Here is a 57,671-nt window from a genome sequence, read left to right on the forward strand (position 1 = left end):
TGTGTCTCACGCGATTCAGTCGTATGCTGAGGCGGAAGGCTTCTCGGTCGTGCGTGATTTTATCGGCCATGGAATTGGGAAGGACATGCATGAAGACCCGCAAGTGCCTCACTATGGACCACCGGATAAAGGGCCAAGAATTAAAGAGGGCATGGTATTCACGATTGAGCCGATGCTGAATGCAGGCACGTATTTCAGCAAGCTGGATTCCGATGGATGGACGGCGCGGACACGCGACGGAAGACTGTCGGCCCAGTACGAGCATACGATTGCGATTACGAAGGATGGCCCGCTTATTTTGACCCAACAGTAGAACTTTACATGTATGTAACGTGAAGAGGGAGAAATCCCTCTTTTTTTTGCATGACAAAAATGGTTAATTCATCTAAAATAAATGGAATGATGGGAATGATCGTCCAAAAGCTCGACCTACATAACGTGATCATTACATGATTTTAGTCATTTAGGGGAGGGTATTCATTTGTTGAGATCGTCAGTCGTATGGAGAAATGCTCTATCTATTGCGGTTACTGTGGGCTTAGTGGCAATGCCCTTTACTGCAACAGCAACAGCGGCATCTGAGAACAGCGGCACAGTAAAGCTGCGTATTATGGAAACGACCGATTTGCATGTGAACATGGTGAACTATGATTATTTTGCAGACAAGCCGACCGATGAGTACGGCTTTGCCAAAACAGCGACGCTCATCAAGCAGGCGCGCGAAGCGGCGACGAACAGCTTGCTTTTTGACAATGGCGATCTGATTCAGGGCAACCCGCTTGGCGATTACACGGCGGTCATCAATCCATTGAAGCAGGGCGAGACGCATCCGGTGTACAAAGCGATGAATTTGCTCGATTACGATGCTGGGAATTTGGGCAACCACGAGTTCAACTATGGGCTGGATTTTCTGAATAAATCGCTGGCGGGGGCAGATTTTCCTTACGTCAATGCGAACATCTATGTGGATGACAAAGATAAAGACGAGTCAAACGATAAAAATCTGTTCACGCCTTATTTGATTTTGGACAAGGAAGTGAAGGATGAGAGCGGCGCTACGCATAAGCTCAAGGTAGGCGTAATCGGCTTCGTTCCGCCGCAGGTGATGCAGTGGGACAAGGCGAATCTCGAAGGCAAGGTCATTGCCAAGGATATTATCAAAACGGCGGAGAAATTTGTTCCCGAGATGAAAGCAAAGGGCGCCGACATTATTGTAGCGATTCCCCATTCCGGCTTTGAGGATATTCCGCAGGCTGAAAATATGGAAAACTCCGTGCTGTATCTCAGCAAGGTCAAGGATATTAACGCGATATTGTTCGGCCATGCCCACAAAGTATTCCCGGACAAGTCGTTCGAGGGCAAGCAGGGCGTTGATCTGGAAAAAGGAACGATTAACGGCGTGCCATCCGTTGAGCCTGGCTTCTGGGGCAATAATCTTGGCATTATTGACCTTGACCTGAAGCTCACAGATGGCAAATGGTTGGTTGTGGACTCCAAGGTGGAGGTTAAGCCGATCTTTGATGCGGTGAACAAGCAGCCGCTTGTAGAAGCGGATCAAGCGGTGCTGGACGCCGTAGAAGATGACCATGAGCATACGCTCGATTACATTCGCGGCCCGGTAGGCAAGACGACGGCGCCTATCAACAGCTGGTTCGCGCTCGTACAGGATGATCCATCGATCCAAATCGTAACGAATGCGCAAAAATGGTACGTAGAAAAGCAAATGCAAGGCACGGAATACGAGGGTATTCCGGTATTATCCGCAGGAGCGCCGTTCAAGGCAGGCGGACGCCAAGGCCCGAACTACTACACAGATATTGCTGCAGGCGATATTGCGATCAAAAACGTAGCCGACCTGTATCTGTACTCCAACACCGTTAACGCTGTATTAGTAACAGGCGCCGAGCTGAAGGAATGGCTGGAATGGTCCGCCGGACAATTCAACCAAATCGATACCAAGTCGACAGCGAAGCAGGAACTGGTCAATCTGGATTTCCCGACCTACAACTTCGATGTCATTGACGGCGTTACGTACCAAATTGATGTGACACAGCCAGCCAAATATGATGCTAAAGGCACGACCGTTAATGAAAAATCGAGCCGGATCATCAATCTGCAATTTGGCGGCAAAGCGATTGATCCGAAGCAGAAATTCATCGTAGCGTCGAATAACTACCGGGCATCGTCGAGCAAGTTTGCTAACCCGGATGGCAAGCGGATTGTTTTGGCATCGCCGGACGAGAACCGTCAGGTTGTCATTGATTACATTCGCTCCAACAAGACGATTAACCCTGCTGCCGACGGCAACTGGTCGCTTGCGGCGATCAAAGCGGATGTCAACGTTTCGTTCAAAACGTCGCCTGCTGCCAAGACGCTCGCGGATTCGCTCGATGCGCTGTCGTATGTAGGGCAAACCGATGATGGTTATGCGGAGTTCAAGATTAATTTGTCAGCTGGAGCGCCAACGACTCCGACAACACCAACAACGCCTACGAAGCCAACTGAGCCGGGCCCAACGAAGCCGACTACGCCAACAACACCGACGAAGCCTGCTCCGACGACGCCTACGAAGCCGGCGACCGGTACGACGCAGGATACGGTGTATATTGTGAAGAGCGGCGACACACTGTACCGCATCGCGCTGAATCATGGCACGACATGGCAGAAGCTTGCCGCCTACAATAAGCTGGCGAACCCGAATCGCCTGTCCATTGGCCAGAAGATTTTGATTCCGGCAGCGAAATAGGCAGAGCTTAGTCTCGCTGCCTGGGCGCTAGCCATTTGAGGAAGAAACACCCTTTCGATATTCGTCCTTGCAGCCTATGGGTTTCCACGGCTGTTTGGATGAATGCTCGAAGGGTGTTTTTTAATTGTCCAAGGGAAGTTTGCTCAAAGCGGAGTCTGGTTTGGAGGACACAGATGACGTGATTTTGCCTAAACAACGGGGTTTGCAGGTGTTCGCGGACTCAGGGGCCGCTATTGGTTATCAAATCCCTGTTATAACGCCATGATCAAGGGATTAGCGGATTTCCTGTCCGCTCATATGCCAAAATCGCTCGAAACGCTCAAATAGCGGAATGCCAGTCCTCCAGGAGAAGAGAGAGAATCGTGTCCGTGTGAACAGGTATCGCACGTCATCGGAAGGATGCTGCAATATGAGTGAAAAAATGTATGAGATGCTTTTAAACCTCATGTTGGCAGTGGCTGCAGCCACGGCTATTTGTTTATTGATTTTTATCCTATTGCTCGTGGGTAATTTGGTTAAAAAATCTAAAAAGCTGCCGAAGGTGAGCTTGATGCTGACAATAATCGGAGCCTCTACGGTAGGGATATATGTCTATAATCATTTTAATAATCTTGATTTTCTCCCTAAGGTGGAGTTGAATCCAAGCGCTGTCGTTTCTCCAGATGGCCAATATAAAATTCGGACATATCACTATAATGGGCTATTTTATAGAACGGCGCGAGCCGAAGCTGTGGATTTAAAGAGTGGGAAGAGCAAGACCATCTACTTTAATGATTATGATCGCAGTCCGGCGGTTCAGTGGATAGGCAATAGCATGGTAAAAATTGGGAGAGAAACGTTAGATATTTCAAAAAATGAGGTTTTTGACTTTCGCGATAACTTGCAAGCAAATAAATCGCTGCCCCCGCAAGGAGGAATATAGCGCTTTGAGGCGCGCTGAAAAACAGATGATCTAGAGCTAGATAGCTCCAAATCATCTGTTTTTTGTGGAGTGGCTAAGTATGTGAAGTGACTAAGTTTGTGGAGTGTCTACGCTCATGGGGCTGGACTAGCTCGTCGTTGTGAATGAAAAATGCTTATTCGTATTGTTGTCATCCGTCCATTGGATGGCGTCGGCGCCATTGTCGGAGGAGCCTCCCGTAATGTACAGCACTTTGCGGCTTTTGACGTTCATGATTTTGTAATAACCGCTTCCGGCGCTTAAAATGCGGAATTGCTGATTGAGCCCGCCGTTGCTCGTATATTGAATGACAGTAGCGCCATCTGCAACCGAGCTGCTGGTAATATCCATGACTTTGCCGCTGTTGCGGTTTTTGATCGTGTAATAGCGTCCTCCAACGTCGGTGAACTGCCAATGCTGGCTTGTCCAGCCGCCATCGGTGTATTGCTCGATCTGCACGCCGTCCGTCGTGCCGCCGCTAGTGACGCCAAGGAGCTTGCTGCTGGCGCGGTTCGCGATTTTGTACCAGGATGTCGTATTGACAGGCGGCGCTACAGTGCCGGTGGCGCTGCCTGTCGCCGTGTCAATCGTAAGTTGGTCGGCCCAGTCCAGCGTCATGGTAGTAGACGAAGGGAAGGTGATCGGCAGCCACACATACTCTGAGGTATTGACCGCTCCGCCCCAAGCGCCGGCCCAGCGGTCGCCCATGTAAAGAAACGAAGTAGTGGATGAGCCCTCAATAGGCAGCACATGCGTAGATTGCGAGTTGTAGGTATTGCCATTGCCGACGTTTGTCAGGCCGCTCCAAGTACCGGAAATGCTGCTGGCCGTCGCATATTTCGCCTGGTTCGGCGCCCAGCCAGTCGCCCCGGAGGTGACGAGGAAGTAGGTGCTGCCCCGCTTGAACATGGCAGGCGCTTCGCGGTATTGGCCGACCCACAGGGTGGAGACGAGCGAATCGACGCCAAGGAAGTCGGAGGTCAGGCGATAAATATTTAAATCGGCGTTGACGCGGGTAGCGGAGATGAGATAGGCGGTGCCATTGTCGTTGTAGACCGTCATATCACGGGAGTCGTAGTTCAGCGGACGGAAGCTGCCGTGATACGTATAGGGGCCTTCAATGTTGGTGGAGGAAGCGACAGCGACCTGCGCATCGCCGTAGTCTACGCCGTTTTCCTTATGCATCCACATCACATATTTATTCGTAGCCGCATTATAGATGACTTTGGGACGCTCAATGTTGGCGGTTGCCAGCTCGGGCGACGAGGTTTTGCTGAGGACATTGGCACGAAGCTCCCAGTTTTTCAGATCTGCTGAGCGATAGACGGAAACGTAATTGACGCCGTCGCGATTTTCGCCAAACCAGTAGTAATAGCTGCCTGACTTGAGAATTCCGCCTCCATGAGCTTGAATCGGATTGCCAGCGGTGTCTTTGAACTGGATGCCATTGTCGAACGTGACAGGAGCAGCGGCCGCAGGAACGGTCATAAGAGTAAGAGCCAAAGCGACGGTGAGCACATACGCGAGCAAAAGCCGGGACTTGCTTTTCATCATAAAAACCTCCTTGGATTGTGATGAGGCAATCGCAAGCATCGGCGTAAGCATGGACCGCATAGCTGCTCGGAGCCCGGCTTAGGCTTAACTCGGGTTATGGGGTTGGCTAGGCGAAAAACGAGAAAAAGTAAGCGCTTGCAAATAAGATTGTACAACGGCGATGAGGGAAAAGCATCCTATTATTTTTACTTATTTTGGTGGGTGGGTGACGTGCGGAGGGGCAATGCGGCATTTGACGTGAAACCGCTATCGCGGTACGCTAAAAGCAAAATAAAGCCGCCATGCGGTACGGCGATGATTGAGGCGGACAGGGGAGCAGAAAGATGGGAAACAGCCGCGCGAATTGGCGCAATGTCGGGATTTTCGCTCATGTCGATGCAGGCAAAACGACGACGACGGAGCATATGCTGTATGTCAGCGGACGCACGCGGACGCTAGGCAGTGTCGATACAGGAACGACGATAACGGATTCCATGGAGGTTGAGCGGGCAAGGGGCATTTCGGTACGGGCAGCAATGACCGCATTGGAGTGGCACGGTACGCATGTGCAGCTGGTCGATACGCCAGGTCACGTCGATTTTCTCTCGGAGGTGGAGCGTGCGCTGCGCGTAATGGATGGCGCTGTTCTGATCGTGTCCGCAGTGGAGGGCGTGCAGGCGCAGACGGAGCTGATCTGGAATGCACTGCGCAAGCTGTGCATCCCTACGCTGATTTATATTAATAAAATGGACCGCGTCGGCGCTGATTGCGAAGCGGTACTTGCCGATATCCGCAGCTATTTGACGGCGGATCTGCTCGCGGTGCAGCGTCCGCTCGGCATCGAGCAGCAATTCGCTGGCGCGGAGGATTTGTGGGCGGAGGGCGCGGATGCAGATGCGCGCACGGCGCTGCTTGAGGCGCTGGCGGAGCAGGATGAGCGGCTGCTGGAGCGGTATGTCAGCGGCGAGGAAGTGCCGCTGGCGGAGTGGCGGGCGGAAGCCGCCGCGAAGGCGCGCCGTGCGGAGGTGTATCCGGTGATGTACGGCGCATCGAGCAAAGGCATTGGCGTGCAGGCGCTGCTGGACGCGATGATCGAATATTTGCCGGCGCCGGGCGGAGAGGCGGATGCGCCGCCTTCAGGCATTGTGTTTAAGATTGAGCGTGACAAGGTGATGGGCAGGATGGCTTACATCCGGCTATATCAAGGGAAAATCCGCAATCGCGATGTCGTTCGCAATTTTACGCAGCAAATGGATGAGAAGGTGACGCAAATTCGCAAAATGGACGGCTTCCGCTCCGAGGACGCCGGAGAGCTTGCGGCTGGCGGCATTGCTGCCGTATGCGGCATGTCGCACGTGCGGATCGGCGATATTATCGGCAGCCCGGATGCCATTCCCGAAGAGGCGCGGCTCGCTGTTCCGCTGCTGACCGTTCAAGCCCATTGGGGCGATGCCCAGCATTATCCGGCAATGGTACAGGCGCTTACGGAGCTGTCCGATGAGGACCCGCTGTTGAATGTACAGTGGCTGCAGGACGAGCGGGAGCTGCATGTGAAAGTAATGGGCCCGATACAGCTGGAAATATTGACGAGTGTTATCGAGCAGCGGTATGGACTTGCGGTGCGCTTCGGTCAGCCATCTGTTATTTATAAGGAAACGCTTGAGGAAGTGGGCGAAGGGTATATTTCCTATTTAATGCCCAAGCCTTGCTGGGCGGTATTGCGGTTTCGCATGGAGCCGGGCGAGCGTGGAAGCGGGCTGCAATATGCTTCGGCAGTACGCTCCGAGGATTTGCTGCCGCAATACCAAAGCGAGGTGGCGCGGCGCGTGCCGGAGGCATTGGAGCAAGGGCTCTACGGCTGGGAGGTCGTTGACCTTAAAGTGACGCTGATTGAAGGGCAGCATCATGTGTGGCATACGCACCCGCTGGATTTTGCGGTGGCGACGCCAATGGGCATTATGAACGGGCTAGCGTCGGTAGGCACCCGTCTGCTGGAGCCGATTCTCCAGTTCCGCATCGTCGTGCCCGAGGAGGCGGGAGGCCGGGTAATGAACGACCTGTCGCTAATGCGCGGCACATTCGGTGCACCCGTGCTGCATGGCGACAGAATGATTATTGAAGGGCGCGTACCCGCAGCGACCTCGCTGGAATACGCGGTAGAGCTCAGCTCGCTGACGAAAGGACGCGGGACGATTGCCACCTTTTTCGCTGGCTACGAGCCCTGCCCGCTTGATGTGAAAGCCGAGCGCCAGCGGCGCGGTGTCAATCCGTTGGATCAGTCAAAATATATTTTGAGCGTGCGCAAGGCGCTGCAAAATTAGATGCGCTAGAGCTGATCAGATTGGGAATGCAGATTGGGAAATGCAAATTAAGGATGCAGATTGAGGATGCAAATTAAAGGTTCAGGTTAAAGGCTGAGATTAAGAAGACAGAAGACAGAAGACAGAAGACAGGTTAAGAATACAGATTATGAATACAGATTATGAAGTCAGGTTAAGGATTCTGCTTAAGGGTTCTGTGTAGCCGAAAAAAAGGATAACCTAAAAAATCCTCACCCCTTAGGTAAAGAAGGGGCGGGGATTTTCATTTATCGCACTAGAGCTAGGGTGTATATGCAAACGTAAGTGAGGCAGATCCTGATAGAAAATAGCGTCAAACGTATTTTTTTCTACTACCGGGGGGGTATCACATCCTGAAGGTGCGCATTCGTGCCGATGGACTGCTCTCTGCTCTTCGTTTCAGAGGGATGCACCATGCACAAAGATAGGCAAAGTTAGACTTGGCGGATACAGCAGCAGCTATTCAACCGAATTAAGGGCTATGGCATCGTCTGCGGACTCAGGAGCCGTTAATCCGCTGCAAAAGGCCATTTTGCTGGGAGGAAGAGGGTAATAACGGATTTCCTGTCCGCTTACAGCACGAAATCGAATCAAAAGCCAGAATAGCGGAACCTCAATCCTCGCGCACGCCCCTAGCGCCACATGATGAACAGCAAAGACAATATAGATAGCAGAACCGACGTTATGATCATGGCGAGCAGCGGGCGAAGCGCGCGGGAGCGCAGCTCCCGCAAGTTGACGTTCAGCCCTAGTCCGACCATAGCCATCGTCAACAGGATGGTTGTAATCGTGGACAGGCTGCCTAAGGCCCGAGCGGAAAGTTCCAGCGTCGTGCCAGCTGTCATGCTCCCGAACAAGCTGAGGGCGATGAAGCCGAGCAAAAACCATGGAACCTCAGGCCGGGCCTTCATCTCTTGGGTGCTCGCTCCCTTCCCGGGGCGGCGGTTCATGATTGCCATCAGTATGAAGCTGACGGGAACGAGCAAAAACACACGGCTCAGCTTCGCCAGCAGCGCCAGGGCGACAGCATCTTGCCCGGCAGGCTCCGCGGCAAGCGCCACATGGGCAATTTCATGCAGGCTGATGCCTGCCCAAATGCCATATTGCTCCGCGGATAGCGGCAGCAGCGGCTGGAGGGCGGTGTAAGCGAGTGCGGCAATCGTGCCGACCAACGCAACGAGCCCGACGCTTGCGGCTGTGTCCTCGCCGCGAGCTTTAAGAATCGGCGATACAGCCGCAATGGCTGCCGCGCCGCAGATGCCTGTGCCGATTCCGAGCAATAGCGACAGCGGCATATCGGCTTTGAGCTTGCGGGCGACAAGCAGGGTGAAGAGGGCGGAGAAGAGAATGGTGGCTGCGGCTTGCAGCAGCAATCCGGTCCCCTGCTCCAGCAAAACGGTCATATTCAGCTTGAGCCCAAACAATATAATCGCAAGCCGCAGCAGCTGCTTGGAGGAAAATTGGATGCCAATGCGGAGAAAAGCCGGATATCCAACGAACTGGCGAAAAAGCACAGCAGCGATTAAGGCAATCGCCATAGGCCCTATGCGGCTGAAGCCGGGAAGCATGGCGAGCGCATAAGCAGCGGAGGCAAAAGCAGCCGTCAGTGCAACCCCGCCCAGCCAAGCCGCAGCATGCCCCTTGGCGTGCCTGCTTAACGCTCCCTGCGGCTCGGTCTTTTCCGAAGAGGGCTGCGTCATCATCATCGCGTTTATTTCTGCTTTCATAGCTGTCACCTCATCCTCATGTTGTAAGCGAAAAGCCTGTTGTTACTGCTACTTCTGCGACCGATGCTGATGCCGCCAAATAACGGGCGCATGCTTCCTGCTTGTTTAATAAATTAAGCATAAGGGATAGCTTACGATAAGAAAAATAAATTGTTATAATTATAATCATAACTAAATGCTTATGGTATTTTCATAAATAGAAAAGGCAACAAACGGAGAGAGAGGAGCGTGTTTAAACGATGGATCAATCCCTGCTCGTTTTTATAGCGGTTGCTGAGGAACGGAGCTTCACTCGCGCAGCGGAAGCGCTGCATATGACGCAGCCAGCAGTCAGTCAGCATATTCAGTCGCTGGAGGCGGATTTAGGCACCAAGCTGCTGGATCGCAGCAGCAAGTACGTCCGATTGAATAAAGCGGGGGACATCGTGTATCGCCATGCGAAGGAAATCAGCGGATTGCATGCGAAAATGCAAAGCCTGCTGGGTGACCTGCTTCACACGGCAAGCGGCGCGCTGTCGATCGGCGCAAGCTTCACCTTTGGCGAGTATGTACTGCCGCATATGATAGCCTGTTTGCGGGTGCGCTATCCGCTTATTACGCCCACAATTACAATCGGCAACACGAAGGACATTGCGGCGCTCGTTGCAGCCCGCCAGCTGGATATTGGAATCGTAGAGGGTGCGGTGCCAGAGCAGGACAAGCTGCAATGCGAGCCTTTTGCCAAAGATGCGATGTACGTCGTTGTTGGCGCCGAACATCCTTACGCGCAGCAGCAGGACATAAAGGCTGAGGCGCTGCTGGGCGAGCATTGGATTATGCGAGAGGAAGGCTCGGGAACGCGGACGGCAATGGAAAAAATGTTCGAGCAATACGATATTGTGCCGCATAATCGCATGGCGTTTGGCAGCACGCAAATTATTAAGGAGTCTGTGGAGGCGGGGCTCGGCATCTCTTTGCTATCAGAGTGGGCTGTGCGAAAAGAAATCTCGCTTGGGACGCTAAACAGGCTGACCATCGATGGCCAGCCTGTTCGGCGAGATTTTTCGATAATTACGCTGCGCGATGCTTTTCATACGAAAGCGGCGGAGCTATTCATTGAAATGGTGCGTGCCCGCGAAGGCATGCCGCAGCAGCCGACTTAGGAATATCCAGGTTCGGGTAGCGATAGGGCCACATCCTGTTGTGAAAAATAGTGCCTTTCGCCCGGCCCATAACCGGCTGCGCTGCCGCAGGCGCACATTATGGCGAGTTCCTCCGAATTTACCGGCTAACTCAGCCGGTAAAGCGCGAATGGTTCGCCATGCTTAAATCGCAGGCTGATTTCATTCAGCCGCTCCATGACGGCCGGCTCAGGCTGCAGGCTGGCTGAAGCCAGATTGGCCTCCAGCTGCGCTGTGCTCGTCGCGCCGACGATAACGCTTGCCACGGCGGGCTGCTGCATAAGCCAGTGCAGGGCAAGCACAGCTGGCGTGCAGCCAGCTTCAGCCGCAAGCTCGCCGACTTGGCGGCTGAGCGTGAAGCCTTCGCCGGTGAAGAAGCGGGCGAAGTCCGGGTTTTTGTCCAAACGCGACCCTTCCGGCGCGCTTTGCTGCTCGCTGTATTTTCCGGTCAGCAGGCCGCCGGCAAGCGGAAAATAAGGGATAATGCCGACGCCTTGGTCGAGGCTTAGCGGCGTAATGTCGCGCTCCGGCGTCCGGTCGGCGAGCGAATAGCTGGTCTGAATCGACACATAGCGATTCAGGCCAAGGCGGTCGCTGATGCCGAGCGCCTTCATCAGCTCCCAGGCTGCATAGTTCGATGCGCCGATATAGCGGACTTTGCCGGCGCGCACCATATCATCGAGCGCCCGCAGCGTTTCTTCCAGCGGCGTCTCCGGATCGAAGGTGTGGATTTGGTATAAATCCACATAATCCGTCTGCAGCCGTTGCAAGCTTTGCTCCAGCTCCAGCTGCAAATGATAGCGGGACGAGCCGCGCTCATTCGCCCCTTTGCCGCGCGGCAGCCCGGCTTTGGTGGCAATGACGGCCTCATGCCTCCGTCCTTTAAGCGCTTCGCCGATAATCGTCTCGGATGCGGTGCCTGAGTAAATATTGGCAGTATCCAGAAAGTTTATCCCACTGCCAAGCGCAGCATGTATAATGGAAATAGAGCTTTGCTTATCCGCCCGCGAGCCGAAGGAATTAGTCCCAAGGCCGAGAGAGGATACTTTCAGTCCGCTTTTGCCAAGACGTTTATAGATCATAAGCTAAGTTCACTCCGTTCAACATTTAATTGTTTCCTTTAGGCAGCAGCTTGCTTGTCTGCTGCTGCAAGGCGACCATTTTGAATACAAGAATTTATTAGTTTATTTAACATACGATTTTATTTCACTATAGCATAAGAATGCGGGGGACGACGATGCAAAGAGTGATAGCGCGGGCACAGCTGCTTGCAGATGAAGAAATGAAAGCGGTCGCTTCTGTAGAACGCTTAAAAGAGCAGCTGCTTCCTTGGATGGAGCAGGGCAAATTTATGACAGCTGCTTTATTTAAATGGGAGCGTAATCTCTTCTTATACGTAGAGAGTCTGATCGATGAAACGCCAGCGCCCGAGGAGCTCATGCGTGATTTGAGCCGTTACTTGGAGCCTTGGCCGGGTCAGGCCGAGAAGCGCTTATGGATTCCGATGATTGATGTTTTTCATTTCAATGCGCCAGCAAGCCCGGAGCATTGGCGGCGCAAGGAAGCGGTGGAGCGGCGCGTCGGGCGCGTAGCGCATTTGAAGCCGGAGATGGTGGCGAGCTACATTTATTATCACTACCAGCTGCAGGAGGAGCACGCATTTCACGGACCCAAATATGAAATCATTGCGCTGCACGAAAATTTGCTATTCGGTTATCAGGAGTTTCCAGCTATCGTGGAGGAGCCGATGCTTCCGCGCAAGCTGAAGACAAACGGAACGCCTGTGGACTGGAGCGAATCGCGAATGGATTTGCATTTTCAGCCATGGCCTGATGGTCATTTGTATTTCAAGCCGGTGGAAACTTGGTTTGCTTTGGGTGAATAAGGAACAAACTGACAAAATTCATCATAATTTCATGAAAAATGATCAGTTAGAATTAAGGGAATCTTAAGATAAATCATGTATAGTAAAGGTACAAGCTGCTTAGGCAGCATTCGAAGCCGGGAGGGGACCTGTTATGCGTGAGCCAGTCACTTATTCCGTAGTCATTCCTGTGTATAATGATGAGCAAATGCTTTACGACACCTACAAGCGGCTAAAACGAATTATTCCGCCCATTGGCGAGAATTACGAACTGATTTTTGTAAATGACAACAGCACCGACCGCTCAGCAGATATGCTTCGAGTCTTTTGTGCAGCCGATATTCGGGTACGTGCGATCCATTTCGCCAGCAGCTTTGGCTATGAAGCTGCTGTTGCCGCAGGAGCCGACCATGCCTCGGGCGAACAGAAGATCGTCATGGAGGTATCTGACCGCTTCCGCAGCGTTAGCGCAGGATTGCAAGGAGCCTCTCCGTTTTATGTTGTACGGGCTAAGGAAGGCTTTACCCATTCCCCGCTCTGGGATTTTGCTTCGGAGAGTGCTGCATGCTAATAATTAGAACAGCCGGATGGTTTTTCAAATATAAGAATTTATAAGCTTCACCTTTATAATGGGCTTATATTTCGCCCTCGAAACGGTAGCATTGCCGCCAGATATCGGCTTCAGCCGTTTACGCTTGTTCCCAAAAAATAACCCTCGCCTTATTAGGCGAGGGTTATTTTTAACTGGAGGGATGCCATTTATGCATATGCGCAGGTTTGTCCTGATGTACGCCATAGAAGGACGGCGGCTGCGGTTCTGTTATTGTTCAATATAAAAGCCGAATGAGTGCAGGTTGTCCGCGTTATTGGTCATGGTTAGCGCTTCCGGCAAATCGATTTTGTCAAAGGCGTTGTAGTAAGGAGTTCCAGCAAGCAGCACAATAGCAATGGCTATAGCGAGCCTGCGTACGAACCGTTCGCTTGGGCGGCGATTAAGCTTCGCCTTCGGCAAGGTCACTCTGCTGCTGCGTTCGCCATGAATCATCCAGAGGATGGCAGCGGCGAAGCCAAGCATGGAAAGCGGAATAGTGAGCGGCATCGAATGCAGCGATACGGCGACCGATAAGGTTAGGTAAAAGATCGTTAGCGTACAGAGCGACAACAGCTGGTAGGGCAAAATGAATGCGGGCTCTGAAGCGCGATACAGCATGCGCACAGGCAATGGATCGCTGGACTTCCGTCCTGTGTTTTTCCGCATTCTAAGCAGCTTTGGCATGCTTCTGACCCACAGCAGCGCTAGTGACAGAGTCAAGATCGGTACACAGATAAGCATGCCCAAATCATAATCCGGAGGGAGCTTGACGGCCATGGTGACGACTCCGCCCAATGCGGCTGCTGTTGGGATGGACAGCACAATTGTCCAAATGAACAAGTTTTTGGCACGCTGGTGCAGCTGCTGCTCGGATTTGCTGTAGAGCAGGGAGGAGGCCTTATTGCCGGCAATCCAAGACAACAGCAGCGCTAGGAATAAACAACCAAGCGTAAGATGAACCAAGGTGATATACAAAATAGCTTACCTCCCAGTATAATAATAACTAGATCTATTTTATCGCCTGCGAGCTCCTCGCTATAACAGTCTCTGGTTCAGGTAGTACCTAGACTTTAGACGAGGGAATATCAGGAATGGTTGCTTTATACTACAAGAGTAACCGATTTGAGTCTGGAGGTGAAGAAGCTGCTCGAGCTGCATGATATTATACCGTATTTTTTCTCTGTAAGCATTATCTGCACGTTCGCTTATGCAGCGTATTTCACTTTTCATGCTGCAAGCGAGCCGTCCCGCTGGTCGAAGGACAAGGTCCATACGCCAGCACCTGAGCGTATTTTGCCAACGGTTCAACGGGCTCATACCGTTGCGCTCTGGCTTGTACGAAAAGTTAAAAGAAAAGAAGCGCCTGATGGTGATCCCACAGATTGCAGCTCCTCGTTTGTGAAGCAACATCCAAACAAACGAGGAGGATATATATGTTATCTAAATATACAATGGAAATGCTTAAAAAATACCGCTTTATCCTTATTATCGGACTGCTGCTCATCATTAGCGGCTGTGGTGCGCCGAATGGAACGATTGATTCAGCGACACCAGGATTTTTCAACCATTACGTCGTTTTCCCCATCTCTTATTTAATTCAACACATTGCGCAGTTTTTTAACGACAGTTTTGGCATGGCGATTATTGCGATTACGTTGCTTATCCGTCTGGCCCTGCTTCCGCTGATGCTTCGCCAATCCAAGAGCCAGCAGGTGATGAAGCAGAAGATGAGCGTTATGCAGCCGCAGCTGAACCAGATCAAGGAAAAATACAAAAATGACAAATCGCCTGAAGCACAGTCGAAAATGCAGAAGGAAACGATGGCGCTGTACGGCGAGCATAAGTTTAATCCGCTTGCCATTGGGTGCCTTCCAATGCTCATTCAACTGCCGATTTTGTCAGGACTGTATTATGCGATCAAAATGACGCCGGAGCTGGCGCAGCATTCCTTCCTTTGGTTCCAACTGGGCGCGCCGGACCACATCCTGCCGTTTCTCGCCGCTGCTATCTATTATGTGCAGTTCCGCGTGTCTCAAATCGGAATTGATCCTGCCCAGCAAAAACAGATGGCGCTGTTCGGTTACATTTCACCGATCATGATGGGCATTTTCTCTTTTACCGCGCCTGCTGCTGTACCTTTGTATTGGGTTGTTGGCGGCGTATTTATGATTTTGCAGACGATGCTTTCCAAGCGGCTTTACCCAATGCCGACAGTGCCGGTCGCTTCGGCAGTTGAGGCCGCGAAGCCAGCGCCAGTGAAATCGAAAAACAAGAAGCTGCCAGCGAAATCTTAACCCGGATATGGAATAGACGCTCCAGAGGGCTCTCAACCCTCGGGGCGTTTGTTTTTATTTTTTGAAGGCATAAGAAAACGATGGGCAGAAGATTATAAGTCGAAAATCCTATAAAGCACTTTATTATGATACAATAAGTGTAAGGTTTAGTTTGGCATGCGGACAATGGAATGGAAAAAGGAGGCCTTGCACGATGATTAAGCGTTATCCTGCGAACGAGCGGAACTTTTTTGATATTGGTTGGTTGAGGGGCTCACGCAGCTTCTCATTCGGTGATTATTATGATCCCGATAACGCTCAGTTCGGCGTCATGCGTGTATGCAACGAAGATGAGATTGCGCCGGGCCGCGGCTTCGGAGCGCATCCTCATAGCGACATGGAAATTGTGACCATTGTGTTGAAAGGCCGCCTCAAGCATGAGGATAATTTGGGCAATATGGAGGTTACCTCTGCGGGAGAAATCCAGCGAATGACAGCGGGCTCCGGCATTGTCCATGCAGAATACAATGATTCGGAAACCGAAGAAGGACATTTTCTGCAGCTGTGGTTTATGCCTCGCGAGCGCGGGCTGACCCCTTCCTATGAGGTGCATCGGTACGATCAGGAGAAGCTGGTCAATGCTTTTCTGCCGATTGTCACGCCGGAAGGAACGAATGGCACAGCGATGATTCATCAGGACATGTCGATTCATTTGGGCCGCGTTGAGGCAGGGAAACGTTTGTATTACAGCCAAAAGGCAGGCCGGCGTGTATTCCTCATGCTGATTGAGGGCGCTGCCGATGTGAACAATCTTGATATGGTGGCGAAGGACAGCCTTCGTGCGGAGTTTGAGCCGGAAATTCTGATCAAGGCGAAGGAAGATACATTCGTCATGCTCATTGATATGCCATAAGGACGGAAGTTTCTGCGCGAGGAGGAGAAAGCGATGAAGGAAACGTTATTAATCAAGCATGCGGTTGGAGGAAGAACCTTTGTAGATTCCAGCAAGCATGGCGTTCATTATCACATTGAGCAGGCTGCTGATTTGTGGGCGTTCACGGTCACTGTGCCGCCGGAGCTTGATTTGGCTAACCTGCTTGCGTGGAAGGAAGAACTGAACGTCTTTCTTTTCCAAGAGCATGAGGATAAGCCAACGGTCAAAATTTGGTTCTATGTACAGGAACAATCCGTCAGCTTTCAAGCTAATGAACGCAAGCTTGCGTTCAAGGCGAAGGCGATGATTGAATATATTCCACACAATTACGGCTACAAGCTGTAAAGCAGGGCCAAGCAAAAACGGCTGTCGCCGTCCTCTAGCGGCGCGGCGCGTGTCAGTCCGAGAAATATAAGCTAAGTATAAAGAGAAGACTTATACTTTCTTATATTTTAATAAAATCGCTCGCTGCTGCATATACATCCTTTATGCGAATGAAGGACAGGGTGCCTTGGCTTGACTTATTCAGGCGTACCGATCAGTTGTACAACGATTCATTGCTTGGGCTCAGGCGGCTGGTAATAAATTGCGTCCAATTCCTATGTATGGAATTTCGTGAATTATCAAACGCTAGGAGCAGGAACAGGATTATCATGGCAATAGCATGTCCAATTAAAGGAGGCGTTGACGATCTATAGTCGGAAAAAGTTTCAAGAGGAAGTCCCTGAGGTCAGCACGAAAATATGGGCTTGTACGAGTGATGTTTGCAATGGCTGGATGCGTGCAAACTTTTCGTTCGAGCAGTCGCCTACTTGCCTGCAATGTAATTCTCCTATGGAAGAATCGGAGAAGATGCTGCCACAGCTCGTCAACTCCAATGATATAAATCGGGCGAAAAACAGCATTCCCGTTACGGAATAAACCGAATAAATGGTGGATTCAAACAAAGGGCGCCCATTGGGCGCCCTTTGTTTGGGCAAACCGCCGAAGAGCGTCTGCTGCTGTTCATGCATTGACACCTATTGCGAGTTGTAATTATAATTGTTACATTATGAAGGGACGTAAATGGACGATAGAAATGGAGAGATAGCTCGATGAAACAACAGGTGCTGGCATCACAGCAAAAACCGGCTTCTTCGGCACGAATAGGGATGGCGCTGCTGCTTGGCGCTTTAACGGCCTTCGCTCCGTTATCCATCGATATGTATTTGCCGGCATTGCCGGAGCTGGCAAATTATTTTGGCGCGAGCACCTCCATGGCGCAGCTGAGTTTAACGGCCTGCTTGCTCGGCATTGCTGTAGGCCAGCTCATCATTGGCCCTCTAAGCGATGTTTTTGGCAGGAAAAAGCCGCTTATTATTGGACTCATCGTATACGTTATAGCTTCAGTGCTATGTATTGTAGCGCCGTCAATTGAGACATTCGTGCTGCTGCGGCTCGTTCAAGGCTTGGGCGGGGCAGCGGGAATTGTGCTATCCAGAGCGATTGTGCGGGATATGTACGAGGGGCCCGAAATGACGAAGTTCTTCGCCCTGCTTATGCTGGTGAACGGTGTAGCTCCAATCGCTGCGCCTATTGCAGGCGGCCAGCTGCTGCAATGGACGTCATGGCGCGGCGTTTTCCTCGTGCTCGGTGCGATTGGGCTTGTTATGCTGCTTGCTTCATGGCTCGGGCTTAGAGAGACGCTGCAGGAGCAAAATCGATTGAAGGGCGGGCTTCAAAGTACGCTCCGTACCTTCGGCACATTAATTCGGGACCGCGTATTTATGGGCTATGCGCTTTCTCAAGGCTTTGTAACCGCGGCGATGTTTGCTTATATATCGGGCTCTCCGTTTGTACTGCAGGAGATATTTGGCGTATCGCCGCAAATGTTCAGTTTATGCTTCGCAATCAATGGTTTGGGCATCATTATTGCCAGCCAAACCGCTGGCAGGCTTGCTGGAAAGGTCAGCGAGACGAAGCTGCTCATCGTCGGGCTCAGCATGGCATCTATTGGCGGTGCAGCGCTGCTGCTCGTCATATTAGCCGATCTCGGGCTGATTGCCGTACTCATTCCGCTATTCTTCGTCGTATCCAGCGTCGGCGTCATCCAGACGGCGAGCTTTACGCTGGCGATGCAAAGCCAAGGCAAAGCAGCCGGAAGCGCTTCGGCGCTGATCGGCTTGCTATCCTTCGTCATCGGCGCAATTGCAGCGCCGATGGTAGGTCTGGGCGGCAGCCACACGGCGCTGCCGATGGGCCTTGTTATTGCAGCATCGAGCATCCTTGCTGTGCTGTTCTATGTGTTTATGGCGCGTAGAGGGAACGCAAGTTAGCTGGAAGCTCATACAAAAACGACTATCCGGGCAAGTTATCGGATAGTCGTTTTATTTTTGCCGCTATTTTTCGATTCATAGAGAGCTTGATCCGCTTCCTGAAAGCTCGTTCCTTTGGATTCGCCAGGAAGATGCTCATGCAGGCCGATGCTGACGGTGACGGAATGATTGTCCATTTCGGCGATTTTGGTCTGGGAGATGGAGACGCGAATTTCCTCCACGAGCGCAAGCGCCTTCTCCAAGCTCTCTTCATGAAGGATGAGAATAAATTCCTCACCGCCATAACGGGCGGCAAAATCATCGGTTTTCAAGTGCTTCAGCAGCGTTGCCGCCATCTGCTTCAGCGTAATATCGCCAACCCAATGCCCATACGTATCGTTGACATGCTTGAAGTTGTCGATGTCTATAATCGCTAGCTGGAAGTTGAACGGATTAGCCTCTTGGTACTCAATGAGCTTTTCCGCATATTCGTGAAACGTTTTATGGTTATAAAGATCGGTGAGCGGGTCGATTTTCGACATTCGATCCATCACGATATTTTTAATCAGCAGCTCCTGCTCGGATTTCAGCGTCCGGTTGAGCGTGACAAGCAAGCCTCTCGCCCGTTGGATAATTGCGAATCCTAGAAGCGCTGTCGCAACCAAAATGCCCGCATAGAAAAGGGCATCAAGCGTATTAAATACATCTTCATAATAATAAGAAAAATAAATATAAAACAGGTACAGCATGGAGACGAGCAGCGAAACAAACAAATAATACGGCCGCAAAAATAAAATCGTTATCAGCATCGGTAGCAGCAGCAAGGCAGGTGCCGTTAAGAGCTGTGCATTTAAAAAAAATAAGAAGCTCATCGTAATGAGATGAGCGCCGATAATGAGTGCTTTTTCGATAAAGCGGTTCGCATAGCGGATAATGACTTCAAGGGATACCATAACGACAAGCAGAAATATGTTTTGTACCAGGATGTCATAAGTAAATAGTCGGTTTGTGAAAAAGGTATCTTCCGGTGAAGTATTTTGGAGAGCAAATATCGTGTATTGACAAGTAAGCGCTAGTATACATAACACCCAATACACATTGAGCATAATGCGGTACCAGCTTGATGAATCATGTCGGGGTAATGAAGATAGACTGAACATATCTGCCTCTTTTCCAAAATGGTGCCTCCGTTAGATGGCTAGCTGAATAGCTTCGACAGACCATTCCTTCTATCCTGCAAATTCGACACTTATTCATGCGAAATTTAGAGGTTTGCTGTAGAAAATTGTTTATTAAGGTAAAACGAACCTTGAAAACCCGTAAATTGGGCGCAACTATTTTCCGTATAAGGTATTGACAGCATTTACAAGCGATGATAAAGTGGCAGAAGATTAAACAAATTGAAAGGAGGATTATGTCTCATGCGTAAATTTACTGTACATCTAGGAAAGAAATTTGATTTTGTAAATATGAATTTAATGAGCGTAATCCATCCGTGCGTTAATTCTCTTTGATGAATAAGGGAGCTTTCCCATAAATCAAAGGCGTATGGTTGCGTTCGATGCAGCCGTGCGCCTTTTTCAATGCTTTCGACCCGCTAGAGGTCGGTGATGCATGTGAAGGAAGCGTATCGTATAACCGATGCGTTTCCTTTTTTTATGGGAAAAATGAACGTTTGGATGGATATGGGGAGGTATCAAAACAGCGCTATGTTTATCGTACTTAAGAAGCTTGGATGGTTTTTCAAAATGGATTGGAAGCGCTACGCGATAGCGGGCGTACTGCTGATTTTGGTTGGCGTACTGGATATTATTCCGCCTTGGATGACGGGCTATGCCATCGATGGCATTTCGCAAGGCTCACTTGCGGACAAAGAGTTTTATTTCATCATTGTCGGCTGGATTGCCATTACCATTGTAGGCTACATTATGTCCTATATTTGGTTTTATCAATTGTTTGGCGGCTCGTTCCTTCTGGAGCGCATTATGCGTTCCCAACTGATGAAGCATTTTATGAAAATGTCGCCGACCTTCTTTGAACGCAATCGTACTGGCGATTTGATGGCTCGGGCAACGAACGACTTGAAGGCGGTGTCGAACACAGCGGGCTTCGGCATATTGACGCTCATTGACTCGACCTTCTTTATGGTGACCATTCTCGCGGTTATGATTGCTACAATCAGCTTCAAGCTGACGCTGGCTGCGCTGCTGCCACTGCCGCTTATGGCACTGGCGATGAGCTATTTCGGCGGCAAAATCCACCACCGCTTCATGGAAGCGCAGGATTCCTTCGGCGAGCTGAATGACCAGGTGCTGGAGGCGGTGTCTGGCGTGCGCGTCATTCGCGCCTTCGTACAGGAGGAAGCGAGCCAGCAGCAGTTCAGCCGCAAGACGGACGAAGTGTATGAGAAAAATATTGAGGTGGCCCGCATCGATGCGCTGTTCGAGCCAACGATGAAAATTCTCATCGGCCTCAGCTATTTAATCGGTCTTTGCTACGGCGGCTACATGGTGTTCAAGAGTGAAATTACGCTGGGCGAGCTGGTTTCGTTCAATATTTACTTGGGGATGCTCATCTGGCCGATGCTTGCGATCGGAGAATTGATCAACGTTATGCAGCGGGGCAATGCTTCGCTTGATCGGGTCAACGAATCACTGAACTATAAACCGGATGTAAAGGATGCTGCAGATTTAGTCGCAGTGGAAGAGCCGGAGACGATTGCATTCCGTAAGGTGACGTTCCGCTATCCTTCGTCGAAGGTCGATAATTTGGTCAATGTTTCCTTCGCGATCCGCAAAGGCCAGACGCTGGGCATTGTTGGCCGCACAGGCAGCGGCAAGACGACGCTGCTCAAGCAGCTTCTGAGGGAATATCCAATTGGCAGCGGAGAGATCTCCGTCTCGAATGTGCCCATCGACAAGCTGGAAATTCAGCGCTTGCTCGGCTGGATCGGCTATGTGCCGCAGCAGCCGGTGCTGTTCTCCCGTTCGATTCGCCACAATATTTGGTTCGGGAAGAAGGGCGAGGCCAGCGATGCTGATTTGCAGCGTGCGCTGGAGCGTGCTTCCTTTGCCAAGGATATTCAGTTTTTGCCGGATGGGTTGGAAACGATGGTCGGTGAGAAGGGTGTTGCCCTTTCAGGTGGGCAGAAGCAGCGTGTGAGTATTGCGCGTGCGCTTATCGCAGATCCGGAAATTCTAATGCTCGATGATGCGCTGTCTGCCGTAGACGGCAAGACGGAGGCGGAAATTATTGAGGGCATCCGCACAGAGCGTGCGGGCAAAACAACGCTCATTACGACGCACCGCTTGTCTGCGATTCAGCATGCGGATTGGATTATCGTGCTCGATGAAGGACGTATCGTGCAGGAAGGCACGCATGAGGAGCTGCTGCGAGCGGGCGGCTGGTACAGGGAGCAATATGATCGCCAGCAGCTGGAGTCGAGTATTGAGTCCTAATAAACAACGTACGAAAAGTGAAGGAAATGGGGGGCGCTAGGGACAATGGGCTTAACAGGTAAACGATTGTTTCAATACGCCATGCTATATAAGAAGCCGATTATTGGAGCTCTTGTGCTGCTGCTGTTAGCGGTAACCGCAGAGCTCGCAGGACCGTTCATCGCCAAGCGCATGATCGACCAAAACATACTTGGCATTGAGAAGACATGGTATGAGACGGCGAAGCAGGACAGCTTCGCGGTTGAGCATAATGGAAAATGGTACAAACGCGTGGATCACCTGTCGGCTGAAGAGCCAAAAGGCGACAGCGTGCGAATATTGCAGTCGGGAAGAACGTTTTATTGGCTTGAAGGGCAGCTGCCCTTCGAGGATGGAAAGCGCAAGGTAGAGGGCGAGCAGATGACCTTCACGAGCAAAGCAACAGGAGAGGTGGTTGCTTTTCCTGTAACCGCATTGTCTGCAAAAGAGCTGTTTGCCTTCTACAAGCCAGAGACGCCTGGCATTATAAAGCTTGCGGCGCTTTATTGCGTGCTGCTGCTCATAGGCGGATTTTTGACTTATGGCCAAAGGCTGCTGCTGCAAACGTCAGCGAACAGCATCGTCCGCCGCATGCGTAATGATGTATTCGAGCATACGCAGCGGCTGCCCGTCAATTATTACGATACACTGGCCGCAGGCCAAGTCGTATCGCGCATCACGAATGACACCGAAGCGGTACGGGAGCTATATGTTTCGGTATTGGCAAACTTTTTCTCGGCTATCATTTATATGTCGGCGATCTATGTGGCCTTGTTCGTACTCGACTGGCGTCTGGCCTTGTTCGCGTTGCCGCTTGTGCCGCTGCTGCTCGTATGGATCAAGGTATATCGCCGTTACGCGGCGCATTACAATAAGGTTATTCGAGCAAAGCTGAGCGAAATTAACGGCATGATCAATGAGGCTATTCAAGGAATGCCGATCATTCAAGCTTTCCGCCGCCAGAAAGAGATGATGGAGGAATTTGATGAGCTGAATGATCATTATTTTAAATTTCAAAACAAGCTGCTTCATTTAAACTCCATCACCTCGCATAATATGGTTCAGGTCATCCGCAACATTATGTTTCTTGTGGTCATTTGGATGTTCTGGGGCAATTGGTTCGGCACGGTGCTGCTCGTCGGTACGCTGTATGCTTTTATTGATCTCATGAACCGGATGTTCCAGCCGATCGTCGGCGTAGTGAACCAGCTCTCCAATCTGGAGACGGCACGCGTATCGGCAGAGCGCGTCTTCAAGCTAATGGATGAGGAAGGCATTGACGTTGCAACGGGCAAAATCGAGCGCTACAAGGGCGAAGTGCAGTTCAAGGACGTCACCTTCGCCTATAAAAAAGAAGATTATGTGCTCAAGAAGATTTCCTTCGTTGCTCGCCAAGGCGAGACGGTAGCGCTCGTGGGGCATACCGGCTCTGGCAAAAGCTCGATTCTCAACCTGTTGTTCCGGTTCTATGATATAAAACAAGGCAGCATCTTAATTGATGGCCGCGATGTACGGGATATTCCGAAGCAGCAGCTGCGCCAGCATATGGGCATCGTGCTGCAGGACCCGTTCCTGTTCACGGGAACCATCGCGTCGAACGTCAGCCTAGGCAACCCGGAAATTAGCCGGGAGCGGGTAGAGCAGGCGCTGCGCGATGTAGGCGCCTACGAGATGTTTATGCAGTTCCCCGGCGGCATCGATGCGCCGGTTATCGAGAAGGGCAGCACGCTGTCTGCGGGACAGCGCCAGCTGATTTCTTTTGCAAGGGCGCTCGCGTATGACCCGGCGATTCTGATTTTGGATGAAGCGACTGCGAGCATTGATACGGAGACGGAAGCGATTATTCAGAAGGCGCTGGATGTGCTCAAAAAAGGGCGCACGACGTTCGTTATTGCCCATCGCCTATCGACGATTCGCCAGGCCGATCAAATTTTGGTGCTGGATCATGGCGAGATCGTTGAGCGGGGCAACCATGATCAATTGATGGAGCATAGCGGCAAATACTTCGCCATGTATCAATTGCAGCTAGGAGCGCCAGTAACGGCGTAGGTCTGAAAGCTTTATTTTCAGCAAGAGTAGGGAACAGGATCGTATAGAATGCAGGGCGGAGCTGATGAGGCTCCGTCTTTTTTTGTTGAAAAAGAATTTATAAGTTTTACACTTATACTTGGCTTTCTGAATAAATCCTCACGATTTTCAGGTAATATTCAGCTAGATTTATAACTGGGCTAAGAATTGATGCCTATGATAGGAAATGTAAGGCAAATTCAACTGAAAGGTGGAATACAGTCATGAAGGGTACAAAAACGATCGTCGCAAGCGCAATTGCATTATCGCTGGTGGTAGGCGGAGGTGCGCTGGCTATACCTGCTATCCATGCAGCTTCAACGGATACAAGCACGCAAAGCGCCGCGGATGGAAGCGGAGCAACGCGCGAGGCAGGCAAGCACAAGGGCGGATCTTTCGGCTTTGGACAGTGGAAAACGCAGCTTGCTGAATATTTGAAGCTTGATGAAGCGACACTGGATACGCAGCTCAAAACGCAAACGCTTGCCGAGGTCGCCTCCGCTCAGGGTGTAGACCGCGAGACGCTGAAGGCCAAGCTGGTGGAATGGCTGGATGCGGCTGCTGCCACCCGCAAAGAAAAGCTTCAAAGTGAAGATCCAGACAAAACGTCCGATGCGGCAAAAGCAGACAAGCAGTGGGATAGCTCGGCGATAGCTGATAAAATATTGGATTCAAATGGCCAAGCTGGACTTGGCGGTGAAGGCGGCCATCGTGGCGGCGGCAAAGGCGGATTCGGCAAAGGCGGCTTCGCAAGCGAGGAAACGGCTGCCGTTCTTGGCGTGACGGTCGACGAGCTGAAAACGGAACTGAAAGCTGGAAAGTCACTGGCTGACATCGCAGCTGCAAAAGGTGTTGATGTGCAGAAGGTCATTGATCAGAAAGTCAGCGAGGAAACAGCTAGACTGGATCAAGCACTGGCTGATGGCAAGCTGACACAGGAGCAATATGATGCGAAAATCGCTGAGCTGACCGAGCGTGTCACTCAGTTCGTAAACGGCGAGTTCAAGAAGCCGGAAGGCGATGGAGCGGGACATCAAGGCAAGCATGGGAAGCGTGATGCGACAGCTGAATCTTCGGATACAGCCGCAACTGCTGATCAATCGGCTTAAGCTGATCGCATAGGGAAATCATCAGCATCAGGAGGAACATCAGGAGCAAGGGAAAGCATAAATGCAAGATAGAAGAAGCTGCGAGACGGTCATTTTGGCCGCCTCGCAGCTTTTTTTGCATTGTGATCATAGGAGATCGGGCGAGTTGTTACATGGCGGGCCAATACTTTTTTTGAAAAAGCCGCTTGACGATTTCGGGCGATTCTTGATATAGTTCTATCAGTGAACTATTTCATTGTAGAATCTTTTAAAGAGAGAGCATAAATGGAAAGGAGGAAGCGGGATGTTAGATCGAAAGCTGATGCTGGACATTATTGCGCGTTATGAAGCGACCTACTTAGCTGTCAATCGTCAGATAAATAGCTTGTTCCGGGAGGCGATGCCGGAGGGGCTTACGGTCGAGCAATATTCGGTGCTTCGTTATTTGCGTACGCAGGGAAAGACGAACTCTTCCGAGCTTGCGGATACGTTTTGTGTAGGACGAAGCTCCATTACGGCACTAACGACACGTTTATTCGATAAGCAGCTTATTGAACGGCAGCAGGACCCGAAGGACAGGCGAGTTACCTATTTGAAGCTTTTGCCAGCGGGTGAGCAGCTGACCGATCAATCTGAATTGAAAATTCAAGAGATGCTGGCCATGCATATTCAGCATTTTGATGAGCAGGAAGCGCTGCAGTTTATTACTACTTATGAGAAGCTGGCTAATGTTATGTCTGGCACGTATGGGATAGAAGGAGGGGAAACCGAGCAATGAAGACGGTAATAAAGCTAAGATGGGTACTCATGCTCGTATGGCTGCTTGTCACAGTCGGATTAATGGTGAGCGCGCCGAATATGGAAGGACTCGTTCGTGAAAAAGGGCAAGTATCTGTCCCTCAAGGGTATTCTTCCACGATTGCCGAGAAAATGATTGAGGAGATTGGCGGCAAGGATGCGGGCAATGGCTCTTCGACCGTGCTTGTGTTCCATGATCCAGAGGGCTTGTCCGATGCAGACTTGGCTGCGGCCAAGCAAGGCGTGGAGAAGCTGAAGGCTGGCAAGGAACAATATCATATTACGTCGATTACGACGCATTTTGATACGGAAGAGCTTAAGAAGCAAATGCTGTCCGAGGATGGCAAGACGCTGCTTGTGCTTGTGAAGGTGGATACCTCAAGTGGCGATTTGTCCGGTATAAGAGAGGGACTATACGGCGCCGTTGCGGATGTCCCATTGACGCACTACTATACAGGCGGCTGGATTATCGGTGACGATGTTGCATCCAGCGCGCAAGAGGGCCTGAAGAAGACGGAGTTTATAACCGTTGGCTTTATTTTGATTATTTTGTTCCTCGTATTTCGTTCGGCCGTGGCGCCGATTGTACCTTTGCTGACGGTGGGCTTTACCTATTTGCTGTCCCAATCCATCGTTGCCTTTCTTGTAGAATATTTTGATTTTCCGCTTTCGAATTTTACGCAAATTTTCCTCGTTGCTGTCTTATTCGGGATCGGTACGGATTATTGCATTTTGCTGATCAGCCGCTTTAAGGAAGAGCTGGCGCATCGGGGCGGAGATATTCAGGAATCGATTTTGGCAGCCTATAAGACAGCGGGCAAAACGGTCTTGTTTTCTGGCCTTGCAGTATTTGTCGGTTTTGCCTCTATCGGTTTTTCGACCTTCGTGCTGTACCGCTCGGCGGTTGCGGTTGCGATCGGCATTGCGATTTTGCTGATTGCGTTGTTTACGATTGTGCCGTTCTTTATGTCGGTGCTTGGCGCCAAGCTGTTCTGGCCGTCGAAAGGCTCGCTTGAGCATAAGGAGAGCGGGCTTTGGGGAGCGGTTGGCAGCTTCTCGCTGCGCAAGCCGCTTTGGGCGCTCGTTGTCGTTATCGTTCTGACGGTTCCTTTTCTAGTGGCGTACAAAGGCAATGTTTCCTTTAACTCGCTCGATGAAATTGGCGACAAATACGATTCGGTGAAAGCTTTTAACCTGATTTCGGAAAGCTTCGGGCCTGGTGAATCACTGCCTTCGACGGTTGTGGTGAAAACAGCTGTACCGATGGATACAACGGATGGGCTGGCTACCATTGAACAAATTACCCGTGAGCTTTCGAAGGTGGAAGGCGTGGCGCTTGTTCGCAGTGCGACTCGTCCAACAGGCGAAGAGCTTGACGATCTCATGGTATCTGATCAAGTGGGCACGCTGAAGGACGGCCTCGACAAAGGCGAGGAAGGCCTTGGGAAAATAAGCAGCGGGCTTGCTGAAGCGAGCGCCAAGCTGAGCGAAAATGAGCCAAAGCTTAATGAAGCTGCGGAAGGCGCAGGCAAGCTTGCTGCGGGAACGAAGGATTTGAAAAGCGGCATTGTACAGCTTGGAGATGGCTTGAAACGCATTCAGCAAGGGCTGAATGATGGCTCCGCTGGAGCAGGTGAGCTTGCTGAGGGCTTGAAGCAGGCGAAAACGAGCGCCGATCAACTGGCAGCAGCCAGCAAAGAGCTGTTGGCGAATTATGAAAAGCTGGAAGCAGGCTTAGGCCAGCTATCACAAGCCTACGGCGGCATTGCGGCTGGGCAGCAGCAGCTGGCAGGAGGGCTCGCTGATCTTCACAAAGGCATCAGCGGCTTAGGTCAGAAGTATCCTGAGCTGGCAGCCGATGCTGATTATGCGCAGGTGCTAGGCGCAGCTTCCCAGATGGAACAGACGGCGACAGTGCTCAGTGAGCAATTGACGCAAATGAATGGACAGCTGGGCGGCATTACAGATGGCCTGAAGCAGGCGAACGGGGGACTTTCCCAAGCTTCAGCGGGCCAAGGCGAGCTTGCGAAAGGCTTGGAGAAGCTGGCACAAGGCATTTCCCAGCTTCAGCAGGGTATTGCTCAAGCCGCGGCTGGCCAAGGCCAAATTGTAACGAAGGTTCCTGACATAACGAAGGGCGCTGACCAGCTGGCAAGCGGGCAATCCGATTTGCAAGCAGGCTTTGCCGATCTGAACGGCCAGCTCAGCCAGCTGACGGATGGACTGGATCAAAGCGTGGATGGCATCACGCAGGTTAGCGACGGGCTTGGGTCAGCGAAGAGCTACTTGAGCGAGCTCGGCTCCTCGCCAAACAAGCAGATGACGGGCTGGTTTATTCCAGAGGAAGCGATTGAGAAGCCGGAATTCCAGCAGGCTCTTGATGTTTATATGTCCGAAGACCGGATGAGCGCTAAATTCGATGTTATTTTTAGCGGCAACCCGTATGATATGGCGACAATGGCGAAAATCGAAGATTTGAATGCCGCAGTTGGTCGTGCGCTGCAAGGCACAGCTTATGCACAGGCTGATTATGCGGTAGGTGGAGTGACGAGCTCCAATCATGATTTGAACAATATTTCGAATGAGGACTACTCTCGTACGATGATGCTGATGCTGGTCGGTATTACGATTATTTTGATTTTGTTGTTCCGTTCCATTGTTATGCCGCTTTATTTGATGGCATCGCTTTTGTTGACCTTCTATACGTCAATGGCGATAACAGAAGTGATTTTCGTTCGCTTGCTCGGCAACTCGGGCATCAGCTGGGCAGTTCCGTTCTTCGGTTTCGTTATGCTGGTTGCGCTGGGCATCGACTATAGCATTTTCCTAATGGACCGTTTCCGGGAATATCGCGATCTTTCGCCGACCCAGGCGATTTTGAAAGCGATGAAGAGCATGGGCGGCGTCATTATGTCGGCTGCGATTATTCTGGGTGGTACCTTTGCGGCGATGCTGCCTTCAGGCGTAATGTCCTTGCTGCAAATCGCAACACTCGTATTATGCGGATTGTTCATGTACGCGCTCATTATGCTGCCGCTGTTCATTCCAGTCATGGTGCGCATGTTTGGCAAAGCCAACTACTGGCCGTTTATGAATGAGAGTGAGCAAGAGGTTCGTTATGCAGCGTCCAAGGACATTTCTCATCATTCCTGACAGGGAGCTAGCGATCTTTTGATGGAGGCAAACAACCCTTATTGAGGCAACTACAAAGCGTTTACAGAAAAATAAAAAGACTGTGAAAAAGCCCTCTTATCCATTCGATAAGGGGGCTTTTCCCCGTTGGGTGGAAGCGGTTGAGCGCGGTCGGGTTCAGAATGCGTTCAGAGAAAATTGGTATAATCAGGGTGAATAGAATTACAGATGGATGAGCAAAGGAGAGGAAAGCGTGAGAAGGAAGGGGCTTATTGGTTTATTAGCGGGCATAATCGCAATTCATTTTATATTCGGCAGCTTTATCGGAGCTGGAACGGCGCATGCAGCCACCTTGCCTGGTCCGGCACTTGCCCAAATAACGGGACATGATTTCAGTTACGGGGCATATACCGGGGCTCCTTATTACATTGGGCTACAGGATGGAGGCACGAGGGAGTATCACGCTTTTGTGCGATTCAACAAAACGGCGAGCGCTCCTGCCGGTTACAAGGTTTACTTGCAAATTAAGGTAGGCAATGACCTTGGTGGCGGGGATGAAGGTCTGGCTGTTCGTGGAACGCCTATTGCCAAAGTATGGGCATACAAGACGACACCTCTTCCAACTAGTGTGGAAAACGCGCATACCGGATGGCCTAGCATGAGTGATGTGCTTAATACCCCCAGCAAGTACGAGCTATTAGATAGTGTGACGAGTGGAATTGTGGCTGGGAAGCTGCTTTCTCTCGATGTTACGACTTATTTCAATAATGCTTCAAACGGGATGCTGACTTTCTTTCTGACGGGCACAGAAAGCTTGAATGGAACCAACGTTGATCGGTACCGGTTTGATGCCGATCCGTATATTGTCTATGAAGAAGCTGTTGTGAATCAAGCTCCGACCGTGACAGACTATACGGAATCGGTAGACGAGGACGAAATCGCAACTGGCAGCATTGTTGGCTCCGACAACGATGGCGACATGCTGACTTATTCATTGTCGCAGCAGGCAGCGAACGGGACGGCAACGGTGAATGCGTCGACCGGGGCATGGGAGTATACTCCGAATGCGAATTATCACGGTCAGGACGTATTTAAAGTCTTGGTTAGCGACGGCAAAGGGGGGACGGCGACCAGCACGGTTACGATTACCGTCAACTCGGTGAATGATTTGCCTGTTACGAGCAACGACACTGCGACAACCAATAAAAATGAGAAGACGACTGGGCAGGTGATTGCAAGCGATGCGGACGGTGATACACTGACCTATTCCATTTCGAAGCAGGGGAATTATGGCGGTGCAGATGTCGATTCGGCAACCGGAGCATGGGAATATACCCCGATGCTAGGCTATTATGGTCAAGATGAATTCGAGATCGAGGTTAGTGATGGCAACGGCGGCATAGCAACGAGCACAATAAGTGTAACGATCGTGAACGTAAATGTAGCTCCGACAACGTCGGACGATACGGCAACGACCGATGAGGATACAAGTACGACGGGTCAGGTAACGGCGACAGATGCGGATGGCGACGTGTTGGAATATTCGGTGTCGCAGCAGGCAACGAACGGGACGGCTACGGTCGATGCGATAACGGGGGAATGGGAATATACTCCGAATACGAATTATCACGGACAGGACGTATTCAAGATTGAGGTTAACGATGGCAATGGAGGTACCGCAACCAGCACCATTACCGTCACCGTGACGCCGGTGAACGATCCGCCTGTCACGAGCGACGACAGCGCGACAACCAATAAAAACGAGAGCACGACGGGCCAGGTGACGGCAAGCGATGTAGACGGCGATCCGCTGACCTACTCTATTTCGCAGCCGGCAGCTCATGGTTCGGCAACGGTCGATCCGACAACCGGAGCATGGGAATATGACCCGGATGAGGGCTATCATGGTCAAGACGTTTTCAAAATTGAGGTTAGTGATGGTAATGGCGGTACAGCGACGAGCACAATAAGTGTAACGATTGTGAACGTAAATGTAGCTCCGACAACATCGGACGATACGGCAACGACCGACGAGGATACAAGTACGACGGGCCAGGTAACGGCGACAGATGCGGATGGCGACACGTTGACGTATTCGGTGTCGCAGCAGGGTGCTCATGGAACGGCAACGGTCGATTCGGCGACCGGGGAATGGGAATATGCCCCGAATGCGGATTATCACGGACAGGACGTATTCAAGATTGAGGTTAGCGACGGCAACGGAGGCACCGCGACTAGCACCATTACCGTAACGGTGACGCCGGTGAATGATCCGCCAACAGCTGCGGATGATTCCGTAACGACTGATGAGGACACAGCGGTTACTGGACAAGTATCGGCAAACGATGTGGATGGCGACACGCTGACTTATTCTATATCGCAGCAGGGTGTCCATGGAACCGCAACGGTTAATTCGTCGACCGGAGCGTGGGAATATACGCCGGACGCCGATTATTATGGTCAGGATGTATTTAAAGTTGAAGTAAGCGACGGTAACGGAGGCACGGTGGTCAGCACAATATCGGTCACCATCAATTCGGTAAACGATGCTCCTGTAATGACGGGAATTGACGCCACTCCATTTGAGCTGTTGGATACGGAGACGAAGCAGCCCTTTACTGCTGTATCCATAGAGGACGCGGACCCTGGACAGACGTTGACAGTCATTATTTCGCTGGATACTGCGGCAAAAGGCGAATTTACAGCCGCCTCCCTTCAAGCGTCCGGCTTCAATCTGGTCGGCAGTCAATATGAGGCTAGCGGAACGGCTGATGATCTGACGACAGCCATTCGCCAATTGGTATTTGCACCAGAGGCGAACCGGGTTGCCCCGGGAACGACGGAGACCGTTATTTTAACGGTGGCGGTAGAGGATGGAATAGCTGCACCAGTAGTAGACAGTCAGACGGCCCTGATTGTGACGTCGGTGAATGACACCCCGACAGTAAGTGCAATTTCTAATCAAAGCATAGGCAAAAATACAGCTACTGAGGCATTAAGCTTTACCATTACGGATCCTGATGCAGAGCCGAGCGATTTTGCAGTAACTGCCGAATCGAGCAATACTGCTCTTGTTCCGCTCAGCGGAATTACACTGGCGGGCACCGGCAAGCAGCGCACGGTTACCGTGGAGCCAGTTCAAGGAATGCAAGGCTCAGCTGTCATTACAATCCATGTATTGGACAGCAGTCTGGCAGAAGGCACATCCATCTTTACGGTGACCGTAGGGAACACCAAGCCGGTTGCAGCGGCGATTGCTCCGCAGCAAGTCGATGAGGACGATGTATTGAGCTTGACGTTGTCAGGTACGGATGAGGATTTGGATACGCTGACCTTTCTAGTCGATGCTCAGGCGGAGCACGGCCATGTGGTTATTAGCAATGGAAATCAGTTGACCTACAAGCCAAATCAGGATTTTAACGGTGACGACAGCTTTGCAATAAAGGCTTTTGACGGGGTGGATGAGTCCGATCCGGTTACGGTTCAAGTGACGGTCACGCCGGTGAATGACCGGCCGGTAGCTGAGAATGCGAGCTACAATGTAGAAAGCCTCACCTCTTTGACTCAGAAGCTTCATGCGACTGATGTTGATGGAGATGCATTGACCTACCGTATACTCACAACGGGTACGAAGTCCTCCAGCGTGACAATTATTAACGGCGATGAGTTTGTTTATGTGCCGAGTCCGGGTCAGCTAGGGGCAGACAGCTTCACCTATGTAGCTTCGGACGGACAGGAGGATTCTGATCCAGCCGTTATTACCGTAAATATCACACCTTATGGAATTAGCGAATTAGGGTCGCTTTCGACAAGCACGGGCAGCTTGTCGCCTGCTTTCCACAAGGATACGCTGAGCTACGAGCAAAATGTAGCCTACACAGTTGAAGCAACGACGATTACAGCTGATGCCTTTGATCCGCTTGCAACGGTAACGATAAACGGCCAATCAGCCGATAGTCCGGTTACGGTGGAGTTAAATGTCGGACTCAATGAGATTTCGGTCACGGTTACGGCGGCTGACTCAACAAAGCCGAGCCGTACTTATCTGGTGAAGGTAACCCGCGCCCAGCAGGGCTCAGGCTCAACACCTTCTACGGGCACTACCAGTCAGCCAGGTACAGGGGCAGCAGGAAGTGGAATTTCGGTCTACGTAGACGGAGTGAAGCAGGAGCAGACGGCTACGGTACAGACGTCCACCAACAATCAGCTGCGCTATGCGACAGTTACGCTCGACAACGACAAAATTATTCAAAAGCTGGAGTCCGAATCCAACCGCGAAGTAACGATTCCGTATCCAGAAGCGGCAGATAGCGTGAGCAGCTTGCTGAATGGTCAATTGCTCAAGGTGATGACGGATAAAACGGCGACGCTTGAAATTCAAACCGCCTCGGCCTCCTATGCATTCCCGGCATCGCTTATCCCTGTTGATGCGATTGCCAAGGAGCTAGGAGCGCAGAACAGCTTAAAGGATATTATTTTCAGCATTACAATAGCAAAATCGGCAAAATCGGAGTCGGATCAAGTATACGCCGCAGCATCGGGACAAGGCATGGAGATTGCAGCATCGCCGCTGGAATTCCATATTACAGCTTCGTACGGCGGGAAGCAGATAAATGTCTCCACGTTCAACGGATATGTGCAAATGATGATTCCAATGCCGGAGGGCACCAATGCGAATCGTATTACGACAGGAGTTGTGCTGCACTCCGATGGACAGCTCTATCATGTGCCGACCAATATTACGATGCTAAACGGGAAGTATTATGCAGTAATCAACAGCTTGACAAACAGCACGTATTCAGTCATTTGGCATCCTCGTGAAATGCAGGACGTGGCGCAGCATTGGAGCCGCGATGAGGTGAATGACCTGGCTTCCCGTATGGTTGTACAAGGGACTAGCGAGACGGCCTTTTCTCCGGATGCTTCGATTACCCGTGCTGAGTTTGCGGCGATTATCGTACGTGGTTTAGGCTTGCGTCCAGCGGCTTTGCAAGGGCAAAGTAAGTTTTCTGATGTACAAGCCGGAAGCTGGTATGCCGGTTATGCGGAAACGGCAGCGGCTTATGGTCTTATTACCGGTTATGCGGACGGCACATTTGGCGCCCTTAAGACAATTACCCGCGAGGAAGCAATTGCAATTATCGCAAGAGCTGTAGCTTACACGAAGCTGAGCACTTCGGGATCTTTGGATAAGCTGTCCAACTTCACGGACCAGAATGAAATCAGCAGTTGGGCAAAAGACGCTATGGCCGCTACGGTTGAGCTTCAAATTGTGACGGGGAATGCCGGACAAGTGCATCCGCAGGACGACATTACCCGTGCGGAGGCTGCTGCACTCATTCGCAGATTGCTGCTGCAGGCTGATTTAATCAACGGGTAGGCTGCTAAACAATCGGCACAGAACAAATAATCCGAGGAGGAAATTAAAATGTCAGATTCATATTTAGGCGAAGTCAGGCTATTTGTCGGCACGTACGCGCCAGAGGGCTGGGAACTATGCAATGGGCAAGTGCTGAAGGTGTCGAATCATGAGGCGTTGTTCAGCCTTCTCGGGGCAACCTACGGTGGGGACGGGCGAACGACGTTCGCCCTACCGGATTATCGGGGCAGAGTTCCTATCCATATGGGGACCAGCTCAACGGGCAGCAATTTTTCTCTGAAAGATAAAGGTGGCGTAGAGACGGTTCAGTTGACGCAGGCACAACTGCCGGCCCATACGCATCTGGCGGCAGCCCAGCAGTCTGCGGGCGATGAGACGTCGCCGACAGGCCATTTTTGGGCGGCGAGCACGGTCAAGCAATATTCTGCAGGAACAACAGCTCCTAACGCCGCGATGAAACAAAATGCTTTGTCCACGGAAGGTGGCAATCTGGCACATAACAATATAATGCCTTCCATGGCACTAACTTATATTATTTGTACGCGAGGCACCTATCCGACGAGGCAGTATTAAGCATAGGTAAGACAATAGCTAATCAAGAGGAGGAAGACATTTATGGAAGAATGGTTTCTTGGTGAAATACGTTTGTTTGCAATCGACTTCGCTCCCGCAGGATGGGCCCAATGCAATGGACAAACACTTAAAGTGAGTGAGAACCAAGCTTTATTCTCGATTATTAGCAATAAATTCGGTGGGGATGGCAAAACCACTTTCCAACTGCCAAATTTGCAGGGAAGGGCTGTTTTAAATCCAACAACAGACGGAGTATTCCCCGTATATTCGAACGGTGGGACAGAAACGCATGCCTTGACGATAAATGAAATTCCCCAGCACACGCATACGATGTATGCCAGTTCAGCCGCAAGTACAAAAGGCGCGGCTGCCTCCAATATATGGGGCGAAAGCAGCGCAAGGGCTTACAGCAGCACGGCGAACAGGTACATGTCGCCTCAAGCAATCGGGATAACGGGCGCGGGACAGGCCCACTCTAATATGCAACCCTACGCGGTCGCAAATTTTTGCATTGCACTATCAGGTACTTATCCACCGAAAAATTAATTATAATCAGAAAGCGAGGCTTGACATGGACGCTTTTATCGGAGAAATTCGCTTGTTTACAGGAAACTATGCTCCTCAGGGATGGGCCTTTTGTCATGGACAGCAGGTTTCGATTTCGTACAATCAACCATTATACTCGATAATAGGAGATGCGTTTGGCACAGACTATTTAACGTATTTTACGTTGCCTGATTTGCGGGGCCTTGTGCCGATCCATCAAGGCAGCGGAGTAGGTCTAACTCCATGGCAGTGCTATGAAAAGGGCGGCAGCATTACAGAAACGATTAACACCTTTGAAATGCCTAATCATACACATCAGTTGAACGCCCAGACAGGAGGAAATGCGACGGACGCATCCGATAATATTTGGGCTACTACACCGCGGGGGACTACAGTTAATGTGTATAATGAAGAACAGCCGAATTCCAGCATGAATGTGAACGCTGTAACTGCAAGCGGAGGGTCTCAAGCACACAATAATATGCAGCCATACTTGGCGATCAATTATATTATTTGCCTAGAAGATGGCATGTATCCCGTTAAAGCGCAATAGCAGCGTAGAATAGCATAAAAAAGTAGCGGCCCTGCACAAACGCGTTGGCGAATGTGCGGACCGCTTCTTTTTATTATAAATGGCTTAAGGGAGGCAACTGCCTCCCTTAAACCATTGTCTGCGAAAGCACGATGCCGCCATAAGCGAAGGCGACGCAGATGACGATAGCCGGATGGATTTTCTTGCGCTCCATCGCCCAGTAGGCGACAGCGGCAATGGCGAGTGTCTGCCAGAGGCCGGCGGATTGCACGGCCGTGTTTGTCATTTGCCAAGTGAGCAGCAGCATCATAATGGCGACAACGGGCTGAACGAGCAGCGTCATGCCTTTGACGATGGGAGATTGGCGATGCTTTTGCAGCAGCTTAAGCAGAAAAATCAGCGCCACAGCCGAAGGAACAATCGTTGCTGCAAGCGCGATCGCCATGCCCGGAATGCCGTATACATCGTATCCGACAAACGCGGCAATTTTGGTAGCAATCGGCCCCGGAAGGGCATTGCCAAGCGCGAGTATGTTTGAAAATTCAGCATCAGTTGACCAATGGTAGCGGTCGACGATTTCATGATACATAAGCGGAATGGAAGCAGGCCCGCCGCCATAGCCTAAAATATTTGCCAGAAAAAACCCTATAATTAAATCCAACCAATCCATAGTGTCTGCTCCTTATGCGCTCGCGCTCGTATTGTTGCCTTTATCCCGCCGATTGTTTCTCCTCTTCTTCACCCAGGCGGCAGCCTTGAAATGCATTGTCCCATAGAGAAGGAACGCGGCAATAACGACCGCATCTTGAATATTCACGACCTGAAGCAGCAGAAAAGCAAGCGCACAGCTGATGAGGCCAGCCACCCAGCCTAGTCCCTTCACCGCACGGTTGCCGAACTCATACGCCATAACGCCAAGCATGACTGCGATAACGGGAATAACCGCAGCAATCATTCCCTGCACAACAGCGGAGCCGCTAAGAATTTGTACAGCGGACAGCAAGGCGATCATCGCGATAGCCGAAGGCAAAATATGAGCAAGTACGGCAGCGAGCGCGCCCAGCCAGCCTTGCAGCCGGTAGCCGAGATAAGCGGCCATTTTGGTTGCAATCGGTCCGGGCAAAGCATTGGCCAGCGCCAAAATTTCGCCAAACTCCTCATCATTAATCCAATCATAGCGCGTAACCGCCTCATGCCGGATTAGAGGAATAACGGAGGGGCCGCCCCCAAAGCCGAAAATCCCCGTTTTAAACATCGCCCAGGAAAGCTGTCCATATGCCTTGGTGCTTGTTGTCGTCTCCATTTTTTACAGCCTCATTCCCATTCTACTTTTGTAACGATTGATTAAAACCTGGCAATCAACGCTCATGATGCCGGGCAGCGGGTACAGCTTTTCTTTCAAAAATAGCTCCATTTCCTGGTTGCTGGTGAACAGGCCATGCATATGCAGCTTGCTGGGGCCTGTCATGTGATACAGGCTGGTGACGACGAGCTCCTCCGACAAGCGATCTGCTACTTCATGCAGAAATTTGGGCTCCACCTCGACATTGAAAAAAGCCGATACCGTCACGCCAATTTTCTCCGGATTGATGACGGCTGTGAAGCGCTCAATAACGCCTTGCTCCAGCAGGGTGTTGATTCTGGCTTGCACAGCAACGCGGGATAAACCGATATCCTTGGCTAAGTCGGTGTAAGATATCCTTCCGTTAATGTGCAAGGCAGCGATAATTTTACGATCAATATCGTCAATGACGTGGTCCGCCTGAGAGGGCGGGATTTTGGATTGCATATGAAAAGCTCCTTTTGCTCCGTTGAGCGAAAATGTCAAAACGTATGTGATAAGTTCGATTCGATTACGATATGAATAAATATATAACCAAATTCATTCCTTATCAATATGAAATTTGTCAATCGTCGGCAAAAAGAATTTTATAGTTGCCACTAGCCGAGCTGCCATGTTACTTTAATACTCAATAGACCATGTCAGATAACTTGACTTATAAAGGGTGAAATAGCATGAACAAGCCGATAACCGGCACGAAGGCCATGGTTGTAAGTCCCCATCATCTGGCTTCGGCAGCAGGGGCGCGAATACTAGAGCAAGGCGGCAACGCCTTTGATGCTGCAATTGCGGTCAGCGCTTGCCTAGCTGTCGTCTATCCGCATATGACGGGACTGGGCGGAGACTCGTTTTGGCTCACATACGAACATAAGGAACAGCAGGTGAGCGCCTATAATGCTAGCGGGCGATCCGGCAGTTTTGCAACGCGCGAGGCTTATGCTGGGGAAGCTGCGATTCCGGTACGCGGACCGCGCAGCGCTATTACAGTTCCGGGCATGGTGGACGGCTGGCATGCCGTGCATAGCCAATATGGGCGTCTGCCTTTTGCACAGGTGCTCCGTATTGCCATTGGTTATGCGGAGAATGGATTTCCGATGTCGCCGGATCAATATGAAAATACGGTGCAGCATGCGGACATGCTGGCACAATTTCCAGCTACAGCGGCGGTATACCTGCCGCAAGGGCGCGTCGTTCAGACGGGGGAGCGCTTTGTGCAGCGCGATCTCGCAGCGAGCCTTCGCGCTATCGCGGAGCAGGGGCGCGATGCTTTCTATAAAGGCGATATTGCGGAACGGATCGCTTCTTATTTGCAGAGCAGCGGCGGGCTGCTGACCAAGGAAGATTTTGCCGAGCATGCGGGCGAATGGGTTGCGCCGCTTAAAGGTACTTACCGTGGGCATGACGTGTACCAGGTGCCGCCGAACTCGCAAGGGTTTGTGGCGCTGATGGCGCTGCAAATGCTGGAGAACTATGATCTGAAAAGTTACGGGCATGGCTCATACACGTATTATCACCTTATGATTGAGGCGCTTAAGCTCGGCTTCCGCGACCGCAATTTATTTTTGACGGACCCTGCTTTTGCGGAAATTCCGCTCGAACGCTTGCTGAGTTCTGCCTATGCGGCGGAGCTTGCAGCTTCTATTAAGCTGGATGAGGCCTGCTCCATCGATACGAAGCCTGTCGGCAATGATACGGCCTATGCGGCGGTCGTGGATGAGGAGGGCAACGCGGTATCCTTCATTCAGAGCTTGTATTTTGAGTTTGGCTCAGGTGTAGTAGCGGGGGATACGGGCATTTTGCTGCAAAATAGAGGGTCCTTCTTCTCGCTGGAGCCCCAGCACGTGAACCGTTTGGAGCCGCGCAAGCGGACTTTCCATACGCTGATGCCAGCCATGGCGTGCCTGAATGGCAAGCCCAGCCATCTGTTTGGTACGCAGGGCGGCGAAGGACAGCCGCAGACACAGGTGGCGATCCTTACGCGGATGATTGATTTTGGCATGAATCCGCAGCAGGCGGTGAATGAGCCGCGCTGGGTATGGGGCCGCACATGGGGGGCGCAAACACAGGAACTGAAAGTAGAGAGCCGTCTGGCAGAAGAGGTTATTGCGCAGCTTGAGAAGGCGGGGCATGATGTTCGCCGCATGAAGGCGTTCGATGGCATTATGGGCCATGCCCATGCGATTACGATTAGTCCGGAGGGCATCCTTAGCGGCGGAGTTGACCCGCGCAGCGATGGCGCAGCTATTGGCTGGTAGGCTAGTTAGTTAATGGTACAGTAATGGGCCGTATCACTAGAGCAGCGGCAGAATAGGAGAGGCAGCAATCATGCAGCATAACATAAATGATACATTTCATGCTTTTATAAAGCCGGAGCTCACAATTCCAGCAACTCATACGGGTATTCTAGACGGCCTCCGTTTTGCGGTTAAGGATGTATTTGCAATAAAAGGGCATGTCAGCAGCGCCGGCAACCCCGACTGGCTGCGCACGCATGAAGCAGCCGACCATACCGCTTCATCAATTGAACGGCTGCTTGCCGCCGGAGCGACGCTGACCGGCGCAACGCATACCGATGAGCTGATGTACAGCATTAATGGGCAGAACGCCCATTACGGCACGCCGATTAATCCAGCTGCGCCAGACCGCATACCGGGCGGCTCGTCCAGTGGTTCCGCCGTGGCGGTTGCAGCGGAGGCGGTGGATTTTGCGCTCGGGACGGATACGGGCGGTTCGGTTCGGGTGCCCTCTGCCTACTGCGGCGTATATGGTTTTAGGCCGACGCATGGCGCAGTTGCGATGGATGGCGTCATTCCTCTGGCACCGAGCTTTGATACGGTAGGCTGGATGGCGCGAGACAGTGTGCTGCTGCTAAAGGTTGGCGAGCTGCTGCTCGCTGATAGGGCAGCAGCTGGAATGGAAGGCCGTTCAACTAGTTCAACGTCTGCGGAAGTAACGCCGTTCAGCCGTTTACTGATTGCAGAAGACGCATGGAGCAAGGCCGAATCTGCCAGTGCAGTCCAACTGAGAAAGCTCGTTGCTGAACTGGAGCCAGCTATGGCAAGAACCGAGCGGCTGACACTAGCTCCTGAAGGACTGGAGCAGTGGCTGGAAGCATTCCGCACCATTCAAGGGCTGGAAATTTGGCAGTCGCATGGCGATTGGATTACGCGCGAGCAGCCTGCTTTTGGTCCGGGTATAGCGCAGCGATTTCGCTGGGCGAGCACCTTGCAGAGCGGAAATAGCGAGGAAAAGGTAGAGGAGCGGAGCAGCATTCGTGCCAAGCTGCATGAGCTGCTCGGTACGGATAGCTTGCTCTTCATCCCCACTATTCCGGGTACGGCACCGGATCGCGACATTAGCGGAGAGGCGGCTGACATGCAGCGCGCCTTAACGATGCAGCTTTGCTGTATCGCCGGTTTGTCGGGCTTGCCGCAGGTGACGCTCCCGGTTGGCGAGGTTGCTGGTGCGCCCATTGGCTTATCCATTATTGCGGGGGCAGGGCAGGATTTGAAGCTGCTGCGATGGCTGGATCAGCATGCGAATTTATGGGGAAGAAGCTGGAGGTCAAGCAGCGGAAACGAAGGGGAGGTAGCGACATAGATGAAGCTGGTGACGATCCATTACGAGGGTATTGCGCAAGCGTGCATTAACATGGACGATCGTTATGTGCTGCTCCAAACGATTAATCAGTTGGAGCAAACAGATTGGCCCATCCATTTGTTTGATTTGCTGCAAGAAGGGCAGTTGGATGCGTTGACGGCATGGTATAGCACGGTCGGTCGTGAAAAGCTTGGAGCGATGGAGTCTGTACCCAAAGAAGCGATAATGCCTGCGCCCTTATATCGCCATCCCCGAAAAATTTGGGGTATCGGCATGAACTATGTAAAAGAAACGGCTGAGCGTGAAAAGTTATTCGCTGAAGCCGACCCGGTCAGCTTTATGAAGCCGGATACGTCGCTTATTGGCCCAAATAGGGCGATTGAGCTGCCTGCCCACCAGACGGAGCATGTGACAGCGGAGGCTGAGCTGGCGCTCATTATTGGACGTACTTGCAAAAACATAACCGAAGCCGAGGCGCTGGACTGCGTCGCGGGTTTTGCCGTATCCGTCGATGTAACGGCTGCGGATATTCATGCCAAGCATCAGCGTTTCCTGACGCGGGCCAAAAGCTTTGATACCTTTTTTGGATTCGGCTCTGAGCTGATTACAAGCGATGAAATTGCGGATTTGTCCCAGCTGGAGGTGGAAACTTGGCATAATGGCGAGCTTGCCCATCGCAATGTGCTGGCTAATATGATTTATCAGCCGGCGTACCTCGTCGCCTTTCATTCGCAGGTGATGACGCTGCTTCCCGGCGATGTCATTTTGACAGGGACGCCTGGCGCGGTCGTCCTTCGGGATGGCGACATCATCGAGGCGCGAATTCCCGGCTTTGAGCCGCTGAAGCATCCGGTTAAAGCGAGTGCGCCGCTCAATTGAGCCAGCCTAGTGCGGTTCGACCCGGCCTGAGCTGAAGAGGCCTCGGTATTCCTAAGAACTCAAGCAGAGCGGCTGCTTGAGTTTTTTTGCGTACAGCCGCCGCTCCCCCTGCCTTTTTCACCGCCTATCAGCAACTTTCAGCAAACCTTCAATTTCACCTAAGATTTACTTAATCTTCATACTTTAGCCTTAAGACTGGAATTAAAATCTGGTTTGAAGGAGGAGTCATCCAAACTATGAATTTAAAAAAGATGTGGAAGAAGGTTGCGGTTACGGCTCTGTCGTTAACGATTGCCGTATCGGGTTTTGGAGCAATCGGCAGCAAAGCAACGGTTTATGCCGCTGAGGCGGGAATAGCGCAGAAGTATGAGTCTCTATTCGAAGGGGACAAAATCATTAATGTGAACGTGACGATTGCCGATGACGATTGGGAAAGCATACTCGCAAGCCCGCTAGACAAGGATTATAAAAAGGTGACGGTAGACGTTGACGGCAATGTGCTGAGCAACGTAGGATTTTCGACCAAAGGCAATTTGACTTTGAAGGCCGTAGCCAGCATGACGGATTCCGACCGTTACAGCTTTCGCTTGAAATTCGACAAATACAATAAAGAACAAACATTGCTCGGACTGGATAAAATGGTGCTGAACAACAGCTACGCAGATCCTTCTTTTTTACGTGAATATTTGCATTACGAAGCTTTGCGCTCGATCGGGCTGGATGCCCCGCTGACAGTGTTTACGAACCTGTATATCAATGGTGAATTGTATGGCTTCTATGTAGGTGTTGAAGCTATTGATGACAGCTATATGGAAAGAAATTATGGTGAAGATTACAACGATGGCGTGCTCTACGATACGGACGAGAAAAGCTATCTGCAATATGAGGAAGACGGCGACTATGAGACGCTGACGTATGAGCTCGGCACAGAGGATGATAAGGCATCGTTGAAAAATTTTATTAGCGTGCTGAATGACATGCCTGCTGGCGAGAAGGGGAATATCGAGGACGTACTCGATGTAGACTCGGCCTTGAAATACATTGCGGGCAACGCTGTACTGGGCAACTACGACAGCTATAATGGCGATAAGGGCCATAACTATATGCTGTACGGCGATGCAGATGGGAAATTCAGTGTCCTGCCATGGGATTTCAATATGTCGTTTAACGGCTATTCCGGTGGCGGAGGCGGGGCCGGTCGCAATGCGGCAGCAGCAGGAACTGCGACCACAACTACGACATCCACAGCAACAACGACATCCACAACGACGGCAGCTACCAATACAAATGCGACAACCGCCTTGGTTGATGTGCCGGTCATGGGCATCAGCATGGACAGCGTGCCAATGATAGGGAACTTGCTGGAAGTGCCGGAGTATAAGGCCAAATATTTGACTTATGTAAATGAGCTGGTGGACTATCTTGGCGGAATCGAGGATCGCATTACCGAGCTGGCTGATATTATTCGGCCAAGCGTAACAGCTGATCCGACTAAATTTTATACGGTAGAGCAGTTTGAATCTAATGTAGCTTATTCTGCTACAGGCGATGCAGCTGGCGGCATGCAAGGCGGTGGAGCAATGGAAGGCATGACGCCCCCTGATGATGCCGGTATGACACCTCCGACGATGCCGGATGGCACAGCAGGAGCGAGACCGGACAATGCCGGAACCGCCACAGGAAGCGCTAGTAATGCGACTGCGACTGATGCTGCCGCAGGCAATGGTACAGCAACTGGACAAGCTGCTGCTGGACAGGGTCCCGGTCAAGGAGCAGGCCAAGGGCAAGGAGGTCAAGGAATGGGCTCGATGGCAGCGGGGTCGCTGATGACTTTTGCGCTCAACAGGCTGGCTAGCCTGCAAGAGCAGCTGGGGCTGGCCGTAACGCCACTGCCGTCGACAACGGCTCCAGTTACAGCAGCGGGAGCTATTTCCGTCCTTTTAAATGGCAGCAAGGTGAGCTTCGACAAACAGGAGCCGGTTAATCAATCGGGGCGGGTGCTCGTTCCCCTTCGCGGCATCTTCGAAGCCTTTGGCGCTGAAGTGAAATGGGATGCAGCAACGAAAAAAATTACTGCGGTCAAGGACGACCGCACGGTTACGCTCACAATTGGCAGCACGACGGCTTACGTCAATGGAACAGCGGTGACGCTGGATGTTCCCGCCTCAGTGGTGAACGGCAGGACGCTCGTGCCGGTGAGATTCATTTCCGAAGGGCTGGATATGGATGCAGCTTGGGATGCAGCAACTGCGACGGTGAAGATTACGAGCAAAGCTTAGCGTAAAATAGCTATACAAAACGATATCTCTAAAAAAGAGGTATCGTTTTTTTTGCTTGCAGAGGGTTTTTATAGAAAATCAGTCCGACAGTAATAGACAAAATACTGCCGGAAAATCGTCCTTTTGCACTATAATAAAAAGGGTTTATGGTATAAAATGTAGAATTTCCATGTTTAACGCGCGCTCATGAATAAATTTGTTTGTAGAAACCAGCTTCAGGCAGAAAGAGGATAATAGGCGATGGGAAATCGATTTTGGGAGTTTTATCTGATTCGGTATTTGGCAGGAACTATATTTGGCGCACTGATTTTATTTATTCTAGCTATGAATTATCAGAACGAAATGAATCGGGCTTATTTTCCCAAAGCACACAACGATGATAGCAAGCCCGATCTTAGCTACTTTTACAGCCTCTTGTTTGAAACAACGAGGGACATAGACATTAGTGAGCTTGATTTGACCATCGGAGGCAATAAAGTGGAGTTGCAAAAGGCTGAGGCATTAACGGGATCAGGGGAAATTCGCTTGAAAACGGACGGTTTGACGGTGCTGGCCGCAATTATTATTGCTGTTTTTGGCTTTCTCTACATGTATATCGCCAGTATGTTGATTTTGATTTTGCATGCAGTACGGCTGATTATTTATCCGGGAATGCGAAAGTTTAAAGCTTTGAGCAAGCTCTATTATTTCTATGTGGAGTTAAGCCGTTTGCGTTCCGAAAGAGAAAGGAAGGTGACAGGAAAAGGGAAAGAGAAAGAGACCAGCGATGAATGGCAGGGCAGTCGTCATTTGAGCGAATATATTGAATCTTACAGGCATCTGCGCGAGCATGGCAACGCCTTTGCTATCCTCTTATCCGAAATAGTATTTGCTTTCTGGCTCGTTATTTGCTCGTTTTCGGTCTGGTCTATTATTGTTTGGGTTGCCGCAGGCTCTGTTGCTTGGTTTATCGGCAGTTATTTAGAAATTCGGATGGTGAAGGAACGCAGGAGCTTTTTGCCGTAGACGAACAATGAAATTGAGGAGAGAACGACGGCGTCGCGATATTTCTATAAAGGGGGCTCGCGTATGAAATGGAATGGGAGCATAAAAAAAATAGTGCCGATACTCGTGTTCATCTTGCTCGTATTATCCTGCATTCCAATTATGAAGCAGTTGTTTGGCATTCAGGAAGTGTATGCGGACTTCATAAATCAGATGTTTAATAAAGAATTGGGGACGGGGAAACGGCTGCTTGGAATTTGGCATATGTTCCGAAGTATAGCTGGGCTTGTCATTTGGTTAATTGGTTTTTGGTATATACTGGCCACGCTATCCAAATGGGCCGAAGACCACGTCGAATCATATAAGAAATTGATTATTTGGTGGGCACCAGTACATAAAATTGTTATTAATATATTGACTTACGCGATTCATTTTATTTATTACATATTAATTATCAGCATGAATAGTACGATTTTGCTGCTAGTCTCCGTGCTTTTAGTTATAGGGCTTTACAGTGTGATTCCAGCAATTTCTATAATGTTTCAACGGTCGATGGAGCTGCTATTTTCCTTTTTCGCTCTCGAATTTAATGCCTCTGCATTTCTGGTGGATTCGGCTAAGCTGAAAGCGTCAGATATTTTGGGTTATCAATCGATTACGTTTTTCGTTATCTTATTTGCTTATTGCATTAAAATAATGACACAGTTCGTATACAGTCCACTGTTTTTAAAAATTGGCGGCCATCGAATTGTACGAAAGTTTCTGTGGTTAAACACCATTTTCAGTTACAGTTACTTGCGCATAGTCGTATACACAATTGCTTTTTTGGCTTTTACGATTCAGTCTTCATTTAAGATTATGAACGAGATCAATAGCGTTTTTGCTACATTTATAATAGTTGATGTCATTATTTATACGTTTCTTAGTTGGGCGAAGGGTAGAGGCGTATATGCCGAGCAGGAGCTGGAGCGGTATTTCCATCATTTACATGCCTATTTTACGGAGGTGGAGCAGCAGCTTGACGATAAGCGGCTTTCCGGTCAAGAGGGCAGCGAAAGGTTTGCAGCGATTACATTTATTGCTCAATACCCACAACTGGGGTTATGGGATAAGTTTAGTCTATATGTAAATCGGAATAGACGGCAGCGTTATTTCATTGCAAGAAAGGTGGTTGTGTTGCTGAAACGCAGATATGCGAACAGACAGCAGATACTGCTGGCAGCGCAATCTGCCAAGCGGCATCTTCTAAGTGCCAGAGCGTATCGCCCAAACCCGGATTACGAGCTGCTCGCAATTAGGCTGGAGGAGATTAAGCTGGAAATGGAAGACAGGCTGCGGACGTATGCCCAATCCGGCATACAGAAGGAGTATTTGGACAAACATCAGTTGTTTCGGATTGAACCGGTGAAGTGGAAGAAACGCGACTGGTTTTTTCAAGGCTTGTGCATGCTTCGGAGCAAGCGGCGAATGAGAGAGCTTAACGAGCAATATCGGCAATACTTGAAAATGATTGAAAAAATGAATGACGATATCGATACACTATACGTAGAGGGGATTTCAAAACAATTGGATCGGATCGCGCATAGATAAATGAATGAATAAAAACCATTGAAATACAGAACAGTCTGCCGCTATTAAGCGGCAGACTGTTCTGTATTTCTTATTCTGTTCTATTCCATCTCATCCCGAATCGACTCAATCAAGCCTTTCAGCTTGTTCGCCGACTTCTGGAACAGCGCCGTTTCTTCGTCGGACAGCGTCAGCTCCAGAACGTTGCGGATACCGCTGCGGTCAACGACGCATGGAACGCCGATGTATACATCGGATACGCCGAGGTAGTTGTCGAGCAGGGTCGACACGTTCAGCACGGCGCCTTCATCTTGCAGAATCGCGGTACAGATGCGGTCGAGTGCCAGAGCGATGGCGTAATACGTCGCGCCTTTTGCTTCAATAATTTGGTAAGCGGCATCGCGTGTGCCAGTGAAAATCCGTTCTTTCTGTTCGTCGTTCAGTCCGAGCTCCGTACCCGCAACGTTCGACAGGCTCCATACCGGCAGCTCGGAATCGCCATGCTCTCCGATAATCGGCGCGTGGACGCTGCGCGGATCAATGTTCAGCTCTTCGCCAATCAGATAGCGGAAGCGTGCGCTGTCGAGCAGCGTGCCTGAACCGATGACGCGGTTAACAGGCCAACGCGATTTTCGCAGGGAGAAGTAGCTCATGACGTCCACGGGGTTCGAGGCAATAAGCAGAATGCCATCATCGTTGTATTTCAAGACCTCATCAATAATTTGGTCAAAAATCGCCACGTTGCGCTTCAGCAGCTGTATGCGCTCTTCGCCCGGACGCTGCGCGACACCAGCCGTAATAATAATAATGTCTGCGCCTTTGCAGTCCTCGTAAGTGCCTGCCCATACCTTCGTGCCGCCAAGGAACGGCATGCCGTGGTTCATGTCGAGCGCATCGCCGATCGCTTTCTTCTCATTGGCATCGATAAGCACCAGCTCATCCATGCGATTGCGAAGCAGCAGCGTATAAGCGGTTGTTGAGCCTACAGCCCCAGCGCCAATGACAACAATTCTTGATTTTTTCATATCCGATCTCTCCCTGTCTAGTGATGTAGTTACTTCTAGTTTTGCTTTTGCCATTACTTCTGAATTACTCCTGCAATTCCTTCTGTTCTTGCTCTTGCGCGTGATCCTCTTTGTCGAAATAAGGCTTGTTCACGAAATAATACATATATCCCATTAATACGCCGCCGCCAATCAGATTGCCCAGTGTGACAGGCACAAGATTGTGAATGACGCCGCCGTAAGTAATCGTGTCTGGATGGTCGACGACTAGTGCAATAGCGAAGGTGCACATGTTGGCAATGCTATGCTCGTAGCCCGAAATAAAGAAGCAGAAGACGAACAGCATCATGGAAAACATTTTTGCCCCGTCATGCTTCATGCCCATCGGAATGAAAAAGGCGAGACAGACTAGCCAGTTACATAAAATCGCCCGGAAAAAAAGCTCCATCGACGACGTATGCATTTTCGCTTCGACGACACTGAGCAGGAACGTATTGACCTTCTCGCTGTCGAACAGTCCGGTTGTCATAATGAGCAGGGCGAACACGGCTGCGCCAAGCAGGTTGCCCGCGTAGCTGGTCAGCCACATTTTGATGGCGTCGGTCCATTTGAGCTTGCGCCGAAGCGCGGTAAACGAATAATAAAACGTATTGCCGGTAAACAAGTCGCCGCCGCCGTATGCGATGAGAATAATCGCAGCTCCGAACGTTAGCGCGGCCATCGGATAAGCGAGCGGAGAATGCTCGGCGTAAAAAAAGTTACCCGTCTTAAAGGCGACTATAACGCCAAAGCCGATGAACATGCTGGCGAGCATGGACCTGGAAATATACCGGATGCGGCTTTGTTGAAAAATCATATGCTTCTTATGTGCGAGTTGCTCGACCTTGCGTAGCGGTTCAGTTTCCATGAGCATTCACTCCTCTTGCTGCTTACTGAGGTTAGAATAACACAGGAGGGACACAGTCGATTGTGACATTCCTCACAGGTAAAGGCGAAAATTGTTACAGAATAAGGGATTCCCGGCGGAGTGGACAACTACTGAGCTAATGATTATTCCTGTAATGGCAAAAATTAGGTATTCTTCTTGTAGATGCAAACGGAGGTGCACATCTATTTGCATAAATATAGCGGCATTAAAGAATGAGGCTTCACCACAACCAAATTAAATGGAATAAAGGAGAGTTTATTCGATGAAAAAATGGATTGGTGCTCTATTATCTTTGGCCCTTATTATTGCAATTTCTGGTGTGCAGCCTGCCCCTGTATCGGCGGCAGAAGTTGTAAGCGTTACCATTATTGTTTCTAAAAATACGACCTACGACGGCAAAGGCAAAGTTTTTGTCGCGAACCCGAGTACGTTAGGGGATGGCAGCCAGGCTGAGAACCAGAAGCCGGTATTCCGTCTGGAAGCGGGCGCAACGCTGAAAAATGTCATTATCGGCGCTCCTGCTGCCGACGGCGTTCACTGCTATGGCAGCTGCAATATTGAGAATGTGACTTGGCAGGATGTAGGCGAGGACGCTTTGACTCTAAAGTCTTCCGGTACCGTTAATATTACAGGAGGCGGCGCATATAAAGCCTATGACAAAGTGTTTCAAATGAATGCATCCGGCACGATCAATATTAAAAATTTCAAGGCCAATGACATCGGCAAGCTCGTTCGTCAAAATGGCGGCACCTCTTATGCGGTATCCATGAATGTTTCAAATAGCGATATTTCCAAGGTGAAGGATTCCATTTTGCGAACAGACAGCAGCTCCACAACGGGCAAAATAACAAATACGCGCTATTCTGGCGTGCCGACGCTGTTCAAAGGTTTTGCATCCGGCAAAACCAGCCAATCCGGAAACACGGCTTATTAGGCGATCCTTCCGAAAAAAGACGCGGCAATGCCGCTTAAGCTGTAGCTTAAGCCTAAGCCTGAGCTTGAATCTAAGCCGCAGAGCCTGGCGTTTGGAAGGATAGCCGTCCCCCGTAAGTAAGCCTGTTTATATATCATCAACAGGGCCTGTGCCGAGATTAGGCGGCATGGGCTCTGTTTCCCATTTGGCGACAATGAGCATATCCAAATGTCTGGCGGAGCGCAGCAAATCCTGCACAATCGTTTTGCGGACTAGCATTTGCCAAGGCGGCCGGCGCGATTGTCCAATAATGAGCTGGGTCGCTTGCAGCTCAGCCATCTTTTTCAGCAAAATCCCGCTAATTTCCTGGCGTCTATCTGCCGCACTTGCCGCCAGCTGGCCGCCAAGCCGCTCGCACAGCTGCCGCAGCGCATGGAGCCGCTTTTGCTGCTCCTCAGTTTGCTGGGTTTTACGGCTGTGCACATAATGGACATGCCATTCTGCCTTCAAGCGATGAGCGATGCGAAAGCCGCGGCGAATCAGTCTTTCCGCCTGATCACCCAAATCGATGCATACAAAAATCACCTCGCGCTTGCGCCAAGGTCCTCGAAGCGAAGGGCCGCGTTCCCACGACTCCAGCCGTTCATCGACATCATCCGCAATTTCGCGCAGCGCCAGCTCGCGCAAGGCAATCAAATTGCCGATTTTGAAAAAAGAGCCCAGCGCCTGCTCCACCTTTTCCTGCTTGTAAATTTTGCCGTCGCGCATGCGCTGCGCCAGCATTTGGGGTGTAACGTCTATGAGCTCGATTTCACTTGCCATTTGTAAAATCGCGTCCGGCACCGTTTCTCTCACCCGCACACCGGTCAACTGCTCCACGGCGTCATTCAAGCTTTCCACATGCTGCACGTTTACGGTGGAAATGACGGAAATTCCGTGCTCCAGCAGCTGCAAAATATCCTCGTACCTTTTCTTGAGCAGGCTGCCGGGCACATTCGTATGGGCAAGCTCATCGACCAGCACAACCTCGGGGCGGCGCGCAATAACAGCCGTTGTATCCATTTCCTCAAGCCGCGCTGACCCATAGGGAATAACTGCCCGGGGCAAAATCGCCAAGCCGCCGACCTGCTCGGCCGTTTCCTGGCGTCCATGCGTTTCCAGCCAGCCAATGACGACATCTACGCCTTTACGCTTCAGAATGTTGCCTTCCTGGAGCATTTTGTACGTTTTCCCGACGCCGGGAGCGGCTCCGATATAAATTTTGAACGTGCCGCGTCGCATGCGCTGGGCCTGTTCCTCCATTTCGCGGGAGTCCAGCCGATGAAAAAGCGCCTCCTGCCCGCCCCGCCGGGTTTTAACGGGCAAAATCCGTTCACCCTCATGCTCCGCCCGATCCGTCATCACAAACACGTCGATGTTCCGTATTTTGCGGAGCACGCGGTTGACGATAGAGCCTTGCAGCCGCTCCTGCCATGCTTTTTTCTTGGAATGGCCCATCACAATGCGCGTCGCATGCTGCCGCGTTGCATATGCCACAAGTGCGGCAGGCAGCTTGCACGCATGCGCCAGAGGGAGCTCCTCGAATGCGCCGCCGACCTTCGCCACCAGCTTTTGCATCGAGCGTTTGATCGTTTGCTGTTCCTTCGATAGGCTGCGGCCCGGCAGCAGAAAGGTGACGACGGCAAGCTCGCCATGCAGCCGCTTGGCAATTTGCTGGCCCCGGCGCACATATAGGGAGCCATTAAAGTGATATTGCGCCGATACGACAATCCGCTCGGCTGCTCCAGATGGGCCGCTTAAGCCCAGCGCTTCGCGGTGCTTTTCCAGCGTTTCGTGGACACCCTCTGCCATGAGGCAGAGAGCGACTTCACGCAGAACAGCCAGATTGCCGGGCAGCCGCATAGCCGGATGGAGGGAGCTGCCGAGCAGTCCCTCTTCCATCCGGCTCAGCATCGTCTCCGGAGAGACATCAATGAGGCGAACCTCATCGGCCCATTCCAGCGTGTCCGCCGGAACCGTCTCCTCCGCGCGAATGCCCGTCATTTTGAAAATAACTCCGTCCTCGCCCTCCAGCTCGTAGACATTAATCGTCGTAATGATGCTGATGCCATGCTCCAGCAAATATTGAATGTCCTCCAGCCGCGTCTGGAAGCGGGCGCATGTACGGTTGCGATGGGCGAGTCCATCGACGAGCACGGCCTCCGGGTTGCGGGCGAGCAGCGTCTCCAGCGGCAAATCCTGCTGCTCCTTGCCATCGCGCTGCCACTTAATGCTCGGGACATGCTCCAGCTCAGACTCAAGCGCCGCTTGATTCCTATTTGTGCTTGGAGCTGGCGTTAAGGCGCAAATGACGACATCAATGCCCTGCTGCTTCAGCAGCTGGCCTTCCTGCAGCAGATGATACGTTTTCCCGGAGCCCGCGACCGAGCCGATGATGATTTTCAGGCGTCCTTTATGCAGCTGGGAGATAGAAGCCAATATCTCCTCCGGCGTCTTGCGTTGATACGGTGGCATTTTGCTCCCGCCTTCTTTTTTATTTGGCGATTCGTGTGGATAAAGCCAGATTCAGCTCCAGCACATTGACGCGCTTGTCACCGAAGAGGCCGAGCTCGCGTCCTTTCGTATGCGCGTGTACAAGCTCTTCCAGCTCTGCCTTTGGCAGTCCCGTCAGCTTGCTGATTCTTGCAATTTGTACGATAGCCGACTGCGGCGTAATATCCGGGTCAAGCCCGGAGCCGGAATTGCTTATTAACGCTACGGGCAGCTGCGCAAGCGGCACCTCGGGATTATCCTGCTGCCACTGGGCGATGGATGCTTTCATGCGCGCCAGCAGCTCCGGGTTCGAAGGGGCATAGTTGTTAGAGCCGGAAGCTTCCGCCTTATAGTCAATGCTCGACACCCGTCCCTGAAAATAGCGCTGGTCGGTAAAAGGCTGACCGATCAGCGACGAACCAACGACGTTGCCTGCGCTATCCTTGAGCAGGCTGCCATTGGCCTGAGCCGGGAACAGCAGCTGTGCGGCACCCGTGCTCACAAGCGGATACATGATACCGCAAAGGAGCAGAAACAGCAGGCTGGCGCGCAGCGACACCCCGATCATAGAAGATGGGGAGGGCGGCACTGATGAAGACGAAGCAGCTGGTATAGATGACGATGGACGATTTCTTTTTAAAATAACATGCATAGCACAATTCCCTTCTTTCTAATTAAAGGTTCGTTTCATTAATAGGCCGCAGCCGATCTGGACGGCGTTAAATCCAAATATGAACCATCATGTCGATGAGCTTGATACCGATGAACGGCGCGATCATGCCGCCGAGCCCGTAAATGAACAAATTGCGGCTGAGCAGGCGGGCGGCGCTGAGCGGACGATAAGTAACGCCTTTCATCGCCAGCGGAATGAGCAGCGGAATAATGATCGCATTAAAGATGAGCGCGGACAAAATCGCCGACAGCGGCGAGCCGAGCTGCATCACATTCAGCGCCTTCATTTGCGGAATCGCCAGCATAAACATCGCGGGGATGATGGCGAAATATTTGGCTACGTCATTGGCAATGCTGAAGGTCGTGAGCGCGCCGCGCGTCATTAGCAGCTGCTTGCCGATCGAAACGACCTCAATAATTTTGGAAGGATCGGAGTCCAAATCCACCATATTGGCAGCTTCCTTCGCCGCCGTCGTGCCGCTGTTCATCGCCAGGCCGACATCGGCCTGCGCGAGTGCGGGCGCGTCATTCGTTCCGTCCCCCGTCATGGCGACGAGCTTGCCTTCCGCCTGCTCGCGGCGGATGACGGCGATTTTATCCTCCGGCTTGCTTTCGGCAATAAAATCGTCGACGCCCGCTTCTCTGGCGATAGTTGCCGCCGTAAACGGATTATCGCCCGTACACATAATCGTTTTGATGCCCATCGCTCGCAGCTGGTCGAACCGTTCCTTCATGCCCGGCTTGACCGTATCCTTCAAATAAATTAAGCCGAATATGTGCTGATCGACGGCGATGGCGAGCGGCGTGCCGCCTTCCTTGGCAATCCGCTCCGTCTCCTGAGCCAAATCAGCGGGTATGTCTCCTCCTTGGGCGAGCACCCAGCTGCGAATCGCTTCGACGGCTCCTTTGCGCACGAGCCGTCCATCGGCCAAATCGATGCCGCTCATCCGCGTCTCGGCTTGAAAGGGAACGAATTGACCGCCTTCGCCAAGCGCGGCATCGTAGGTTTTATCATGCTTTTTCATCCATTCCAGCACCGAGCGGCCTTCCGGCGTTTCATCCTGCAGGGAGGAAATAGCGGCCCATGCCGCTGCCTCATCTGCCCCAGCAGTGCCTACCGGATTGATTTCGCTCGCCATCCGATTGCCGAAGGTAATCGTCCCGGTTTTATCCAAAATCATCGTATTAATATCGCCAGCTGCTTCAACGGCCTTCCCGGACATGGCCAGCACATTGAACTGGGTGACCCGGTCCATGCCGGCGATTCCGATGGCGGACAGCAGGCCGCCGATCGTCGTCGGAATGAGGCAGACGAGCAGCGCGATGAGCACGGGAATTTCCAGATTGACGTCCACATAAGCGGCAATCGGGCCTAACGTGACGACGACGATGAGAAAAATAATGGTCAGGCTGATCAGCAGCGTGTTCAGGGCAATTTCATTCGGCGTTTTCTGCCGCTTCGCTCCTTCGACGAGCGCGATCATCCGGTCGATGAACGTTTCACCGGGCTCGCTCGTAATTCGCATTTTAATCCGGTCGCTGATGACCAGCGTTCCGCCCGTCACGGAGTTGAAGTCTCCGCCGGCCTCCTTGATGACGGGTGCCGATTCGCCGGTAATAGCCGATTCATCGACGGAAGCGAGGCCTTCAATGACCTCGCCGTCCCCGGGAATCATTTCCCCCTGCGAGACGATAACGATGTCCCCTTTGCGCAGCTCCGTAGAAGGGACGATTTGAATGCTGTCGCCCAGCAGCTTATTCGCCATAATTTCCTGCTTCGTTTTTTTCAGCGAGCCAGCCTGTGCTTTCCCGCGGCCTTCGGCTAACGCCTCAGCAAAATTGGCGAACAGCACCGTAAAGAGCAAAATAATAAAAACAGCCAGGTTGAAGCCGATGCGATTCTGCGAGTCGAAGTACCCTGGAAATAGGGTCATGAGCAGAACGATCAGCGTTCCAATCTCGACAACGAACATGACCGGATTTTTCATCATATGGACCGGATTCAGCTTGAGGAGGCTCATCTTGAGCGCCTCGGTCACGAGCGGCCTTGTGAATAATTTTTTAGCACGTTGGTCATTCATAACGCTTACCCCTCATTTCCCTTTAACGGATCGTTAAAAACTCGGCAATTGGCCCTGTGACAATGACGGGCAGAAACGTGAGCGCGCCGATCAAAATAACGACGCCCATCAGCATAACTGCAAACAGCGAATTGTCCGTTCGGAACGTGCCAATCGTCTCCGGCACCCACTGCTTGCGGCTGAGCGATCCAGCTACAGCAAGCAGCGCAATCATCGACATATATCGGCCGAAAAACATCACAAGCCCGGTCGTTATATTCCAGAACGGCGTATTGTCGGCCAGCCCCTCAAACCCGGAGCCGTTGTTGGCGGCCGAGGACGTATATTCATACAGCACCTGCGTAATGCCATGAAAACCCGAATTGGATATAGCGCCTTGCCCCAGATCGGTTAGAAAAGCCGCCGCCGTTGGCGCGAGAATAATAAACGGATGCACGAGAATGGCAATGGCAATCAGCTTCATTTCGCGCGGCTCTATTTTTCGCCCGAGAAATTCTGGTGTCCGTCCGACCATCAGCCCGCAGATGAACACCGTCAGCATCGCATACATCAGCATATTGACGAGCCCGACGCCTTTGCCGCCGAAGACGACGTTCAGCATCATTTGGGCAAGGGGAACGAGCCCGCCAAGCGGAGTGAGCGTATCGTGCATCGAATTGACCGAGCCGGTTGTGGCCGCCGTCGTCACCGTCGTGAACAGCGCGGACTGGGCGATGCCGAAGCGAACCTCCTTGCCCTCCATGCTGCCTTGCGAAGCATCGATGCCGAGTGTGGCGATCAGCGGGCTGCCGCTTTTTTCAGCCGTATAGGAAATCGTAAGAAAGATCAGAAACAGCGCCATCATCGCCGAAAAAATAACCCAGCCCTGCTTGCTGCTTTTCGCAAACCGGCCATACATGAAAGGCAGCGCGGCAGGCAGCGCCCACATGGACAAAATCTCAATAACATTCGTCAGCGGATTGGGATTTTCGAACGGATGGGCGGAGTTGACTCCGAAAAAACCGCCGCCATTCGTGCCAAGATGCTTAATCGACTCCAGCGAGGCGACTGGCCCGATGGCGATATGCTGAACCGCGCCCTCAAGTGTCGTAACGGCCAAGGTAGGGCTAAGCGTTTGCGGCACTTGCAGCGCCACAAGCAGCAGCGTAATGACAATAGCCAGCGGGAAGAAAATACGCGTATGCGCTTTGACGAAATCCTCGAAAAAGTTGCCGAGCGTTCCGCCTTTGCTTGTAATGCCGCGCACGAAGGCGACAGCAACGGAAAAGCCGGTAGCGGCCGACGTAAACATCATCATCGTAATGACCGCTATTTGCGCAAAATACGTCAGCCCTGATTCGCCGCTGTAATGCTGGAGATTCGTATTGGTCATAAAGCTGATGACCGTATTTAGGACGAGTGTCGGCTCCATGCTGCCGATTCCATTCGGGTTAAGCGGCAGGCCGCTTTGCACCCTCAGCAGTACATAGCTGACAGCTACGAGCACGAAATTGAGTGTAATAAAGCTGAGCGCATATCTTTTCCAGCTCATGCCTTGGCGATTTTTGAGCCCGATTACTGAATAGATGATCGCTTCGATTCGTGCGAACAGCTTGTCGGTACGGTTTGGAACGTTTGAAAACACGGAATATAAATAATGGCCAAGCGGCTTTGCGATCAGCATGATCATGCCGACAACTACCGCCATTTGCAGGACGTCCACAGCTATTCCTCCCTTGCTATAAATGATGAAATGTTATGTGCTAAAATTTCTCCGGATGGAGCAAGGCGTAGACGAGATACACCAGCAAGGCTCCTGTAACGAGCAGTATGACAATCATCCCCGTTCCTCCGTTTCGCTAATGGACCGATCGCACCAGCGAATAAATCCGGCAATCAGCCCGAAAGCTGCGATTAAGGTCAAAGCCATTCCGATATCCAGCATAGCTGCAGCACTCCTTATTTCGTTTTATCCCTTGTCATTTTGGAAAAGAAGGCAGCAAAAAAGAAGCCTTGGGCAAAGAGGACTCTTCACCCGCAGCTTCCTTCATCCGGGCATGATGCGCCCCTGATTCGCCTGCGATAAGTGTAAGTGTGGCCTCTCCCGTTGACGCTTGCGAGGTTAGCTGTCGGATTCGGGCGCGAGAGACGCCCTACGCTTGGCACTTATCGTGCCCTTGCGATTCACCCCGTGACGCTCCCTGCAATTGTCCATTGGACAACGACAGAGAGCCGTCGATGGTTCCCCCGTTTCTGCGGCAGTGCAGAACTCAGCGTTTGAAACAAAATGCCTGCCGATGTTGCGAGTGCTATTTTCGAAAAAAAGACAACAAAAAACCACAGAGGCGTATGACGCTCTGTGGCCTGATTTACAAGGTCACAATCGTTCACCATTCCTCTCTACACCTGCGCTTACGAGGTTAGCTGTCGGATTCGGGCGGTGAGAGTCGCCCTACATTTGCCTGGAGTTTCATGACACTCCTGCAAACGATTCACCCCTGCGCTGCCAGCTTCCGACTCTCACATCGGATGGATGCAGTGCGTTTGGTTCCCCCGCTCTTCGCTTAATAGGCGAAGACTCAGCGATCAAGCAAAAACGACTTCGTCGTCCTTCTGGGACGAGCGAAGAGCTTTGCCCTTAGAAATATAGAGAAAGGATAACGAAAACTTATTCTTTCCTATATTTCAAGGTGAAACGGCTATCGCCTTCCTTGGGCGGCGCAGCGCGTTTCAGTCCGAGAAATACAAGCCTATTTATAAGTGCAAAACTTATAAATTCTTATATTTCAAAAAAAAGGTTCATGCATGCTATGAATCATACTCCCCTGCCGCGATTGCTGTAAAGGAAGCTTACGCCGCAAAAGAGAGCGAATGCTGCGGATTAGCTTGATTTTAAACGCTTTCAACGAGATTTA

General features: G+C 51.3%; 43 protein-coding genes and 2 riboswitches (1 of these 45 running past the window's edge). Of the genes, 28 read left to right on the forward strand and 15 right to left on the reverse strand.

Features of this window, described 5'->3' with window-relative positions:
- The 3 genes from map to BBD42_RS10285 form a co-directional block, all read left to right on the forward strand.
- On the forward strand, window positions 1-313 hold the 3' portion of the coding sequence (map, locus tag BBD42_RS10275; protein WP_099518083.1) for a type I methionyl aminopeptidase. Its footprint begins 434 nt before the window's first position; only the last 313 of its 747 coding nucleotides appear in the window; the start codon falls outside the window, past its left edge; it ends in the stop codon at window positions 311-313.
- Window positions 314-547: 234 nt separating this feature from the next.
- Window positions 548-2,746, forward strand: a complete 2,199-nt coding sequence (locus tag BBD42_RS10280) for a bifunctional 2',3'-cyclic-nucleotide 2'-phosphodiesterase/3'-nucleotidase (RefSeq protein WP_099521551.1) — start codon at window positions 548-550, stop codon at window positions 2,744-2,746.
- A 409-nt stretch (window positions 2,747-3,155) separates the two neighbouring features.
- Window positions 3,156-3,668, forward strand: coding sequence for a DUF5412 family protein (locus BBD42_RS10285; RefSeq protein WP_099518085.1), 513 nt, complete (start codon window positions 3,156-3,158; stop codon window positions 3,666-3,668).
- Window positions 3,669-3,794: 126 nt separating this feature from the next.
- On the opposite strand, the gene BBD42_RS10290 is transcribed toward BBD42_RS10285, so the two are convergent.
- Window positions 3,795-5,237, reverse strand: a complete 1,443-nt coding sequence (locus BBD42_RS10290) for an RICIN domain-containing protein (protein WP_481855970.1) — start codon at window positions 5,235-5,237, stop codon at window positions 3,795-3,797.
- A 326-nt stretch (window positions 5,238-5,563) separates the two neighbouring features.
- Here BBD42_RS10290 and BBD42_RS10295 point away from each other — a divergent pair, with 326 nt between their 5' ends.
- Window positions 5,564-7,540, forward strand: coding sequence for a GTP-binding protein (locus tag BBD42_RS10295; protein WP_099518086.1), 1,977 nt, complete (start codon window positions 5,564-5,566; stop codon window positions 7,538-7,540).
- 650 nt (window positions 7,541-8,190) lie between these two features.
- On the opposite strand, the gene BBD42_RS10300 is transcribed toward BBD42_RS10295, so the two are convergent.
- Window positions 8,191-9,285 carry a YeiH family protein gene (locus BBD42_RS10300; protein ID WP_237163440.1) on the reverse strand — a complete coding sequence of 365 codons (1,095 nt, stop codon included), beginning with the start codon at window positions 9,283-9,285 and terminating at the stop codon, window positions 8,191-8,193.
- 239 nt (window positions 9,286-9,524) lie between these two features.
- Between BBD42_RS10300 and BBD42_RS10305 the strand changes: the two genes are divergently transcribed.
- Complete coding sequence (locus BBD42_RS10305; protein ID WP_099518088.1) at window positions 9,525-10,427, forward strand: LysR family transcriptional regulator; 903 nt, start codon at window positions 9,525-9,527, stop codon at window positions 10,425-10,427.
- A 125-nt stretch (window positions 10,428-10,552) separates the two neighbouring features.
- Here the strand turns inward: BBD42_RS10305 and BBD42_RS10310 are convergent, their stop codons facing one another.
- A complete protein-coding gene (locus tag BBD42_RS10310) occupies window positions 10,553-11,527 on the reverse strand; it encodes an aldo/keto reductase (RefSeq protein WP_099518090.1) in 975 nt (324 codons plus the stop codon).
- A 155-nt stretch (window positions 11,528-11,682) separates the two neighbouring features.
- On the opposite strand from BBD42_RS10310, the gene BBD42_RS10315 reads away from it, so the two are divergent.
- Both BBD42_RS10315 and BBD42_RS10320 read left to right on the forward strand, forming a co-directional pair.
- Entirely contained in the window at window positions 11,683-12,330 is a 648-nt protein-coding gene (locus BBD42_RS10315) for a hypothetical protein (protein WP_099518091.1), read from the forward strand.
- A gap of 133 nt (window positions 12,331-12,463) precedes the next feature.
- Complete coding sequence (locus BBD42_RS10320; protein ID WP_099518093.1) at window positions 12,464-12,880, forward strand: glycosyltransferase; 417 nt, start codon at window positions 12,464-12,466, stop codon at window positions 12,878-12,880.
- 249 nt (window positions 12,881-13,129) lie between these two features.
- Here BBD42_RS10320 and BBD42_RS10325 read toward each other — a convergent pair whose 3' ends face one another.
- Complete coding sequence (locus BBD42_RS10325) at window positions 13,130-13,876, reverse strand: hypothetical protein (RefSeq protein WP_099518094.1); 747 nt, start codon at window positions 13,874-13,876, stop codon at window positions 13,130-13,132.
- Window positions 13,877-14,334: 458 nt separating this feature from the next.
- On the opposite strand from BBD42_RS10325, the gene yidC reads away from it, so the two are divergent.
- The 5 genes from yidC to BBD42_RS10350 all read left to right on the forward strand — a co-directional run bounded on the left by yidC (window position 14,335) and on the right by BBD42_RS10350 (window position 18,423).
- Window positions 14,335-15,195, forward strand: a complete 861-nt coding sequence (gene yidC, locus BBD42_RS10330; RefSeq protein WP_099518095.1) for a membrane protein insertase YidC — start codon at window positions 14,335-14,337, stop codon at window positions 15,193-15,195.
- Between the two features lie 193 nt (window positions 15,196-15,388).
- On the forward strand, window positions 15,389-16,087 hold the full coding sequence (locus BBD42_RS10335; RefSeq protein ID WP_099518096.1) for a pirin family protein: 699 nt from the start codon (window positions 15,389-15,391) through the stop codon (window positions 16,085-16,087).
- A 33-nt stretch (window positions 16,088-16,120) separates the two neighbouring features.
- Window positions 16,121-16,453, forward strand: coding sequence for a hypothetical protein (locus BBD42_RS10340; RefSeq protein WP_056036546.1), 333 nt, complete (start codon window positions 16,121-16,123; stop codon window positions 16,451-16,453).
- 339 nt (window positions 16,454-16,792) lie between these two features.
- The gene (locus BBD42_RS10345) at window positions 16,793-17,029 is read left to right on the forward strand and encodes a cold-shock protein (protein WP_442952533.1); all 237 of its coding nucleotides are present in this window, start codon (window positions 16,793-16,795) and stop codon (window positions 17,027-17,029) included.
- A 173-nt stretch (window positions 17,030-17,202) separates the two neighbouring features.
- Complete coding sequence (locus BBD42_RS10350; RefSeq protein ID WP_099518097.1) at window positions 17,203-18,423, forward strand: Bcr/CflA family multidrug efflux MFS transporter; 1,221 nt, start codon at window positions 17,203-17,205, stop codon at window positions 18,421-18,423.
- A gap of 35 nt (window positions 18,424-18,458) precedes the next feature.
- On the opposite strand, the gene BBD42_RS10355 is transcribed toward BBD42_RS10350, so the two are convergent.
- Window positions 18,459-19,508: a GGDEF domain-containing protein gene (locus BBD42_RS10355; RefSeq protein WP_172455446.1), complete on the reverse strand. Its 1,050-nt coding sequence runs from the start codon at window positions 19,506-19,508 to the stop codon at window positions 18,459-18,461.
- A 603-nt stretch (window positions 19,509-20,111) separates the two neighbouring features.
- Between BBD42_RS10355 and BBD42_RS10360 the strand changes: the two genes are divergently transcribed.
- From BBD42_RS10360 to BBD42_RS10400, 9 genes are all read left to right on the forward strand, one after another.
- On the forward strand, window positions 20,112-21,860 hold the full coding sequence (locus BBD42_RS10360; protein ID WP_099521554.1) for an ABC transporter ATP-binding protein: 1,749 nt from the start codon (window positions 20,112-20,114) through the stop codon (window positions 21,858-21,860).
- Window positions 21,861-21,905: 45 nt separating this feature from the next.
- On the forward strand, window positions 21,906-23,927 hold the full coding sequence (locus BBD42_RS10365) for an ABC transporter ATP-binding protein (protein WP_099518099.1): 2,022 nt from the start codon (window positions 21,906-21,908) through the stop codon (window positions 23,925-23,927).
- A 242-nt stretch (window positions 23,928-24,169) separates the two neighbouring features.
- Complete coding sequence (locus BBD42_RS10370) at window positions 24,170-25,054, forward strand: hypothetical protein (RefSeq protein ID WP_099518100.1); 885 nt, start codon at window positions 24,170-24,172, stop codon at window positions 25,052-25,054.
- Between the two features lie 283 nt (window positions 25,055-25,337).
- The gene (locus tag BBD42_RS10375) at window positions 25,338-25,811 is read left to right on the forward strand and encodes a MarR family winged helix-turn-helix transcriptional regulator (protein ID WP_099518101.1); all 474 of its coding nucleotides are present in this window, start codon (window positions 25,338-25,340) and stop codon (window positions 25,809-25,811) included.
- Window positions 25,808-28,984, forward strand: coding sequence for an MMPL family transporter (locus tag BBD42_RS10380; RefSeq protein WP_099518102.1), 3,177 nt, complete (start codon window positions 25,808-25,810; stop codon window positions 28,982-28,984). Before BBD42_RS10375 ends, BBD42_RS10380 begins: the two co-directional genes overlap by 4 nt.
- 232 nt (window positions 28,985-29,216) lie before the next feature.
- Window positions 29,217-34,343: an Ig-like domain-containing protein gene (locus BBD42_RS10385; protein ID WP_172455447.1), complete on the forward strand. Its 5,127-nt coding sequence runs from the start codon at window positions 29,217-29,219 to the stop codon at window positions 34,341-34,343.
- A 48-nt stretch (window positions 34,344-34,391) separates the two neighbouring features.
- Window positions 34,392-34,916 (forward strand): phage tail protein, encoded by a 525-nt coding sequence (locus BBD42_RS10390; RefSeq protein ID WP_099518104.1) that lies wholly within the window; start codon window positions 34,392-34,394, stop codon window positions 34,914-34,916.
- 42 nt (window positions 34,917-34,958) lie between these two features.
- Entirely contained in the window at window positions 34,959-35,462 is a 504-nt protein-coding gene (locus BBD42_RS10395) for a phage tail protein (RefSeq protein ID WP_099518105.1), read from the forward strand.
- Window positions 35,463-35,487: 25 nt separating this feature from the next.
- Window positions 35,488-36,015 carry a phage tail protein gene (locus BBD42_RS10400; RefSeq protein ID WP_099518106.1) on the forward strand — a complete coding sequence of 176 codons (528 nt, stop codon included), beginning with the start codon at window positions 35,488-35,490 and terminating at the stop codon, window positions 36,013-36,015.
- A 106-nt stretch (window positions 36,016-36,121) separates the two neighbouring features.
- Here BBD42_RS10400 and chrA read toward each other — a convergent pair whose 3' ends face one another.
- The 3 genes from chrA to chrS are packed head-to-tail and all read right to left on the reverse strand — an operon-like array spanning window position 36,122 to window position 37,783.
- On the reverse strand, window positions 36,122-36,664 hold the full coding sequence (chrA, locus tag BBD42_RS10405; RefSeq protein WP_099518107.1) for a chromate efflux transporter ChrA: 543 nt from the start codon (window positions 36,662-36,664) through the stop codon (window positions 36,122-36,124).
- Window positions 36,665-36,676: 12 nt separating this feature from the next.
- Window positions 36,677-37,297: a chromate efflux transporter ChrB gene (gene chrB, locus BBD42_RS10410; RefSeq protein ID WP_099518108.1), complete on the reverse strand. Its 621-nt coding sequence runs from the start codon at window positions 37,295-37,297 to the stop codon at window positions 36,677-36,679.
- Window positions 37,298-37,300: 3 nt separating this feature from the next.
- Window positions 37,301-37,783, reverse strand: a complete 483-nt coding sequence (gene chrS, locus BBD42_RS10415; protein ID WP_099518109.1) for a chromate efflux transcriptional regulator ChrS — start codon at window positions 37,781-37,783, stop codon at window positions 37,301-37,303.
- Window positions 37,784-38,010: 227 nt separating this feature from the next.
- Between chrS and ggt the strand changes: the two genes are divergently transcribed.
- The 6 genes from ggt to BBD42_RS10445 all read left to right on the forward strand — a co-directional run bounded on the left by ggt (window position 38,011) and on the right by BBD42_RS10445 (window position 46,668).
- Window positions 38,011-39,591 (forward strand): gamma-glutamyltransferase, encoded by a 1,581-nt coding sequence (gene ggt, locus BBD42_RS10420; RefSeq protein ID WP_099518110.1) that lies wholly within the window; start codon window positions 38,011-38,013, stop codon window positions 39,589-39,591.
- Window positions 39,592-39,661: 70 nt separating this feature from the next.
- The gene (locus BBD42_RS10425) at window positions 39,662-40,936 is read left to right on the forward strand and encodes an amidase (protein WP_237163441.1); all 1,275 of its coding nucleotides are present in this window, start codon (window positions 39,662-39,664) and stop codon (window positions 40,934-40,936) included.
- Window positions 40,937-41,815, forward strand: coding sequence for a fumarylacetoacetate hydrolase family protein (locus BBD42_RS10430; RefSeq protein WP_099518111.1), 879 nt, complete (start codon window positions 40,937-40,939; stop codon window positions 41,813-41,815).
- Window positions 41,816-42,051: 236 nt separating this feature from the next.
- Complete coding sequence (locus tag BBD42_RS10435) at window positions 42,052-44,094, forward strand: CotH kinase family protein (protein WP_099518112.1); 2,043 nt, start codon at window positions 42,052-42,054, stop codon at window positions 44,092-44,094.
- 240 nt (window positions 44,095-44,334) lie between these two features.
- Window positions 44,335-45,099 (forward strand): hypothetical protein, encoded by a 765-nt coding sequence (locus BBD42_RS10440; protein ID WP_099518113.1) that lies wholly within the window; start codon window positions 44,335-44,337, stop codon window positions 45,097-45,099.
- A gap of 63 nt (window positions 45,100-45,162) precedes the next feature.
- A complete protein-coding gene (locus tag BBD42_RS10445) occupies window positions 45,163-46,668 on the forward strand; it encodes a hypothetical protein (protein ID WP_099518114.1) in 1,506 nt (501 codons plus the stop codon).
- A gap of 80 nt (window positions 46,669-46,748) precedes the next feature.
- On the opposite strand, the gene BBD42_RS10450 is transcribed toward BBD42_RS10445, so the two are convergent.
- Window positions 46,749-47,672: an L-lactate dehydrogenase gene (locus BBD42_RS10450; protein WP_099518115.1), complete on the reverse strand. Its 924-nt coding sequence runs from the start codon at window positions 47,670-47,672 to the stop codon at window positions 46,749-46,751.
- 64 nt (window positions 47,673-47,736) lie between these two features.
- Complete coding sequence (locus tag BBD42_RS10455; RefSeq protein WP_099518116.1) at window positions 47,737-48,558, reverse strand: formate/nitrite transporter family protein; 822 nt, start codon at window positions 48,556-48,558, stop codon at window positions 47,737-47,739.
- A 283-nt stretch (window positions 48,559-48,841) separates the two neighbouring features.
- Between BBD42_RS10455 and BBD42_RS10460 the strand changes: the two genes are divergently transcribed.
- The gene (locus tag BBD42_RS10460) at window positions 48,842-49,513 is read left to right on the forward strand and encodes a pectate lyase (protein ID WP_099518117.1); all 672 of its coding nucleotides are present in this window, start codon (window positions 48,842-48,844) and stop codon (window positions 49,511-49,513) included.
- Between the two features lie 126 nt (window positions 49,514-49,639).
- Here BBD42_RS10460 and BBD42_RS10465 read toward each other — a convergent pair whose 3' ends face one another.
- From BBD42_RS10465 to kdpF, 5 genes are all read right to left on the reverse strand, one after another.
- The gene (locus tag BBD42_RS10465) at window positions 49,640-52,006 is read right to left on the reverse strand and encodes a histidine kinase (RefSeq protein ID WP_099518118.1); all 2,367 of its coding nucleotides are present in this window, start codon (window positions 52,004-52,006) and stop codon (window positions 49,640-49,642) included.
- A gap of 19 nt (window positions 52,007-52,025) precedes the next feature.
- Window positions 52,026-52,592 (reverse strand): potassium-transporting ATPase subunit KdpC, encoded by a 567-nt coding sequence (kdpC, locus tag BBD42_RS10470; RefSeq protein ID WP_099521556.1) that lies wholly within the window; start codon window positions 52,590-52,592, stop codon window positions 52,026-52,028.
- Between the two features lie 151 nt (window positions 52,593-52,743).
- Window positions 52,744-54,777, reverse strand: a complete 2,034-nt coding sequence (gene kdpB / locus BBD42_RS10475) for a potassium-transporting ATPase subunit KdpB (protein ID WP_099518119.1) — start codon at window positions 54,775-54,777, stop codon at window positions 52,744-52,746.
- Window positions 54,778-54,799: 22 nt separating this feature from the next.
- The gene (kdpA, locus tag BBD42_RS10480; protein ID WP_099518120.1) at window positions 54,800-56,479 is read right to left on the reverse strand and encodes a potassium-transporting ATPase subunit KdpA; all 1,680 of its coding nucleotides are present in this window, start codon (window positions 56,477-56,479) and stop codon (window positions 54,800-54,802) included.
- 40 nt (window positions 56,480-56,519) lie between these two features.
- Window positions 56,520-56,597: a K(+)-transporting ATPase subunit F gene (gene kdpF, locus BBD42_RS32830; RefSeq protein ID WP_081418871.1), complete on the reverse strand. Its 78-nt coding sequence runs from the start codon at window positions 56,595-56,597 to the stop codon at window positions 56,520-56,522.
- Window positions 56,598-56,852: 255 nt separating this feature from the next.
- A riboswitch (cyclic di-AMP (ydaO/yuaA leader) is annotated at window positions 56,853-57,042 on the reverse strand.
- A gap of 108 nt (window positions 57,043-57,150) precedes the next feature.
- Window positions 57,151-57,351, reverse strand: a riboswitch (cyclic di-AMP (ydaO/yuaA leader).
- Window positions 57,352-57,671 lie beyond the last annotated feature (320 nt).

It is taken from the genome of Paenibacillus sp. BIHB 4019 (assembly GCF_002741035.1).
Classification (GTDB): Bacteria; Bacillota; Bacilli; order Paenibacillales; family Paenibacillaceae; genus Pristimantibacillus.

Bases quoted from the DNA above. Each gene is read 5' to 3' on its own strand.
- BBD42_RS10280 (WP_099521551.1), top strand. From the start codon at position 548: ATGCCCTTTACTGCAACAGCAACAGCGGCATCTGAGAACAGCGGCACA.
- BBD42_RS10285 (WP_099518085.1), top strand. From the start codon at position 3,156: ATGAGTGAAAAAATGTATGAGATGCTTTTAAACCTCATGTTGGCAGTG.
- BBD42_RS10290 (WP_481855970.1), bottom strand. From the start codon at position 5,237: ATGAAAAGCAAGTCCCGGCTTTTGCTCGCGTATGTGCTCACCGTCGCT.
- BBD42_RS10295 (WP_099518086.1), top strand. From the start codon at position 5,564: ATGGGAAACAGCCGCGCGAATTGGCGCAATGTCGGGATTTTCGCTCAT.
- BBD42_RS10300 (WP_237163440.1), bottom strand. From the start codon at position 9,285: ATGAAAGCAGAAATAAACGCGATGATGATGACGCAGCCCTCTTCGGAA.
- BBD42_RS10305 (WP_099518088.1), top strand. From the start codon at position 9,525: ATGGATCAATCCCTGCTCGTTTTTATAGCGGTTGCTGAGGAACGGAGC.
- BBD42_RS10310 (WP_099518090.1), bottom strand. From the start codon at position 11,527: ATGATCTATAAACGTCTTGGCAAAAGCGGACTGAAAGTATCCTCTCTC.
- BBD42_RS10315 (WP_099518091.1), top strand. From the start codon at position 11,683: ATGCAAAGAGTGATAGCGCGGGCACAGCTGCTTGCAGATGAAGAAATG.
- BBD42_RS10320 (WP_099518093.1), top strand. From the start codon at position 12,464: ATGCGTGAGCCAGTCACTTATTCCGTAGTCATTCCTGTGTATAATGAT.
- yidC (WP_099518095.1), top strand. From the start codon at position 14,335: ATGTTATCTAAATATACAATGGAAATGCTTAAAAAATACCGCTTTATC.
- BBD42_RS10335 (WP_099518096.1), top strand. From the start codon at position 15,389: ATGATTAAGCGTTATCCTGCGAACGAGCGGAACTTTTTTGATATTGGT.
- BBD42_RS10340 (WP_056036546.1), top strand. From the start codon at position 16,121: ATGAAGGAAACGTTATTAATCAAGCATGCGGTTGGAGGAAGAACCTTT.
- BBD42_RS10350 (WP_099518097.1), top strand. From the start codon at position 17,203: ATGAAACAACAGGTGCTGGCATCACAGCAAAAACCGGCTTCTTCGGCA.
- BBD42_RS10355 (WP_172455446.1), bottom strand. From the start codon at position 19,508: ATGCTCAATGTGTATTGGGTGTTATGTATACTAGCGCTTACTTGTCAA.
- BBD42_RS10360 (WP_099521554.1), top strand. From the start codon at position 20,112: ATGTTTATCGTACTTAAGAAGCTTGGATGGTTTTTCAAAATGGATTGG.
- BBD42_RS10365 (WP_099518099.1), top strand. From the start codon at position 21,906: ATGGGCTTAACAGGTAAACGATTGTTTCAATACGCCATGCTATATAAG.
- BBD42_RS10370 (WP_099518100.1), top strand. From the start codon at position 24,170: ATGAAGGGTACAAAAACGATCGTCGCAAGCGCAATTGCATTATCGCTG.
- BBD42_RS10375 (WP_099518101.1), top strand. From the start codon at position 25,338: ATGTTAGATCGAAAGCTGATGCTGGACATTATTGCGCGTTATGAAGCG.
- BBD42_RS10380 (WP_099518102.1), top strand. From the start codon at position 25,808: ATGAAGACGGTAATAAAGCTAAGATGGGTACTCATGCTCGTATGGCTG.
- BBD42_RS10390 (WP_099518104.1), top strand. From the start codon at position 34,392: ATGTCAGATTCATATTTAGGCGAAGTCAGGCTATTTGTCGGCACGTAC.
- BBD42_RS10395 (WP_099518105.1), top strand. From the start codon at position 34,959: ATGGAAGAATGGTTTCTTGGTGAAATACGTTTGTTTGCAATCGACTTC.
- BBD42_RS10400 (WP_099518106.1), top strand. From the start codon at position 35,488: ATGGACGCTTTTATCGGAGAAATTCGCTTGTTTACAGGAAACTATGCT.
- chrA (WP_099518107.1), bottom strand. From the start codon at position 36,664: ATGGATTGGTTGGATTTAATTATAGGGTTTTTTCTGGCAAATATTTTA.
- chrB (WP_099518108.1), bottom strand. From the start codon at position 37,297: ATGGAGACGACAACAAGCACCAAGGCATATGGACAGCTTTCCTGGGCG.
- chrS (WP_099518109.1), bottom strand. From the start codon at position 37,783: ATGCAATCCAAAATCCCGCCCTCTCAGGCGGACCACGTCATTGACGAT.
- ggt (WP_099518110.1), top strand. From the start codon at position 38,011: ATGAACAAGCCGATAACCGGCACGAAGGCCATGGTTGTAAGTCCCCAT.
- BBD42_RS10425 (WP_237163441.1), top strand. From the start codon at position 39,662: ATGCAGCATAACATAAATGATACATTTCATGCTTTTATAAAGCCGGAG.
- BBD42_RS10430 (WP_099518111.1), top strand. From the start codon at position 40,937: ATGAAGCTGGTGACGATCCATTACGAGGGTATTGCGCAAGCGTGCATT.
- BBD42_RS10435 (WP_099518112.1), top strand. From the start codon at position 42,052: ATGAATTTAAAAAAGATGTGGAAGAAGGTTGCGGTTACGGCTCTGTCG.
- BBD42_RS10440 (WP_099518113.1), top strand. From the start codon at position 44,335: ATGGGAAATCGATTTTGGGAGTTTTATCTGATTCGGTATTTGGCAGGA.
- BBD42_RS10445 (WP_099518114.1), top strand. From the start codon at position 45,163: ATGAAATGGAATGGGAGCATAAAAAAAATAGTGCCGATACTCGTGTTC.
- BBD42_RS10450 (WP_099518115.1), bottom strand. From the start codon at position 47,672: ATGAAAAAATCAAGAATTGTTGTCATTGGCGCTGGGGCTGTAGGCTCA.
- BBD42_RS10455 (WP_099518116.1), bottom strand. From the start codon at position 48,558: ATGGAAACTGAACCGCTACGCAAGGTCGAGCAACTCGCACATAAGAAG.
- BBD42_RS10460 (WP_099518117.1), top strand. From the start codon at position 48,842: ATGAAAAAATGGATTGGTGCTCTATTATCTTTGGCCCTTATTATTGCA.
- BBD42_RS10465 (WP_099518118.1), bottom strand. From the start codon at position 52,006: ATGCCACCGTATCAACGCAAGACGCCGGAGGAGATATTGGCTTCTATC.
- kdpC (WP_099521556.1), bottom strand. From the start codon at position 52,592: ATGATCGGGGTGTCGCTGCGCGCCAGCCTGCTGTTTCTGCTCCTTTGC.
- kdpB (WP_099518119.1), bottom strand. From the start codon at position 54,777: ATGAATGACCAACGTGCTAAAAAATTATTCACAAGGCCGCTCGTGACC.
- kdpF (WP_081418871.1), bottom strand. From the start codon at position 56,597: ATGATTGTCATACTGCTCGTTACAGGAGCCTTGCTGGTGTATCTCGTC.